Below are 42,335 nucleotides of genomic sequence, written 5' to 3'. Positions count from 1 at the left end.
GCCTACGTCGAACAAGACCTCCACGACATCTACGAAGGCGAAGTCCGCTACGCCCGCGACGCCTTCGAAGGCCTGCGCCTCATGGACGCCCTCATGGGAGTCAAACGCGGCGTCCCCGGCATCGAGCTCCCGCCCCTCAAACAGCGCCGCGTCGCCCAGCGGGACACCCCGGCCCCCGAGGTCCAGGACGTCCCCGAACTGGGCTCGGTCCGCTCCGACGTGGCCGTCGACAACCCGGTCCCCACCCCGCCGTTCTGGGGCACCCGCGTCGTCAAGGGCATCCCGCTCAAGGACTACGCCTCCTGGCTCGACGAAGGAGCCCTCTTCAAGGGCCAGTGGGGCCTCAAACAGACCCGCAACGGCCCCACCTACGAAGAACTCGTCGAAAGCGACGGCCGCCCGCGCCTGCGCGGCCTCCTGGACCGGCTGCACACCGAGAACCTCCTCGAAGCCGCCGTCGTCTACGGCTACTTCCCCTGCGTCTCCAAGGGCGACGACCTCATCCTCCTCGACGAGGACGGAGGCGAGCGCACCCGCTTCACCTTCCCCCGCCAGCGCCGCGGCCGCCGCCTGTGCCTCGCCGACTTCTTCCGCCCCGAGGAGTCCGGCCAGACCGACGTCGTCGGCCTCCAGGTCGTCACCGTGGGCTCCAGGATCGGCGAGGCCACCGCCAAGCTGTTCGAGGCCGACGCCTACCGGGAGTACCTGGAACTGCACGGGCTCTCCGTCCAGCTCGCCGAGGCCATGGCCGAGTACTGGCACGCCCGCGTCCGCTCCGAGCTCGGCTTCGGCGCCGAGGACCCCTCCAAGGTCGAGGACATGTTCGACCTCAAGTACCGCGGGGCCCGCTTCTCCCTCGGCTACGGCGCCTGCCCCGACCTGGAGGACCGCGCCAAGATCGCCGACCTGCTGCGGCCCGAGCGGATCGGAGTCCACCTCTCCGAGGAGTTCCAGCTCCACCCCGAGCAGTCCACCGACGCCATCGTCATCCACCACCCCGAAGCGAAGTACTTCAACGCACGCTGAACCCCTGAGCCGGAAAGGAGCCCGACATGCCGGCTGCCCTGGCCACCGCCACCGAACGCCCCCGCACGTCCGCCCCCGCCACCCTCGGCGTCCGTGAACTGCTGGCCCAGGGCCGGCAGACCTTCTCGTTCGAATTCTTCCCCCCCAAGACCGACGCGGGGGAGCGGACCCTGTGGGCGGCCATCCGCCGCATCGAACCCCTCGCACCGTCCTTCGTCTCCGTCACCTACGGCGCCGGCGGCTCCTCCCGCGACCGCACCGTCGAGGTCACCAAACGCATCGCCGCGGAGACCACCCTGCGCCCGGTCGCACACCTGACCGCCGTCGGCCACACCGTCACCGAACTGCGCCACATCATCGGCCAGTACGCCGACGCGGGCATCCGCGACGTCCTCGCCCTGCGCGGCGACCCGCCCGGCGACCCCAAGGGGCAGTGGACACCCCACCCCCAGGGCCTCACCCACGCCCACGAACTGGTCACCCTCATCCGCCAACTGGGCGACTTCACCGTCGGCGTCGCGGCCTTCCCCGAACGCCACCCCCGCTCGCCCTCCTGGACCGAGGACATCCACCACTTCGCCGCCAAGTGCCGGGCCGGAGCCGACTACGCCATCACCCAGATGTTCTTCCACGCCGAGGACTACCTGCGCCTGCGCGACCGGCTCTCCTCCGTCGGCTGCCTCACCCCCGTCATCCCCGAGATCATGCCCGCCACCGACTTCCGCCAGATCCGCCGCTTCGCCGAACTCAGCGACGCCCGTTTCCCGGACGCACTCGCCCAGCGGCTCGAAGCGGCCAAGGACAACCCGGCGGACGGCCACCGCATCGGCGTCGACTACGCGACCGCCATGTCCGAGCGCCTCCTCGCCGAGGGCGCACCCGGCCTGCACTACATCACCCTCAACAAGTCCACCGCGACTCTAGAGATCCATCAGAACCTGAACGTCAGCCAGTACCCAGCCACCACCATCACGGAGTAGAACCCATGGACTTCAAGGTCGCAGACCTCTCCCTCGCCGACTTCGGCCGCAAGGAGATCACGCTCGCCGAGCACGAGATGCCGGGTCTGATGTCGATCCGCCGCGAGTACGCCCCCTCGCAACCCCTCGCCGGCGCGCGGATCACCGGGTCGCTGCACATGACCGTGCAGACCGCCGTGCTGATCGAGACCCTCGTCGCCCTCGGCGCCGAGGTCCGCTGGGTGTCGTGCAACATCTACTCCACCCAGGACCACGCGGCCGCCGCCATCGCGGTCGGCCCGAACGGCACCCCCGAGGACCCCCGGGGCGTCCCCGTCTTCGCCTGGAAGGGCGAGACGCTGGAGGAGTACTGGTGGTGCACCGAGCAGGCGCTGACCTGGCCCGGACACGCCGGCCCGAACATGATCCTCGACGACGGCGGCGACGCCACCCTCCTGGTCCACAAGGGCGTCGAATACGCGAAGGCGGGCACCGTCCCCGACCCCTCCACCGCCGACAACGAGGAAATGGCCCTGGTCCTCGCCCTCCTGCACAAGACGTCCATCGACTGGACCGCCCTGGCCGCCGACATCCGCGGCGTGACCGAGGAGACCACCACCGGCGTCCACCGCCTCTACGAGATGATGGCCGAGGGCACCCTGCTCTTCCCGGCGATCAACGTGAACGACGCCGTCACCAAGTCGAAGTTCGACAACAAGTACGGCTGCCGCCACTCCCTGATCGACGGCATCAACCGCGCCACCGACGTCCTCATCGGCGGCAAGACCGCCGTCGTCTTCGGCTACGGCGACGTCGGCAAGGGCTGCGCCGAGTCCCTGCGCGGCCAGGGCGCCCGCGTCATCGTCACCGAGATCGACCCGATCTGCGCCCTCCAGGCCGCCATGGACGGCTACCAGGTCGCCACCCTCGACGACGTCGTCGAGACGGCCGACATCTTCATCACCACCACCGGCAACAAGGACATCATCATGGCCGCCGACATGGCCAAGATGAAGCACCAGGCCATCGTGGGCAACATCGGCCACTTCGACAACGAGATCGACATGGCCGGCCTCGCCAAGGTCGAGGGCATCGTCAAGGACGAGGTCAAGCCCCAGGTCCACACCTGGAAGTTCCCCGACGGCAAGGTCCTCATCGTGCTGTCCGAGGGCCGCCTGCTGAACCTCGGCAACGCGACCGGCCACCCCTCCTTCGTCATGTCGAACTCCTTCGCCGACCAGACCCTGGCCCAGATCGAGCTCTTCACGAAGCAGTCGGAGTACCCGACCGGCGTCTACGTGCTCCCCAAGCACCTGGACGAGAAGGTCGCCCGCCTGCACCTGGACGCCCTCGGCGTCCGCCTCACCACCCTGCGCCCGGAGCAGGCCGACTACATCGGCGTCAAGGTCGAAGGCCCCTACAAGCCCGACCACTACCGCTACTGACCCCAGCCGCCGCCGAACCGCCCGCCACCGGCTCTCGAACCCCGCTCGAGAGCCGGTGGAACCTCATGGCCGGGTGCCCCGGCAAATGCCACGATCGGATGTCCGTGCCCAGGGCGAGCACCACACCCACCACCCCAGATGAGGATGTCCCATGAACCCCAAACCGGCCGGTAGCCCCCCGCAACACCCTGCCGGCGGCCCCAATCCGTACCACACGGCCCCTGCCGGCCACCACGCCCAGCACCAGCACCAGCCCGCGCACCAGGCCCCGCCGACGCCCGCCCCGGCCGCCGGCGGCAAGGCGGCCACCACCCTCCTGCTGGTCTCCACCGTCCTCGTCGGCCTGATGGCGGGCCTCTTCTTCGCCTTCGACGTCTCGGTGATGCCGGGACTGGCGACAGGAGACGAACGCACCTACGTCAGCGCCATGCAGGCCTTCAACAAGGCCATCGACGGCAACGGGCTCTTCGGCATGGCGTTCGTCATCGCCCTGCTGGCCTCCGCGGCCTCCGCGATCACCGAATTCCGCAAGGGCCGCCGCACCGTGGCGATCTGGGTCGCGGCAGCCACCGCCGCCTACTTCGTCGTCCTGATGATCACCTTCACCGTGAACATCCCGCTCAACAACGAACTGGCCGACGCCGGCGACGCCGCCACGATGAGCGACTTCTCCATCGTCGACAGCTTCAAGACCACCTGGGTCACCACCAACATCGTCCGCACCCTGCTGTGCACGGTCGCCCTGACGGCCCTCTCCCGCGCCCTGGTCCTCTACGGCCGCGCCACCCGCTGACCCCCGCAGCCCACCCCCCCCCACGCCCGCCCACCCTCAGCCGGCCTGGCCGTGCAGGTACAGGGCCCAGGCCAGGAAACCGACCGCAGCCGTGCACAGCAGCGTCCGCCAGACGTTGGCCCGCGCCCACGGACCCTCGAAGGCCCGCCGCACGGCCGCCGGATCCGCGATCCGCCCCACCGGACCGGCCTTCTCCAACGCGTTGTTCAGCGGGATGTTCACCTTGTTCGTGACCCCCATCGACACGACATAGCAGACCAGCGCCGCGATCAGCGCGGGCAGCACCTCGCGCCCGTCCGACGGGATGTGCAGCGCCAGCGCCACCGCCGTGAACAAGAACGCCCCGATGTACCCCAGCACGAACCAGCCGTTGAGGATCGCCACGTTGATCCGCTGCATCACCTCGATGACCGTACGGTCATCGGTGCGCCTCAGACCCGGCATCACGGAGACGGAGAAACCGTAGAACAGGCCACTCACCAGGCCCATCGCGACGGTCGCGGCGATCAGCGAGGCAAGGCGTGCGGTCTCCATCGTGTGTCCCCCTGCTCGTCCGCCCCCGAAGTATTCGGTCACCGGTTCTTCGGGAACGGGTCATCAGATCGTCAAGTCATGGCGACTATACGGGCGCACGCCGCCACGGCACGGGCCGTTCGAGCGATCCTCCACCACATTTCCAGCCCCACAGAATGCTTTCTTCGACATCCACGGAGACGTGAGCCGTCCGCGCGGGCTGACGTGACGCACGAGAAGTGCCAGGCTGTCCATGCTTCAACAGAATGCCGGCACAGCGCACGGCGGCAGCGGCGCAGCGCGCCCGGCAGCCCTACGCCACGAAAGGGCGGACCACATGAGCATCACACCCTTCGTATCGTCCTTAGGCGGCGGCCGGTTACCGAACCAGGACGACGAAGTACGGCGCTACTACAGCCGCAAGACCCAGGACATCCTCCACAAATACGGCCCCGGCCCGCGCGTGCACTTCCACGTAGGCCTCTTCGAAGACGGATCCCACCCCCACACCACCGTCGCCCAGAGCACCCTCAAGCAGCGCATCATCGAAGCCCAGGAAGCGATAGTCGAGCACGCCGCCCGCTCCTGGGGCGCATACGAGAAGCCACCGCGCCGCCTCCTGGACATCGGCTGCGGACTGGGCGGCGCCTCCCTCTACTGGGCCCAGGAGCACGCCACGTCGGTCACCGGCCTCACCGTCGCCGCCGAACACCTCCCGATCATCGACCACTTCGCCCGCCAGGCAGGCGTCCGCCACCGCATGACCCCCCTCCACAAAGACGTCCACGACCTCGACGAGACACACGCCTACGACGCCGCCTACGCCAACGAGAGCAGCGGCTACACCGACCGCACCCGCCTCTTCGACGTCGTCGCCAAGGCCCTGCGGCCCGGCGGATGGTTCGGAATCCAGGAACACTTCGTCGTCCGCCCCCAATGGCGCACCTTCATCGACGGCTACTACCGCACCCGGCTGGGAACCCGCGAGGAATACCTGACCGCCGCCGAGGCAGCCGGCTTCGAACTCGTCCAGGACGAGGACGTCACCGACCGCGTCGCCGAATTCTGGGTCCAGTCCATGGCCTGGAACACCGCCGAACTCGACCGCCTCCAGGCCGGCGGCGCCCCCTCCGCCTGGACCCTCGAACGGCTGGGGGAGTCGACCATCTTCCACAGCAGACTCTTCCGGATCTGGCGCGACCACGCGATGGAGACCCGACTGCTGCGCTTTCGCCTCGGAGGCTGACCCATGACCCCCACCGAGCGCCCCTCGCGGATCGGCACCCCCCTGCCGCCCTTCTACTGCCCCCTGGACCGCGACCTCCTCCACCCCCGGGCCAAGGAGATCGAGGCCCGCGCCGTCGACTGGCTCGACACCCACGGCCTCTACCCCGACCCCGTCGAACGCGCCTGGGGCCTGGCCACCCACAGCGCCGACTTCTCCTGCCGCATCATCCCCCGCGGCCGGACCGAGCCCCTGCTCCTGTTCACCCAGTGGAACTACTGGGCCAACGCCGTCGACGACTGGCAGGACTCCGGAGCCGGCGACATCCGCACCGCCGCCGTCGCCGACCACGGCATACGACTGCTGCGGACCCTGGAGAACCCCACCGCCGCCCTGCTCCCCGACAGCCCCATGACCCGCGCCCTGACCGACCTGGTCCGCCGCACCCACACCCTGCTCACCCCCGTCGAACTGCGCCGCTTCGCCGAAGGCACCCGCGACTGGCTCCTGGGCGCCACCTGGCAGGCCGCCCAGGCCGAACGCGGCTCCATGCCCACCCTCAACGACTTCGCCGCCATGGGAGCACTCGCCAACGGCACCCGCTTCTCCCTGACCTGGTCCGACGCCGCCGCAGAGGTCCGACTGCCCGCGGACGTCCTGCACTCACCCGCCCTCCAGGCCCTGACCGACGCCGCCGGCTTCGTCGTCAGCGCCGACAACGACCTCTTCTCGTACGACAAGGACGACCACCTGGAGCCCCGCGAGGTCAACCTCGTCAACGTCATCGCCCACCAGGAGGGCTGCACCCCCGCCGAGGCCGTCCCCCTCGCCGTCGCCCTGCGCGACCGCGTCATGGCCCTGTTCCTCAGACTCCGCGACCACCTGTCATCCGGCGCCGATGAGCCCCTCACCCGCCACCTGGAAGCCCTCGGCCACTACATCGCCGGCTGCATCGCCTGGCAGAGCCGAGCACCGCGCTACGCCAGCCCCCGCAACCGCCACACACTGCCCCGCAACGGAGCACGGCTGCCCGTCCGCTACACCGACACGCCCAGCGACCCCCGCACCGCGCCGCCGCCGCTGCCCGCCCTCGCCCACTGGTGGCGCCAGACACCCCCCTGAAAAAGCCCGGAGCGGGCCCCGGCCGCCACCGGCCGGGACCCGCTCCACCGCACACGGCCGCCTCAGTCCAGACCCAGCAGCCTGCGCCACCAGGTCGGCCGGCGCCGGCCGGCAGCCGCCACCGCCGCCGGGGCGGCCGCCGGCCGCGGCGGCGGCACCACCGCGTGCCCGGGATGACCCGACGGCTGCTCCGGATACGGGTACGCCCCCCCGTCCTGCACCGGGCGGGCCGCGAACCGCACCGGCAGCGCCAGCAGGTGCCGCGACATCAGCGTGCCGCGCCACCGCAGCGCGCTCTGGTCCACCGCCAGCTGCAGATCCGGCAACCGGTCCAGCAGCACCTCGATCCCGGTGTCCGCGATCGCCCGCCCGATGTCCTGCCCCGGACACTCGTGCGGCCCGCTGCTGAACGCCAGGTGCGAACGGTTCCCGTGGACGGAGGCCGCCGGATCGGGACGGATCTGCGGATCGGCATTGCCCGCGGCCAGACCCAGCAGCAGCATGTCGCCCGCCCGCACCTGCTGCCCGCCCAGCATCGTGTCCCCGGTCGCCCACCGCCCGATGATCGTGTTGATCGGCGGATCGTCCCACAGCACCTGCTCCAGCGCGTCCGGCAGGGTCAGATGGCCCCCCGACAGACTCGCGCGGAACCGCCGGTCGGTCAGCACCGTCCGCAACGTGTTCGCGATCAGGTTCGCGGTCGTCTCGTACGCCGCGATCAACACCACCCGCAAGTGCATCAGCACCTCGGTGTCGCTCAGGTTCGCGGAATGCTCCAGCAGCCACGACGCCAGGTCACGGGCCGGCTGGACCTTGCGCTCCGTCACCAGCGCCTCCAGCGTGGCCGTCACGTACCGGTCGCTCTCCAGGGCCGTCTCGGTCCCCTGCAGCATGTCCCGGGCCGCCTTCACCAGCCGCGGCCCGTGCTCGTCCGGCGCCCCCACCAGCTGCGTCATCACCAGCATCGGCAACTGGTCGGAGAACGCCGACACCAGATCGGCGTGCCCGTCACCGGCGATCCTGTCCACGAGCTGGTTCGCGAAGCGCGTCACATAGCGGCGGATGCCCCGCTTGTCGAAACGCTGCAAGGACTCCACGACCGCCCCGCGCAGCCGCTCGTGCACCGGGCCGTCCGTGAAGTTGCACACCGGCACCCACGTCACCATCGGACCCAGCGGCGTGTGCGCGGGCACCCGCCCCTCCCTCATGTCCCGCCAGCCCCGCGGATCACGCGCGAACCGCGACGGCGTCCGCGCCACGTCCAGGTTCTCCCGGTGCCCCAGCACCAGCCAGGCCGGCAGGTCCCCGCTGACCAGGACCGGCGCCACCGGACCGTGCTCGGCCCGCAACTTCTCGTACAGGCCCATCGGATCGGCCTGCGCCTCCGGCCCGTGGAGCCGGTGCAGGCCGCCCACCGTCGCCGCGTTGTGGGCCGGGCACTGGGGCGGCGGGACGGGATTGGTGCTCACATTGCCTCCGAAGTTGCTGCCTGGGAGTGCAGGTAGCGCATGAGGGTCAGCAGGACGTCGCGGCACGAGTCCCGCCTGCGGGCGTCGCAGACGAGGATCGGCACCGCAGGGGGAAGGTCGAGGGCCGCACGCAGCTCCTCGAGCGGATGGTCGGGAGCATCGGGAAAGGAGTTGACCGCCACCACGAACGGCACCCCCCGCTCCTCCAGCCGCCCGATCACATCGAAACTGATCTCCAGCCGACGGGTGTCCAGGAGCACCACCGCGCCCAGCGCACCCTCGAACAGGCCCCGCCACAGGAACCAGAACCGCTCCTGGCCGGGCGTACCGAACAGATAGAGAACCAACTCCTCGTTGACGCTGATCCGCCCGAAGTCCATCGCCACGGTCGTCGTGGTCTTGCGCGCCACACCGCGCGTGTCGTCCACACCGACACCCGCCTTGGTCATGGTCTCCTCGGTCGTCAGCGGCTTGATCTCACTGACCGCACCGACCATCGTCGTCTTGCCGACGCCGAAACCGCCCACAATGACGACCTTCACGGCCGCCGCCGCCGACTGCGGGAGTATGTCCTCGCTCCGCGGCCCGGCGGCCGCCTCAGAGCTTCTGTAGTCCATCGATCACTGCCTCGATCAGAGCAAGGTCGGGAAGTTGGGCGGCGGGCACGGGCGGACGCACGAACACCTGCTGGCCGGCCAGCAGATCACTGACCAGCACGGTCACCGCGCTCACCGGCAGAGCCGCGTACGCGGAGATCTCCGCCACCGACAGCGGCGCCTGGCACATCCGCAGGATCGCGGCGTGCTCGGGCTGCATCTCGGGCCGCGCCGCCGCCTTCGCCACCACCAGCGTCACCAGGTCCAGACGACCCGCGGTCGACGGCCCGCTGCGCCCGCCGGTGATCACGTAGAGCCGCTCGGGGCTGGCATCCTCCCAGCTCGCCGGCGGCTCACTCACGCGAGCTGCCCGTCATGCCGGGGCGGGCTGCTCAGGTGCTCTCCAATCCGGCTCACCAGACCCCGCATCTGCGCCCCCATCAGCCCGGCGTCGACACCCTCGTCGGCCAGGACCGCCAGGTAGGAACCGTCACCCGCCGCCATCAGATAGAAGAACCCGCCGTCCATCTCGATCACGACCAGCCGCATCCGCCCCCGTGAATGGGGCAGCTCCGCGGCCACGGCCCCGGCCAGGCTCTGCAGCCCCGCACACGCCGCCGCCAGCCGGTCGGCCGTATCCGTCTCGGCCCCGAACTGCGCCACGCACAGGCCGTCCGCGGACAGCACGATCACGTGCCGCGTCTGCGGCACTCCCGCGGCCAGGTCCTTGAGCATCCAGTCCATGCTGCTTCGCTGTGTCATCACTGCTTACGTCCCTTTGGTCGCTGAGCCCGACGCGTCCTCGCCGCCGCCCTGGCCGGGCACGCCGGACAGGCCGCTGTGGAAGGCCTCCAGCCACAAGCCGGGGGCGTCCGCCGCAGCCCCGGGCGCGGCGGCGGGCGGGGTGTCGGGGGTGGTGGCACGGTCCTTCCGGCGCCGCTGCGGCAGCCCGCCCGCGGTACGTTCGGTCACCTGCACGCCCTCGTCCTCGCCGGCCGGCCCGTACCCGGGCGCCGACCCGGAGACGGCCGCGCGCACCGGCCCGGCCGCCGCCGCGTGCGCCGGCCCCGGCGCGCGGACCGACAGGTGGTCGGCCGGGTGCTCCCGGGGCGCGGGCGCCGCCGCCCGGGGACCCGAGGAGGCGCCGATGCCGTGCGCGAGACCGGTCGCCGCCGAGGGGCTGGTGATCAGGTCCTGCGGCACGATGAGCACCGCGCGCACCCCGCCGTACGCGGAGGAGCGCAGGGCGACCTGGAAGCCGTACGCCTGAGCCAGCCGCCCCACCACCGCCAGGCCCAGCCGCGGCGTCTCGCCCAGGTCGTTGAGGTCGATGCCGGTCTGCGCCTGGGCGAGCATCTGCTCGGCCCGCTTGCGGGCCTCCTCGCTCATGTTCACCCCGCCGTCCTCGATCTCCACGGCGATCCCCGACTGCACCTCGACGGCCGTCAGGTGGACCCGGGTGTGCGGCGGCGAGTACCGGGTGGCGTTGTCCAGCAGCTCCGCCAGCGCGTGGATCAGCGGCTCCACCACCGGACCGACGACGGCCACCTCGGAGACCGAGTGGAGCTCCACCCGCTGGTAGTCGATGATCCGCGACATCGCACCGCGCAGCACGCTGTACAGGGTCACCGCCCGGCTCCACTGGCGGCCCGGACGGGCCCCGCCCAGTACCGAGATGGAGTCCGCGAGCCGCCCCACGAGCGCGGTCCCGTGGTCCAGGCGCAGCAGGTCGCCGAACACGTCCGGATTCCGGCCGTGCCGGTCCTCCATCTCCCGCATCTCCTGCGCCTGCTGGTGGACGATCGCCTGCACGCGCCGGGCGATGTTCACAAAGGCCCGCTGCGCCGAGTCGCGCAGGTTCTCCTCCGCGTCGACCGCATCCACCACCCGCGCCAGCACGCTCTGCAGCGCCGCCCGGAACTGCGGTGTCAGCGAGGGGTCGTTGCCCCACCGGTTGCCGTATCCGCCGCGCCCGCCCAGCGAGTTCAGCACCTCCTCGGGGAACTCGCCCCGGCGCAGCCGCTCGATGGCCTCGGTGAGGACCACCTCCGACAGGTGCACCGTCTCGGCCTCCTGCCGGGACAGCGTGTGGTGGAGGGCGGCGACCCGGGCCTGCTGCGCGGCCACCGCGCGGCCGCGCCGCAGCGCCTCGCCGAGGGCCGCGGCGGTGCACGCCGCCCCCAGGGCGGTCCAGGCGGTGCGCGACGGCTCCGACGGGGAGAGGAGGGCTCCGGCCAGGCAGGCGGCGGCCAGGGCCGCGATCACGGGCAGCAGCCAGCTTATCCCTGACTCCGGGCGGGAGGCTTTGGGTCGGAAGTCTTGTTGCGCCATCAAGTTCCTCGAGCCGTCGAAAGAGGGGATCTTATGACCGGTGGGCGGGAGCATAACGGCGTCCAACTCGCCGTTTCCGCGATTTCGCCGGAGTTCATCGGACCGGAGGATCGATTACGCGCCACTGTCGACACGGCCCCCGCGGAGCCCGCCGCGGACCCGCCCCGCGCGGTCCGGACAAAACCGGGAAAGGCGAGGACGGCGCGTTATTCGGCTCGCACACGAAAAGCGAATTCGAACGTATTTCTCGCCCATTTCAGGCCGTGAACCGCCACCCGGAAGAAGCGCCCGCCGCCGCACCCGACCGGACCGGGCACGGGATGTCGCTGCCGGGCGCCGGGGGCCGTTGCCCTCATGGGGCGACGTAAAGGGAAGGGGGCCGCGGTGCTGGACGATCCTGCGGGCCCGCCTGTCGCAGGACGCGGCCCTGGCGCAAGCCCGGCGGTGGGTCCCCCGTGGAGCGGACCGCGCCGTGACGGCGGCCCCGGCGGCCGCGCGCCACCGGGGCCGCCCGCCTCACCACACGAGCTTGTAGGTGACGTCCTTGGGGATCGGGGACGGCGCGGTGTCGGTGAAGAGCAGCCGGACCGTGGTGAAGCGCTGCACCCCGGGGTGGCCGGGCCAGGGCTCCGGGTTGGCCAGGGTCACCGTCACCGGGTAGGAGCGGAACCGGCCCGCCGCGCAGTCGGGGCGGCAGTCGTTGGCCATGTCGGTACCGGTGGCCGTGGCGGTCCGCGGCCCCCAGGTGTCCCAGCGCAGCCCGACCAGGGTGTTGTTGCCGTCCCCGCAGGCCAGCAGGTACTCCTCGGGCCGTACCTGGGCCTGGGTGAAGCAGTCCACGACCACCAGCGGATCCGGCGCCGGGGCCACCGCGGCCCCCGCCTGCGCGGAAGCCGGGACGGCGCCCGCCACCAGGGCCGCCGCCGCACACAACAGGCCGGCCGCCCGCACCCCGGACCGCGGTCCACGGGTGAGCCGGCCGTCTCCGGAAACGTCCACGAGGCCCTCCTCGCCCGTACGCCCCGCCGTCGGCACGGCGGGCATGCCCAGCTTCCCCCATCCGGACGCACCGCGCACCCGCTGGCGGCCCCGGCCCGGGGAGGCCCCACCCGCGCCGGCGGCCCGGCCCGCGGGACCCGGCCGCCGGACCCGCCCGCCGCCCGGGACGCCGGACGCCCCCCCGCCGGCCGGCGGGGGAGGGGAGGGGCGGGTGCGCCGGCTCAGACGTTGCCGAGGTCCGAGCTCACCCACCGCTGCGGACGCATGTGGAAGACGACCTGCTCCCCGTGGTCCTTCCAGGCGAAGTCGACGTACCCCTCGACCTTGTCCGCCGGCAGGTACCGCGAGGAGATCTCCACCAGCTGCTCCCGCGTGGCCGGCACGCTCGACAGGACCGGCCCCTCGACCGACACGTACCGGATCGTCGGCTCCAGCCGGTCCACCATCAGCGTGAACCGGCCCGCGGAGCGGATCAGTTCGGCCTTGCGGGAATCCCGGCCGGTCATGATCCAGACGTCTCCGCCGGGCGCGTACTGGTACCAGATCGGCACGGTCAGCGGTGCCCGATCACCCTCCGCGCCCGCGCTCACCGCCAGCGCGGCGACGTGGGGCTCGGCGAGGAACTGCTCACGTTCGGTACGGGACAGGGCCACGGCACACTCCTTCAGCACGGAGACAGACCTACGACGGGAGAACCCCGCTCCGCCCCCGGCCCATTCCCCGCCTCCGAGCCCATTCCCCGCCGCCACCCGCACGGCCCGGCCGCCGCCCGCACGGCGCGCGGGGCTCAGAGGACCTCGGTGTCGTAGAAGCACAGGTGGTCCTTGATCGCGGCGACCTCCGGCCTCGGGTCCGCGTACGCCCAGGCGACGTCGGCGCCGCCGGGCACCGACCAGTAGCCGGCGTCGCCCTTGAACGGGCAGTGGGTGCGCGTGCCGGAGGGCGTCAGCAGCTCGGTGCGCACGTCCTGGGGCGGCAGGTAGTACCGCATGGGGCACCCCGTCTCGCTCAGTACCAGGGGCCGCCGGCTCTCGGCCAGGACCTGCCCGTCCCGTACGACGCGCACGTGCTCGCCGCCCTGCCGGATGCTGATGTCGTGTCCACGTGTCATACCCCCCTCAGCGCCCGCCCCCGCCCCGTTCTTCCCGCCCCCCGCCGCCGGTGCCGCGAGGGCCCCGCGTCGTTGGCCAGGGAGCGGGGGAACCGAAACCCGAGTGGACCGCCGCGGCCGTCCGGGGGAGCGGTGTCCCGCAGCGCCCTGCTGAGCGCGCACCGGAGCCCCGCAGGCGGCTGCTGACGGCACGTCAACGACGGCTGCCGCCGCGGGAATACCCGTCGGGGGCAGGGGCATACGGCCAACGGAACGGTTCGCGCTGGCGTCGGAGGTGTCGGAAATGACCGGTGAGAAGGTTCTCGAGTGCTTCCCCGCCGGCGGGCCCCGCGGAAGCTGGCCCGCCGAGGAGTACGCGGCCCAGCGCCGCGCCCAGGGACTGCCGGCCCGGGTCGTCATGGACCTCACCCGGGACGCCTTCCTCGTCGTGGCCCAGGAGCCGGAGGGCGCCGCGGCGGCGGCGTGACCCGCCCTAGCGACCGCCCCGCGACCGCCCCCGCGACCGGCGCCCCGATCGAGCGCGGCCCCGGCCGTCCGGGGCCCGCGCCCCCGCCGCATGGCGGGACCCGCGGGCCGCGGACGGCCGCTGTGCGGCGGGGCCGGCGCCCTCAGCCGGGCTGTGCCACCGTGGTCACGGTCGAGGAGAAGACGGCCCTGCCCTCCTGGGACGCGGTGACCTTCACCCGCGCCCGCCCCGCTCCGTCGGGCAGCGCGGGCTCGGCCGCCACCAGGCAGGGCCGGTCGAACTCCACGTACCGGAAGAACTCCGTGTCGAACTCGACCGGGACCACCGGGTGTCCGGCGCAGGCCTGCGCCGCCTGCGCCGCGGCCTCCAGCAGCACCATGCCCGGTACGTGGTCGTGCGGGTGGTCGAAGAGGACCTGGTGGCTGACGTCCACGCGCAGCTCCCACTCGCGGGCCGGACCCGTCGGCGAGAGGACGACCTCCCGTTCGTCACGTCGGCCCATCAGGGCCGCGGGCGCCGCCGGGGCGGGCGGCAGGGCCCGCGCGAAGGCCTCGCCGGCGTCCGCGTACCGGCCGCGCAGCCGGTTGTACAGCGCGGGCGGATGGGCGGTGTACTGCACGTCGGCGCTGCCCACCTGCACCCCCTCGCGCACCGCCTCTATGTGCGAGGTGAGGTGGACCGAGCCCAGCCGCCGGCGCCTGACCAGCGGGTGCGTGATCATCAGGGTGACGGTGGCGGGCTGCGAAGAGGTCCATAACGCCTCGGGATTGACGGAGGACCAGAGGTGCTCCCAGCCCAGCCGGTGGCTCAGGGGGATGTCGTGGACGCTGTGGGTCAGCAGGGCCAGCGCCTGGCGCAGGCTCTCCACGAAGAGCAGGGGTCTGTAGCGTCCCTCCTCCGTGTGGAAGGAATGGCTGATCGGCCATCTCGCCGTGACCTGCTGCGCGGTGGCGCAGGCTTCGCTCCAGTCGGTGACCAGGGCTTCGCCCGGCACGGACTTGCGGACCAGGGTCAGGACGTCGGGTTGGACGGGCGGTCGGGCGGCGTCCTGGTGGTGGACGGTCGTGTGCGGTGCCATGCGAGTTGTCTCCTCTGGGCGCGACGAACCGGGGCGTGCGTGTGCGATCCGCCCGCCCCTCTGCATAAAATAAAGAACAATTTTCTTTTGGTGAAGAGGGTTAGGGTGAACACATGGCCGGACGGGCAGTGAAACAGGAGCGGGCCGAGCGGACGCGCGCGGCGCTGATCCAGTCGGCGGCGGAGGTGTTCGCGGAGCTGGGCTTCGCCGGAACCTCCGTGATGAAGATCGCCGACCGGGCGGGGGTGACGCTGGGGGCGCTGTACTTCCACTTCAGGAACAAGGAGGAGCTGGCCCGGCAGATCGTCGCCGGCCAGCCCGAGCTCGTGGTGCCGCCCCAGCCCTCCCAGGGCCTCCAGCACGCGGTCGACACCACGCTCACCTGGGCCTACCAGCTCCTGGACGACCCGGTCCTGCAGGCGGGCGCCCGACTGGTGTGGGAGCAGGAGCACTTCAACCCGCCGGAGCAGAACTCCCACCACCAGTGGACCGAGATCCTCCTGGAGGACCTGCGCACCGCGCAGAGCAAGCGGGAGCTGAAGGCCTCCACCGACGTGGCGGCCATCGCCCGCCTGGTCGTGAACGCCTGCACGGGCGCCCAGATGCACTCCAACGTCGAGACCGCGCGCGCCGACCTCCCCCAGCGCGTGGAGGAGATATGGCGATGTCTGCTGCCGTGCATCGCGGTGCCGAGCGCCGTCAAGAGGATCGAGCTGGGCGAGGCCCGGGGGAGGGCGGCATGAGGCCCTGGCCGCAGGCGGGGCCGCGCACGGTGGTCACCGGCGCGACCGGCGCGGTGGGACGCCACGTGGCCCGCGGCCTCGCGGCGGCGGGCGGGCACCCGGACGGCGTCCGGCTCCTGGTGCGCGACCTGGACAAGGCCGCGCGCACGGGACTGCCGGGACGGCCCGTCGACTGCGACCACGACGACCGGGCCGGGCTCGAACGCGCCCTGGCGGGAGCCGACTCCGTCCTGGTGGTCACCGCGAACCCGCTGCGCCCCCAGCACGACGAGAACATCCTGGCCGCCGCCCGCGCCGGCGGGGTGCGGCGGGCCGTCAAGCTGTCCTGGCTCGCCGTCACGGACCCCGGCGCCGACGACCTCATCACCCGGTGGAACCGCGACTGCGAGGCGCTGCTGCGCGCCTCGATGCCGCAGTGGACCGTGCTGCGGATGCGCTCGCTGATGTCCAACACCCTCTCCTGGGCCGCCTCGATCCGGGAGGAGTCGGTGGTGCGGGCACTCGGCGGGGACGCCCCCACCGCGAGCGTGGACCCGCGCGACGTCGCCGCGGCCGCGATACGGGCGCTCACCGGACCGGGCCACGCCGGCAGGGCCTACGCGGTGACCGGCCCGGGGCCGATCACCGCCCGCGAGCAGACCGCGCAGCTCGCCCGGGTGCTGGGAAAGCCCCTCGGGTACGAGGAGTTGACCCCCGACCAGGCCCTGGGACTCTGGCGTGCCCGCTTTCCGGAACCGGTGGCCCGGGCCCTGCTCGAAGGGGCCGAGCGGCGGGCGGCGGGCGGCGCGGCCGGCGTGGAGGGCGACCTCGAGGCGGTCACCGGGCGCGCACCGAGACCGTTCGCGTCCTGGGCGGCCGACCACACCGACCACTTCCGCTGACCGCCCCCGGGGCGCCCCTGCGCCGGGGACGCCCCCGGGCCCCGGCTCGCACGGCCCCGCTCGCGGGCCCCGGTTCACCGGACCGGGCTCACCGCGGGGGGCACGGCCCGCTCCGCGACCGGCGCGCGGGACGGTTGCCGCGCAGGGTCAACTCCCAGACCCGGGCCAGCTGCGCGGCGGACTGGCCCGCCAGGTGCTCGTGGTGACAGGCCCGTTGGCGTATCTCCGCCTCCACACCGGTGACCAGGTGCGCGGCCAGCGCGGCGAGCGTGCTCCAGTCGTCGGCGGGCCCGGTCCGGTCGCGGGGCGGGCGGCGCAGGCGCTCGCGGATCACCGGGCCCCAGGCCGAGGCCCAGTCGGGCGCCGCCCCGGGCTGCTCCCTGCTCAGCCGGGCGGCGGCGCGTACGGCGACATCGCTCTCCAGCAGTTCGGCGAGCGCCAGGGTCAGGGAGACCACCGACTGGACCGGGGCCTCCCGCCGGGTCGCCACGTCGCCCACCACGGCCACCGTGGCGGCGTGGCCCTGCTCCCTGACGGCCGCCGCCAGATCCTCCTTGTTCGGAAAGTGGAAGGTCAGAGCCCCCATGGAGATTCCGGCGGACCGGGTGATCCGCGCCAGGGACGACCCCGCGTACCCGTTGCGGTCGAACTCGCGGGCGGCCGCTCGGACCAGGCTCCGTCGCGTCCGGGCGGCCCTCTCTTGCATCAACATCGGCCCTCTCTTGCCTCACCGTGGTCTTCCCCCGCTCGAACAGCGCCCGGCGTGCGGCCTGTTCATCCGACGTTAGTCCGCTCACACGGCTTAACCTTCAAAAAAAAAAGACACTATTATTTATATCTCGCGGTGAGGGTGTGCGGCACCCTCGCGCCGACCGGTGGAGGGGGAGCCATGACTCAGGGGGGAACCTTGCGGGTTGGGGGAGCCAGGGGAGCGCAGGGCACGCCGCCGGGCCCGGGCCCGGGCAGCCCGCGCCCGGGGAAGGCCACCGGGACGCTGATGGTCCGGGTGCTCGTGGTCGAGGACGACGCGGCCGCCGCCGAGGCCCGGGTGCGCGACCTGCGCCGCCAGGGCTACTCCGCGAGCAGCGTCGACACCGGGGCGGAGGCGCTGCGCACCCACCAGCACTCGGACCTGGTCCTGCTCGACCTCGACCTTCCCGACATCGACGGCCTGGAGGTCTGCCGGCTGATCAGGGAGGCGGGGGACAAGCCCATCATCTCCGTCACCGCGCGCGACACCGAACTGGACCGGGTCCTGGCCCTGCAGGCCGGAGCGGACGACTGCGTCGTGACCTCGTGCGGACTGCGCGAGATGACGGCGCGCATCGAGGCCGTGCTGCGCCGGTCCCAGCCGCAGCCGGAGCCCGTCCGGACGATCTCCCTCGACCCGCTCCACATCGACGTCGGGGCCCGGGAGGCCCGCCTGCGCGGGGAGCCGGTGAACCTCACGGCCAAGGAGTTCGAGTTACTGCACATCCTGGCCGCCAACCCGCAGAACGTGATCTCCCGCAGGGAGCTGATGGCCCGGGTGTGGGACACCAGCTGGGCGGACTCCAGCCGCACCATCGACACCCACGTCAGCAGCCTGCGCGCCAAGCTCGGTGCCAGCCGGTGGATCATCACGGTCCGCGGCGTCGGCTACCGGATGGGCCGCGGCTGACGTGCGGATGCGGCACCCGCGCCGAGCGCCGTCGCACCGGCCCCGGCGTCCGCACCCCCCCGGCGTCTGCGCCGACTGCCGCGGCCCCGGGGGCGGTCGCGGCCCGGCGGCGGGAGGGAACGCGGATGCGGCCCCCGGGTGATCGGCGGCTTCGGACGCCTCGATCACACAGGGGCCGCATCGGGTGCCGACCCGCCGGCCGCCGCCCGGACGGGGGCGGTCGCGGCCGGTTGCCGTCCGGCGGTGCGTCAGGCCGTGTCCGGCCGCTTGGCGGGGAAGGCGTGCGCGCGGGCGAGGACCACGACGAGCAGGACCGGTGCCAGCAGGGCCAGGACGCTCCACGGGAAGGAGGTGGGGCTCAGGGAGTCGAGCAGGATGCCGCCGACGGCCCCGCCGCCCGCCATGAAGGAGTTCCAGGTGGTGACCAGCAGGGCCTGTGCGCGGTCGCCGCCGGCGTCGGTGACCGCGGTCTGCAGCAGGGTGGCGACGCCGCCCCAGCCCAGTCCCCAGAGCACCATCGCCGCGTAGACCATGACGGGGCTGGCGGCCAGCAGGGCCAGCAGGACCGACGCCGCGATGAACAGGGCGGTGCTGCCGATGGTCAGCGCCCGCAGGCGCCGGTCGACGAGGGCGCCGGTGATGAAGATGCTCACCATGGAGGCGAGGCCGAAGACGAGCAGCACGATGTCGCGGGAGGCGCCCATGTCGTACTCGTCGAGGAAGGTGGCGATGTAGGTGTAGAGGATGTTGTGGGCCAGCACGTAGGCCGCGACCACGAACAGGACCGCTGCCACGCCGGGCAGGCGCAGGGCCCGCAGGATCGGCTCGCGGCTCTCCGGCCGCTGCCCCGGTGCGTCGGGTACCGACACGAGGATCCACACCAGCAGGGCGACCGAGACCACGGTCACCAGGCCGAAGGTCATCCGCCAGCCGAACAGCCCGCCCAGGAAGGTGCCCACGGGGATGCCCAGCGACAGGGCCAGCGGAATGCCGGCCATGGTGATGGCGATGGCCCTGCCCTGCAGGTGAGGGGGTGCCAGTCGGCGTGCGTAGCCAACGAGTTCGGCCCACACGACGGCCGCGGCGACACCGGCCACCAGGCGGAACGCCATGGTCAGGGCGTAACTGGAGGAGAGGGCGGTGACCGTGTTGGCGACGGCGAACACCATCACCGCGAGCAGCAGCAGCTGCTTGCGCCGCCAGCCGGCCGTCGCCACGGACACGGGGATCGCCGAAAGGCCCGTGGCGATCGCGTAGATGGTCAGGGACTGCCCGGCGGCGGACTCGCTGACCGACAGGTCGCGGGCCATCTCGGGCAGCACGCCCGCGGGCAGCGCCTCGGTCAGGATGCCCATGAAGGCGGCCGTGCCCAGCGCCAGCAGCGGCGAGAGGGGAAGCTTGCGGTCGTCGGTCGGCTTGGGGGATTCCGGCGGTGACTCAGTGTGGGAAGTAGTCATGGCTAGTATGCTCAAACCCTTACATAGATGTGAAGGTCAAGAAGGACCGATGTGAGGTGGGTCACATGCGTATCGGGCAGTTGTCAGAGCGCACCGGCACCTCCCGCCGACTGCTGCGCTACTACGAGGAACAGGGGCTGATCCGATCCGGCCGCTCCCGCAACGGCTACCGGGAGTACGACGAGGACTGCGTGGACCGGGTCCTGCAGGTCAGGGGGCTCCTCGACGCCGGACTGCCGACGCGGATCATCAAGCAGGTCCTGCCGTGCATCGACGCGCCCCGCACCATCCACGTCTCGGGCGCCACCGCCGAGACCATCGCCACGCTGGAGCACGAGCGCGACCGCATGACCGAACGCATCCGGTGCCTGGTCCGCAACCGCGACGCCATCTCCGGCTACGTCGAAGCGGTACGCCGGGCGTCGCCGCAGGCGGCTCCCGCGCAGGCCCCCGAGACGGCGGCCGCCCCGGCCTGACCGGCACCGCTGGGCCCCGGCCGGGCCGCAGCGGGCCGCCCCGCCCATCAGGCGGCCCCGGCCCGGCCGGTGTACTCGATGCGGTTGGACAGCACGACGCCGTGGCTGCTGACGTCGATGGTCACCCGGTCGCCGTCGGCGATCCGGAACCCGTCGTGGTAGCTGGCCTTGTCCGCGCCCAGCAGCACGTAGCTCACCAGCCCCGGCCGGCGCATCACCGGATACGAGAACAGGTGGTCCACCAAGTCCTCCACCCGGTGGTACAGGGCGTCCGCACCGCACGAGAAGGGGCCCTTCCAGGCCACCGCGCCGTCCCGCTCGATGGTGATCCGGCCGGTCACCGTCCGCGGAGGCGCGTCCAGGAACAGCCAGGGCGTCATGGACGTCTCGCACAGCTTGGAGTACGGGGTCCACCCCCACGGGTTCTGCAGGTGGTAGCCGATGTCGTTGAGGTCGTTGGCGAAGGTGTATCCGGCGTAGTGCGGGGTGCCGTCCTCGCCGTTGACGTAGACCAGAGCGACCTCCGGCTCCTCCAGCAGCGCGACCGTCGAGGCGGCCGCCGCCAGGGGCTCGTCCGGCATCCGCACCCAGGAGCCGAAGCCCTTGATCAGCCAGTTCGGCGGCCTGAACTCCGCCCGCGGGTCCGGGTCGTCGGCGTACTTGGACCGGTGCGTGCCCATGAACCCGGTCAGCAGGGCGTCCCCGCCGCCCGCGGGCAGCAGCGGCGGCAGCAGCCGCACCTGCGGGTCGCCGGCGGTCACCGTGAGCGCCTTGGCGCCCTCGGCGACCGCGGCGGCCACCGCCTGCGGGCCGCCGCCCGCCAGCAGCACCTCCCGCAGCCGCCCCTCGGCCACTCGGTACAGGGTCATGGCCTCACCGGGGACCGGCTTGCCCAGACCCGCGTACCGCAGGCCCTGGTACTCGCATTCGAAGAGGATGGACATGGTGGTCGAGGACCTCCTGGGTCGTGGAACGGAAGCCGCGGGCCGGGGCGCGCCCGGCACACGGCGGGGAACGGTGCTCACGGCCGCCCCGGCCCCGCGGGCCGGGCGGCCGGCGATCGGGTCACATCGCCCAGGACCTCGGCGATGCGGTCCAGGGACGCGCCGATCCAGGGGAGCCGCAGCGGGTCCGCGGCGCTCAGGGCGGCCGTGCGCTCGGCGGCGCTCTCGCCGTACAGGCGGCCGGTGGCCGCCCGGACCCGCAGCGAGCGCCCCGGCTCCCCGAAGGCGCTGCCCGGCAGCAGGCCCACCCCGTACCGCTGCGCGAACAGCGCGGCGAGCTCCGCGCCGCCGTGCACGCCGTGCACGGCGGCCAGCTGCTCCCGCAGCGGCTCGAAGTCCGGGTACAGGTAGCTCGTGGCCCGCACGGGCGCCAACTGCGCCCCCGCGGAGGCGAACCGGCGGGCCACCGCACGCACCACCGTCTCGTGCAGCCGCCGGGCGGCGGCGACGTGCGCGAGGACCTCGGCGGGCTCCTCGAAGGCGTACGCCGCCGCTGCCTGCACGGGCGCCGCGGTGCTCGACCAGATCTGGCTGGCGACGGCGACCAGCCGGGTGTGCACCGCACGCCCCAGCGGACCCTCGGGGAGCCGGGCCACCCCCGTCCGCCAGCCGCCGAGCGCCAGGTTCTTGGTCAGCCCGGTGGTCACCACGGTCCGCTCCGGGGCGAAGACGGCCGGGGAGACCGCCCGGTGGGCCGGGTCGAACACCAGGTCGCAGTAGATCTCGTCGGAGACCACGACCAGGTCCAGGTCCCGGGCCGCCTCGGCCAGGGCCCGCACGGTCTCCGGCGCCGCGACCGTGCCCGTGGGATTGTCGGGCAGGGTCACCACCACGCACCGCGGGTCGCGCCCGGCGGACCGGGCCAGCGCCACCGCCTCGCGCAGCGCCGCAGGATCGGGCACCCCGCCCTCACCCGGCAGGGTGGGCACGGGGACCGGCCGGGCCCCGGCCAGCTCGGCCTGCGCCGCGTAGCTGACCCAGCCGGGCACCGGCACCACCACGTCGCCGCCGACGGCCAGCATCAGGGCGAACAGCAGCGGCTTGCTCCCGGGACCGCAGACCACCCGCTCGGGGTCGGTGGGAAGGCCCCGCCGGCCCCAGTAGCCGGCGGCCGCGGAGCGCAGCTCCCGGCTCCCGGACACCGGGCCGTAGGCGTTGAGGTGCGCGGCCGCGGCGAGCCGCTCCCGCAGCGCGGGCAGGACCGGCAGGCCGATCTCACCGCTGGCCAGCGACAGGACCCGCTCTCCGCCGCGCCGACGGCGCTCCAGCTCCTCGTCGGCGGCGAGGGTCGCCGACATGGTCACCGGCGGGGGTGCGGGCATGGCAGCCTCCAACTGATCGGTACCCGACGGCCCTGATCCGGGCCGTCGGGACAGGCGGGGACAGGCGGGACAGGGGGGACAGGGGGGACACAGGGAAGGAGCGGGGGCCGGGGGGCGGCGCGGGGGCGGCCGCCCCCCGACGGGGGGACCGGGGGGCGGCGGGGGAGTCGCCCCCCGGGGCAACGGGGCCGCGGGGCGGATCACCCCCCGGCGTACAACTCCCTCAGCCGGACCTTGCGGACCTTGCCGGTGAGCGTCTTGGGCAGCTCCTCGACCACCTCCAGGCGCTCGGGGAAGAACCGCGGGTCCTGGCCGGCCCCACGCAGGTGGTCGCGGACCTCGGCCAGCGTGGGACGGCTCGGGCCGCGGGGGACCGCGACGGCCAGGATCGGGTCGTCGACCAGCCCGTTGGGGCCCACCAGCGCCGCCTCGGCCACCTTCGGGTGCCGCGAGATGATCGCCTCCAGCTCCGCCATCGGCACCACGATCCCGTCCCGCAGGATGGTGTCCCTGGAACGGCCCAGGATGCGGATGCCGCCGCGCCCGTCCTCACGCGCCACGTCACCGGTGTCGAACCAGCCGTCGCCGGTGAGCTCCGCGTCGAAGGCGTCCTGCTGCTTGTAGTAGCCGAGCGCCTGCGAGGCGCCGCGCGCCCGCAGCCGGCCCACCGCCGCCCGCTTGCCGGGGTCGTGGCATACGTCGATGCGTATCTCCATCGAGTCGATCGGCCGCCCGTGGCTGTGCGCCGCCCAGTCCTGGTTGTAGTCGAGCCGGCTGATGGTGACCGGCCCGAACTCCGACATCCCCCACACCGAGTACGTGCGCGCGCCGAAGGTGTCGCGCAACTCGTCCACCAGCTGCTGGAGCACCGGCGCCGCCCCGGTGACCGTGTGGCGCAGGCTCGACACGTCGTGCGGATCGACCTGCTGGGCCCGCGCGACACCGGAGAGCGTGGGCGGCGGCCCGTACAGCAGGGTGGCGCCGTACCGCTCGACCAGGTCCAGCAGGCCCGCGTGGTCCGGCCCGTCCTGGAAGGCGATCGTCCCCCCGAGCATCACCCCCGCCAGGACGCCCTGGCCGAAACCGGAGTAGTGCACCAGCGGGGTGGTGACCGCGACCACCAGGTCGTCGCGGAGCAGGAAGGTGTCCACGTACCCGCGCACACCCGAGTGCACGGTGTTCTGGCTGTGCACCACCCCCTTGGAGAAGCCGGTGGTCCCGGAGGTGAACAGCACCACGAACGGCTCGTCGGGCCGCAGCTGGCGCCCCTCCAGATCACTGGAGCGCAGCTTCTCCCAGTGCTCGGCGACGAAGTGGTCGTGGAAGTCGACCGCCCCCTGGGGAGCGTGCCCGCCGACCACCACCAGGTGCTCCAGCGGCAGTTCGGACCGCAGGGCGCCGACGGTCTCCGCGAGCGGATAGCCCTCCCACCGCGCCACCGTGATGCACACCCTGGCCTCGGTCAGCGCCAGCCGGTGGCGCAGCTCCTCCTCCTGGCACACCGGGGCCACCGGGCAGATGACCGCGCCGACCGCCATGCAGGCGAACATCAGCGGCACCATCTCCCACCGGTTGGGAAGCTGCACGGCGACCACGTCACCGCGCTCCACGCCCAGCTCCAGCAGGGCCCCCGCGAAACGGTCCGTGAGCCGGGCCAGCTCCGCGTAGTCCAGGGTGTCGGTCCGTGCCTCGTCCAGGCGCCGCCCGGCGATGGCCAGCTTCCGCGGCCTGGTCCGGGCCTGCAGCCGCAGGTCGTCCAGGAACGTCTCGTCCCGCCACCAGCCGCGCCGGCGGTACTCGGCCATCCGGTCCGCGGCCGCGGCCGAGGCCGAGGCCGGGACCGCAGACGTCGTGGTCATCGGCGCTCCCCGCGGCGGGCCGCGAGCAGCTCGGGCAGCGGATCGCCCGCACTGGCCGCGGCGATCTCCAACAGGTCCCGGGTATTGCGGCGCACCCGGTCCCCGACCCAGTCGAACACCCACGCCTTGCGGGCCCCGGCCTCCAGCTCGAACGGCACGACCCGGGTGACGGCCAGCGCCGCCGAGGCGGCCCCGCCGATGTTGGCGATCACCCCCGGCACCAGGACCGAGCCCGACGCCCGCGCCTTGTCCTTCGCCTCGGCGCTGGAGCTGAGATTGCCGCCCTCCACGACCAGGCGGGCCCGCAGACGGTGCACGTTCTCGGAGTTCAGCGCGTACTTCTGCGCCGCGAGGATCAGCAGGTCCGCCTCCACGTCCAGCCAGGCGTCCGGCGCCCCGGACACGTGCACGCCCTGCGGCAGCCGGGAGCGGTCGATCCGCCCGAACTCATCGGTGATCTCCACCAGTTCGGCCACCGGAAGCCGCTGCGCGCTGATGGTGCCCTCGATGTCGGCGACGCCCACGACCACGTGCCCGCGGTCCTCCAGGAACCGTGCGACCGCCCGCCCCACCGCACCGAAGCCCTGCACCACCACCCGCGCCGGCTCCGAGCGGCCGCCGGCCTCCAGGGCGGTCACCGCGGCCACCCCGACACCGTGCCCGGTGGCGTCGATCAGCGGCTCGTAGTACGTCCGCCAGTCGATCGGCATGTCCGGCGCGCCCAGCCGGTAGCGGGGGTCGTAGCCGGCCTCGTCGAAGAACACCGCCCGGTCGCCGGGGGTGACCCCCATGTCGATGCCCAGGTGGATCCCGCCGTGCAGCAGCGGCTTGACGGTCCGCCCGAAGGTGCGGAAGGTCTCCTCCCGGTCGCCGCCGTCCGAGACGATCCCGGCCTTGGCGCCGCCGATGGGCAGGCCGGCGAGCGTGAACTTGTGCGTCATGTCGCGGGCCAGGCCCGCTACCTCCGCCTCGGTGACCCCGGTGGTCATCCGGGTGCCGCCCATGGCCAGGCCGTCGTACAGCGAGTCGACGACCACCCAGCCCCTGAGCGCGCCGCCGCTGCCGTTCAGGTGGACGGTGAACGCGGGTTCCTGCGGGTTTTCCAGAACACTCATGGCCAAGTCCTCGGATACGTAGAAGAAGTCGGGGGAGTGCGGGCGCCCCGTGCGCGCCCGGCGGCGGTCACCGGTAGAGCTGCGTGAAGCCCCGCAGGATCTCCAGGCCGTCGCTGCGGAATTCCAGGTGCGCCTGCGCACCGAGGATCCGGCCGTCGTCCGAGCGCAGGAACTCCACGGGCGCGTGCTCGGAGCGGCCGATCGACCGGAAGCCCTCGGGGGCCTCCTCCAGGTAGAGGGTGTGCCGGTGGAAGACCGTCACCGTCGGCTTCACGTAGGTGAAGAGCGGTTCCTCCTTGTCGACCTGCACCTCGTACCCGCCGACCCGCTGCGGTCCCGGCGCGAGCCGGCCGCCCGCCGCGACCGCCAGGATCTGCATGCCGCCGCAGATCCCGAAGACGGGGACGTCCGAGCCGGTGACCAGGTCGATGAGCGGTTTGTAGTACTCCCGGTCGTAGGCCCGTACCTTGGTGCCGCTCAGCACGATCGCCTGGTAGCGGCCCTCCAGCCGGGCGGGCACGGACGACGCGTCCACCGCGTCGGTCTGCGAGCCGAGATCCTCGAAGCTGCGGCGGAGCTGCCTGAGGGACAGCGTCCCGTTGTCGACGACCAGTACACGGGGGTGTGCCACGGTCTTGCTCCTCACGTTCGCGTGATGACGGTGCCGGTACGGGCTGCGAGCAGGTCGGTGACGGGTGCGCTGCCGATGACCACGCGCTGCGCACCCCCCTCCAGGGCCTCGCCGGCGGCCCGCAGCTTCTTGCGCATCCCGCCGGTGGCGCCCTTGTCGCGGAAGGCGGCCGCGTCCGGCGCGCTGATCTCGCGCACCGGCTCCCCGTCGATCAGCAGGTGGGCGACATCGGTGACCAGGACCAGGTCGCGGGCGCCGGTGGCGCCGGCGATGGCGGCCGCCGCCCGGTCGGCATCGGTGTTCACCTCGCGGCCCGCCGCGTCGCGGGCCAGCGGCGTGACGAGGTAGGCGTGGCCGGGTTGCAGGTTCTTCAGCGGCGCCGCGTCCACCCCGGTGATCGGCCCGACCAGGTTGTCCAGCTCGACGAGCTGCTTGCCCTGCCACCACCACCGCTCGGCCTCGCCCGCACGGACCAGGCCGTCGCTGCCGAGCAGCCGCTCCGCGGTGATCCCGCGGCCCTCCAGCCGCCCCAGGACCTCCTCGGCCAGCTCGGCGCTGACCGTCTTGATGTCCTCGATGACCTCCGCGGTGGTCCAGCGGCTCTGGTTGCCGAACCGGTCGCGCAGGAACGCCGACGGCTCGCCGTAGCGGGGCCTGAGCCCGCGCAGCGGTTTGGACCAGCCGTGCACCAGGACCAAGGGGTGCTCGCGGCCGTGTGCGGCCAGGTCGTCCCACCAGGGTCCGCCGAGCTCGTCCAGGCAGCTGCCGCCGAGCTTGACCACGGTCGGAATCCGCCGCGCGGCCCCGGAGGTCCCGGGCGTTGCGGGCGTTGCGGGTGAAGGGGTCCGGTTCATGCGGGCATCACCGGCTCCATCGTCAGGCCCGTCTCCTCGGGCAGGGAGAACCGCTTGTTCGCGGCCTGCACGGCCTGGCCCGCCGCACCCTTGACGAGGTTGTCGAGGGCGGCGAGGACCACGATCCGGCCGCCCTCCTCGTCGTGCAGGACGCTCACATCGCAGTAGTTCGAGCCCAGCACGGCCTGGGGATCGGGCACCGGGATCAGCGTCTCGGTGTTGCGCCGCACCCGCACGAACCGGCTCCCCTTGTAGAACCGCAGGTACGCCCGCTGCAGCTCCCGCCCGTCCACCGCGTCGTCGGTGAAGACGTAGGCGCTGGCCAGCAGCCCGCGCACGTGCGACACCCCGTACGCCGACATCGTCAGCGAGCCGACACTGCCGGGCTTGCCGCGCTCCAGGAAGTCGCCGACCTCCGCCGCGTGCCGGTGCCCGGTGGGGGCGTAGGGGGCGATGGCGCCGTTGCGCAGCGGATGCAGGTCCGGGACGCGCAGCTGGACGCCGCCGCCGCTGGAGCCGCTCTTGCCGTCCACGACGACGGTCTTCAGGTTCAGGCCCAGGCCCAGGGTCAGCGGGGCCAGCCCCAGCGTGATCGCGGTGGCGTAGCAGCCGGGCACCGAGATCAGCGGGGCGCCGACGAGCTGGTCGCCGACCAGCTCCGGCACCCCGTAGACGAAGCGGTCGGCCAGCTCGGTGCTGCGCGCGGCCTTGGGGTACCAGCGCTCGTGCAGTTCGGGGGTGCGGATGCGGAAGGCGCCGCTCAGGTCGATGACGCAGGCGACCCGGTCGGCGAGCTGCGCGGCGAGCGCGGCCGACACCGGGGCGGGCGTGGCGAGGAACACCACGTCGCACCGGCCGGCGACCGCGTCGGCCGTGACCGGTTCGACGCTCAGGCCGCCCAGGTCCAGGCGGAGCCCGGGGTGCAGCTGCGCCGGGCGCTTGCCGGCGCTGGAGCTGCCGCCCAGGAAGGTCAGTTCGAGTTCGGGATGCTGGTGGACCAGCCGGATCAGCTCACCGCCGGTGAAACCGGAGGCGCCGACGATTCCCACACGGATCATGCCAGGCTCTCCTGCACGTGACGGGCGACGGCCGAGGGGATGTCCACTCCCGTGGTCGAGGCCACGCCCCGCCAGGCGGGGGCGTGGTTGACCTCGTTGACGAGGTAGCCCGCCGGCGTCTTGAAGAGGTCGACCCCGTAGATCCCGGCGCCGAGCCGGGCCACCACGCCGTCCACGACCTTCTGCACCTCGGGGTCGGCGGCCAGCGCCCGGCTCTGGCTGCCCAGGGCCGCGTTGCTGCGCCAGTCGCCGCCGGCGCTCTCGAACTCGGCGGCGGCCACGATCCGCTCCCCGACGACCAGGCAGCGGATCGAGCCCCCGCCCAGGTAGGGCTCCACCAGGCAGGCCTGCTCGAAGGCGTGGCCCAGGTCCTCGACGTAGTCGTAGACCGAGTGCGCCAGGTCCGCGTCGCGGATCAGGGTGACGCGCTTGCCCATGCCGCCGTAGACCGGCTTGAGGACCACGGGCAGCCCCAGGTCCTCCAGTGCCCGGTCGAAGTCCTTGCGCGACAGCACGAGCCGGAAGTCGGGCACCGGCACGCCGGCCGCCTTCAGCACGGCGCGCAGCACCAGCTTGTTCTCACAGGCGTGGATGGCCGCGGCGGAGTTCAGCACGGGCACGCCCGTCGACTCGGCCAAGGTGGCGAGCAGTCCGCCGCGCGTGTAGCTGCGGCTGCGGATCAGCAGGGCGTCGTAGCCCCCGATCGAGGGGGAGAGGGGGCCGCCGAGCGAGAGGGACCCGTCGTCGACCCAGTCGATCTGCAGGCCCAGGGCCGGGGCGGCCCCGATCAGCTGGCGTTCCTCCCAGCCGACCCGGTCCGCGACGATGGCGACTCTGCCGCCCATCTCACTGGCCCCAGTCGCGGAGCTGTACTTCGACCATCTGCAGGCTCAGCCGGCCGTCCTGGATGTCCTCGACGCGCAGCGTGAGCATGCACTCGGGGCAGGCGAAGGTCTCCCCCTGGACGATCGGCGGCACCGTCAGGTCGGTCTCGCACTCAGGGCAGACGCCGTTGAGGGTGGCGGTAGACATGGGTCAACTCCGTTTGCTGTACGGGATGGGGTGGATGCGGGACAGGTGCCGGCCCGGCCCGGGGCGGCCGGAGCGGCTGCCGCGCGGGTGCGCGCAGAGGTCGCGGGGGCCCACGGCGGGGACACGGCGGGGACACGCGGGGGCGGGGGTGGTGGCGCGGTGGTGGCGGCGCTCAGGCGGACGGCAGGCCGGCCGACCGGAAGTCGACGGCCGCCTTGCGGATCGCGTCCCGGTCCAGCAGCGGACGCCCGCCGCGCTCCTGCCGCTCGACCAGCCAGGGCGTGAACGCCTCGACGTCGACGACGACGCCCGACTCGGCCAGCGCCCACGTCACCAGCGCGGGCGTGAGCCGCGTACGGACCGACAGCTCACGGGTGTTGCCCACCAGCTCCGCCGGCAGCGTCTCGTACGCCTCGGGGTGGGTGAGCTGGCCCGGCAGCTCGTACGCGAAGGAGTGCGGCGTCGTCGGCCCCGACTGGAAGGCCCCGCCCAGGCCCGCGCCCCTGAGCGCCGCCCGCGACAGCCCGGTGAGGTGGGTCAGGTCGAAACGCGTGTCGCCGTGGATGACGCGCAGCGAGGTCAGCAGCTCCGCCAGCGGCGCGTTGCCGCCGCGCTCGCCGATCCCGCCGACCGTAGCCGAGACCCACCGCGCACCCGCCCGTACGGCGGCCAGGGAGTTGGCGACGGCCATCCCCAGCATGTTGTGCGAATGGATCTCGATCTCCGAGCCGTCGATCGCGGTGAGGTCGGCGACCACCTCCTCCATCTGCCATGGCGACAGGTAGGCGACGGTCTCCGCGAGCCGGAACCGGTCCGCCCCGGCCTCGAAGCCCGCCGTGACGTACGGGACGAGCCGGCCCCGGGGGGTGCGGGCGCCGTCCTCCCCGCTGAAGGTGACGTGGAAACCGCGCTCCTTGGCCTGCGAGATCGCCGAACGCGCCAGGACGTGCAGGTACTTGGCGCTCGGCGTGCCCAGCTTCAGCCGGGCGTGCTGCTCCGAGGTGGGTATCGAGTACATGATGTGCCGCACGCCCAGCCGCTCGGCCTCGTCCAGCGCCCGGGCGACCTGCTGGCGGTCCTGCACCACCACCAGCGTCATGCTGCGCTCGGGACCGACGGCCTCGTGGGCGGCCAGGACGAGGTCGGCGTCCTTCGAACCGGGGCCGGAGACCATCCCCACCTCGACCAGATCGACCCCGGTCTTCACCAGCAGGTCCGCGATGACCGCAGCGTCCTTGGGGCCGAACTCGACGCCCGCCATGTGCGCGGAGTCCCGCAGTGTCGCGTCGGACACATGGGGAAGACCATGCGGAAGACTTCCCCCGTGCTCTGCCGCGTGCTCTGCTGACGCCATTGCGTTTCCTTCCTTTTCCAGAGCCGTATTCCGTCGTCGCCGGCCGACTCTGCGCTGAATTCACGTCACCTGGAACGGATGGGCGGATCACGCCGAAAGCAGGGCGATGTGGAGACGTGGAGCGTGTCGCTGCCGCTGAACATGCTGGTCCACCCACCGCACCGGCACAACGGCCCCCATGTCAGAACCTTGTCAAGGACTGTGACGGAACGTTGTGGTCGGTCAGGTTTGCGAATTCCCCGCAGGCCCGACGCCAAATATCCGGCCGGGCCTCCGGAGCGGCACACATCTCCCGATACGTTGTTCGGATTCATTTCGACGCAAGGAGACGGATTCGATGATCCGAAAACCCTTCGAGCGCTCCCGATCCGGAAAGACACCCCCCGCACACCGGCGGCTGCCCGACCCGCGGCCCCGCACGACAGGCGCAGGAAAGGGAAGACGATGAGGTTTCCGCATTCCCCCGCCGGCGGCGCCGCCGGCGGCGCCGAGCCGATCCTGGCCGAGCGGGCCCGCGAGCTCGCCGACCGCGTCGCCCGGCCGACCGCCGCCGCCCGCGACCGCGAACGCCGCTGGGACCCGGCGGTCTTCGCCGCACTCGCCGACCCCACCACCGGCCCCGGCCTCGCCGGACCCCTCGTGCCGCGCGCCCTCGGCGGCGGCGGCCTCTCCGCCACCCAGACCTGCGCCCTCCTGGAAGGACTGGGCGAGGGAGCCCGCGACCCCGGCCTCGCCCTCGCCGTCGGCGTCCACGCCGTCCTCGCCACCGTCCCCCTGAGGGCCTTCGGCGACCCCCGCCAGCGCAGGCACTACCTGCCCCGCATGGCAAGCGGCGAATGGACCGGAGCCCTGTCGCTGCGCCAGACCCAGGGCGCCGCCCTCACCCCCACCGTCACCGCCCGCCCCGACCCCGCCAAGAGGGGCGGCTGGCTCCTGGCCGGCGAACTCGACCTCGTCGCCGGCGCCCCCGTCGCCCACCACTTCCTCGTCATCGCCGCCCACCCCGACGGCAGCCGCACCGCCTTCGTCGTGGACCGCACCACCCCCGCACTGACCGTCCAGGACACCGGCCCCACCGCCATGGCCACCTGCCCCTGGGGCCGGCTCGTCCTGGACGACAGCCCGGTCCCCGACCACGCCGTCCTGGGCACCACCGGCGCCGCGGCAACCCAGACCGAACCCCTCCTGGCCGCCCTGGACTGGGTGTTCTCCAGCGCACCCTGGCTCGGCGCCATCCGCGCCCTGACCCGCGACGCCATCGGCGACGCCCGCGAACGCCACCTCTTCGGCCGCCCCCTGGCCCACGGCCAGTCCACCCGCTTCACCCTGGCCGACCTCGGCACCCGCTACGAACTGGCCGCCGGACTGCTCTACCGGGCCGCCGGACAGTTCGACGCCGGCGGCCACCCCTCCCAGCAGGACGCCGCCGCCGCCCGCCTGTTCACCGCACAGGCCGCCCGCACCGTCACCCAGGCCGCCGCCGACCTGTCCGGACCGCTGCCCCCCGCCGGCGACCACCTGACCGAACGAGCCCACCGCGACGCACTGTTCTTCGCCGGGACCGGAGGCGGCACCGAGGTGCTGCGCCCCGTGATCGCGGCCTCCCTGCTCGGACTCGGCTGACCGTGAGGACGACACACACCGACATGAACCACCACCGACGCCCCGACACCGCACCCGCCTTCCCCGGCATCGCCGCCCGCGCCACCCAGACCGACACCACCGGCGCCATACCCCCCCAGAACTGGCAGGACATCACCGACAGCGGATACCTGCGCCTGTTCCACCCCCCGGAAATCGGCGGCACCGGCGCCGACGGCCACGCCCAGGCCGAGGCCATGGAGTCACTCGCCCGCGCCTGCTCCGGCACCTACTGGTCGGCGACCGTCTCCGCCCTGCTGTGCGGCAAGCTCATCTCCACCTACGGCGACCCCGTCGTACACCGGCGGCTCCTGGACCCCCTCCTGTCCGGAGAGAAGACCGCCGCCTTCGCCATCGTCGAAGGCGCCGCAGGCAGCGACGCCGGCACCTACCGCACCACGGTGCGCCCCGCCGCGGGGCCCGGCGGCGGATTCCTCATCAGCGGCGAGAAGTCCAGGATCACCAACGCACCCGACGCCGACCTGGCCGTCACCCTCGCCCGCCGCGAAAAACCCGACGGGGACGACGGCCCCGACTGGTGCCTGGCCTTCGTGGACCTCCACCAGAGCGGCGTACGCCGCTACGACATCCCCCACATGGGCCTGCGCGGAATGCCCTGGGGCGGCATCGTCATGACCGACGCCCACGTCGCCGACGCCGACGTGGTCCCCGTCCCCTTCACCGAACTCGCCGAAGGCATGACCTGGGGCTGGCTCCTGGTGTCGATCGCCGCCATCGCCACCGCCGAATCGGCCCTCCAGGCCTGCCTGCGCCACGCCCGCGAACGCGTCTCCTTCGGCCGGCCCCTGGCCCACATGGAGGGCGTACAGGCCCAACTCGCCGAATCCCGGGCCCAGATCGACGCCGCCCGCCTGCTGGCCCGCCGGGCCTCGGCCGAGCGCGCCGCCGGCCGCTCCGCCCGGGACCTGATCGGCATGCTCAAGATCTACGCCACCGAAATGGCCGTCGAGGTCACCGGGCGCGCCGTACAGATCCACGGCGCCTGGGGCGTGACCTCGGGACACGAGGTCGAACGCCACTACCGCGACGCCCAGATGAACGTCATCGGCGCCTTCGCCACCAACCGGCTCCGCGAGCAGGTCGCCGAGGGCATGGGCCTGGGCCCGGCCGTCTACCAGGCCTTCGACTGGATCACACCCGCAGGCCTGGGCCACGACCCCACCGGCCTCGACGGCCTCCCGCACCCCGCCGCGGCCGCCGCCTCCTGACCCTCCCGCACCCCGTCCGCCCGCCGCCCCACCGGCGGGCGGACGGCCCCCGCACCCGCACCCGGGCCGAGGGCCGCCCCGACCGCGCCGCAGCGGGCGCGTTCTCCTGCCCGCCTGCCGGAATAAGAAACACATAAGAACCGAGTGCATGTACGGGGCGGGGCCGGGCATGCGGTGCCTCGGAGGTTGATAACTATGGTTCCCCTGCTTCTCGTTCTTCTGCTGGCCCTGATCCTCTTCGGCGCGGGTTTCGCGGTGAAGATTCTCTGGTGGGTGGCGATCGCCGTTCTGGTCCTGTGGCTGATCGGTTTCGTCGCCCGCCCCAAGGGCGGTAGCGGCCGCTGGTACCGCTGGTAGCCGCAGACGAAAGCGCAGTCCAGGCACTGCACGGCGGCGGCCTGCCACCCCACTTTCCGAAGGGGGCGGCAGGCCGCCGCCATGTCGTCGTACGGCGTCCTGGTCGTCCGGTACCGGGTGAAAGCGGATATCGCGGGTACCCGCACGACAACCGGGGCGGCCGCCGTGACGCAGCAGGGGACCTGCTCACCTCCAACGATCGACGGCCGCCCCGGCCCCCCGACGAGAGCACCCGAACAAGCACGACCGCCACGGGCCGCCCGCACCCCGTCCGGCAGGGCCCGGGGCGCCCGCTCAGCCGGCCGGCGCGTGCGGGAGCGCCGTGTAGAGGGCCTCGGTGAACCCGGTGACCTCGCGGAAGCCCAGCCTGCGGTAGAGCCCGACGGCCGTGGCGTTGTCCGCCCGGACGTTCAGCCCGATGTGCTCCACGCTCCCGTCCAGGCGCCGGCACAACTCGGCGACGCATGCCCCGCCCGCGCCCCGGCCGCGCACCCCGGGGTGGGTGGCCACGTTCCCGATCGCCGCGACCCGGTAGGCCGCCGAATGGACGTGCACGCCCGCGACGGCGACCAGCCGCCCCTCCTGCCGGGCGCCCACGTACTGGCCGGTGTCGAGCATCCGGTGGTCGAACCAGTTGCCCGGATACGCCTGCGCGAACAGCTCCAGCAGCTCCGGCAGGTCGCTCCGGCCCAGCGGCGCCGGCCGCCACGGACCACCCGGGTGCCGGGCTGCGGGACCCGGATCGGTGAGGACCATCCGCAGCAGGGCGGCCTGCGAACGCGCCGCGTACGCCGACTCCAGCACCTTGCCCACCGCCCCGGTCACGTGCCCGAAGAAGCGCCGGGGCAGGACGGGCAGCAGCGCACCGGCCAGCTCCTCCAGCTCACCGGCCTCCCCGGGCCGGGAGAAGGCGAGCACGGTAGGGATCTCCCCGACCGCGTACACCAGAGCGACCGGGCCGCTCTCCGACACCGTGTACCAACTGGTGTGGGGCCACAGCAGATCGTCGAGGTCGCCGAGTTCCATCAGGTGCATCGCCGGGTCCCGCCCGAAGCGGGCGGCCAGGGCGGATCGGTCGTGAAGGCTGCGCAGGGTCACCCGCCCAGCCTACGGCGACCCCCCGTGGGCCCGGCCGGCGCGCCTCGCGGCCCGAACCGGCCCCGCAGCCCGAACCGGCCCCGCCCACCACCCCCACCGCGGACGGAACCACCCCGATATCCTGCACGGTCCCGAACAGGCCAGGGAGGCCCACCACCATGAGCAGCACGACGCCGTCCTTTCCCGAGCGGATCGAGCTCACCGGCGAAGGCCTGGTCCTGCGCGACTGGACGGAGGCGGACCTGGCCGCGATGCCGGACCTGTTCGACCACCCCGACATCGCGTACTGGACACCGATCGTCTCGCCCTTCGACGAAGCGGCCGCCCGCGCCCGCCTGGACCGCGCCCGGCAGCTGCGCGCGCAGGGCGCGGCCGTCCTCCTCGCCATCACCGTCGACGGCGGCGCACCGCTCGGCGAGGCGATGCTGCGGCGCGCCCCCGAGGGCACGGAGCTGGGCTACGCCGTCGGCCCCGCACACCGCGGCCAGGGGCTGGCGGCGCGGGCGGTGCGGGTGCTGGCCGCGTACGCCTTCGAGCAGCTCGGCGCCGAGCAGGTGATCCTGGAGCTGGAGGCCGAGAACGCCGCCAGCGTCGCCGTGGCCACCAAGGCCGGCTTCGCCCTGCTGGACGTACCGCCCCTCACCGGCGAGGAGAAGGGGCGGCCCTACACCCTGCAGACCTGGGGCCTGAACCGCCCCTGACCCCCGCCGCCACCGGCGCCGCCGCCCGACTTGAGACACCGCCCCATCGGCGTAGCGTGAAATGGAGGCCCGGCCACCCGGCGGACGGCGCCGGACAGCGTGCGGGCGCGAGGAGCGTCGGCGATGGGAAAGATCTCCCTGGACCAACTGCGCGAACAGGTGCGCGGCGCGGTCGTCACCCCCCGGGACGCCGCCTACGACGAGGCGCGCACGGTCTACAACGCCATGATCGACCGCAGGCCCGCGGTCGTCGTCCGCTGCGCCGGCGCCGCCGACGTCATCGCGGCGGTCGACTTCGCCCGCGAGAACGAGCTCGACCTCGCGGTCCGCGGCGGTGGCCACAGCGTCCCCGGCTTCGGGACCTGCGACGACGGCGTCGTGGCCGACCTGTCCGCGATGCGCGGCGTCCGCGTCGACCCCGCCCGCCGAACGGCACGCGCCGAGGGCGGGGCGACCTGGGGCGACTTCAACGCCGCCACGCACGTCTTCGGCCTGGCGACGACCGGCGGGATCGTCTCCACCACCGGCGTCAGCGGACTCACCCTGGGCGGCGGCATCGGATACCTCAGCCGCGGACAGGGCCTGAGCTGCGACAACCTGCTCTCCGCCGACGTGGTGACCGCGGACGGCCGACTGCTGGTCGCCAGCGAGCAGGAGAACGAGGACCTCTTCTGGGCGCTGCGCGGCGGAGGAGGCAACTTCGGCGCGGTGACCTCCCTCGAATTCCGGCTGGCTCCGGTCAAGGACGTCTACGGCGGCCCCATCCTCTTCGAACTGGACGACGCCGGCACCGTCCTGCGCGCCTTCCGCGACCTCATCGCCGACGCACCGCAGGAGCTGGGCGGCTTCCCCGCCTTCCAGATCGCCCCGCCCCTGCCGTTCATCCCGCAGGACCGGCACGGGGACACCTTCATCCTGATCGTGTCCTGCTGGTCCGGCCCGGTCGAAGACGGCGAACGCGCCCTGCGGCCCTTCCACTCGTTCGCGCCCGTGGTCGCCGAGCACGTCGGCCCCATGCCGTACCCCGCCCTGAACAGCGCCTTCGACGCCCTCGTCCCGCCCGGACTCCAGCACTACTGGAAAGCCAATTTCGTCACCGAGCTCACCGACGCCGCGATCGAGGCCCACACCCTGCACGGCCCCCGCGTCCCCGCCGTGAACTCCACGGTCCACATCTACCCGATCAACGGCGCCTGCCACCAGGTCGCACCGGACGCCACGGCCTTCGCCTACCGGGACGCCTCGTTCGCCACGGTCATCGCCGGCATGTGGCCCGACCCCGGCGACAACGAGGCCAACACCGCCTGGGTGCGCGACTACTACGAGGCGACCGCCCCGCACTCGCAGGAGGGCGGATACGTCAACTTCATGGCCGGCGACGACCAGGACCGCGTCCGCGCCAACTACAAGGGCAACTACGACCGCCTCGCCACGGTCAAACGCACCTACGACCCGGGCAACCTGTTCCACCTGAACCAGAACATCAAGCCCTGACCCCGGCCGTGCACGGGGGCGGCGGCTCCCGGGGGCCGGCGGCCAGGCCGAGGAGTACGCATGAGCGGCACCGACGCGATCGACCCGAGCACCCCGCCCACCGGCACCGGCTGCCTGGAGTGCGAAGCGGCGGGCGGCTGGTGGTTCCACCTGCGCCGCTGCGCCCGGTGCGGCCACATCGGCTGCTGCGACTCCTCCCCGGCCCAACACGCCACCGCCCACTGGAAGACCACCGGCCATCGGCTGGTGCAGAGCTTCGAGCCGGGCGAGGCGTGGTTCTGGGACTACGGAAAGAACGAGCTGTACGAGTCCGGACCCGAACTGGCGCCGCCCGGCGACCGCCCGGCCGACCAGCCGGTGCCGGGACCGGCCGGCCGCGTACCGCAGGACTGGACGCGGCAACTGCACGCCTGACCGGACCCCGAAGGCCCAGGCTCACCGGACGGGCCGGGGACCGCCCGAGGCCCCGGCCGCCGGGCGTCAGCCGAGCCGGTGGCGGACCCAGACGTTCGGCTCGACGTAGACCGCGTAGCCCTGCTCCGGATCGCAGTGGACCGGGGTCAGGGCGCCCGGGACGCGGACCGGACCCGGGGCGTCGAAGGGCAGGCCCGTCCAGGTGCGCCACTCGGCCAGGGAGGCCGTGATCGTCATCGACAGGGGGGCCACCGAGTCGATGACCCCGCCGGCACGGACGTGGACCCGCAGCCACGGGTCGTGCGGCAGGCCGTCCGGGCGGGTGCGGTACGCGTACTCGTGGATCGAGGTGTCCGGCTCGGCCGGCTTGCCGCTGGGCCGGACCGGAGCCACGACCTCGGCGAAGCCGTGGGCGCGGGCGTTGTCCCGCAGGGCGGCGAGCATCAGGCCGGAGAGGCCCTCCCCCTGCCGGTCGGTGGCGATGGTGATCTCGATCGCGCTCACCGTGTCGGGCCGTACCCCGCGCCGCAGGTCCGAGAAGGCCCACATGAGGACCTGGTCCCAGCCGCGGGCGGGCAGCGCACCGTCCCGCCCGGGCGCGTGCAGCGCGAAGGGGACGCTGAACGCCCGGCCCACCACCGCTTCGCCGTCCGTGGCGACCAGGACGTACTGGGGCAGCTCGGTGGTCATCCGCGGGTACAGCAGCCAGGCGAGGCAGTCGTGGGCGGCGAACTGCGGCCACGGGTCCTTCATGTCCCACAGGCGGTCGGCCAGTTCGGGCCGCTCGGCCAGCGTGGTGATCGTGATACCGGTCATCCCCGCAGGCTAGGCCGGTGCGACGGGCACCCTCAACAAGGTTTCCGCCCCAGCCGTCACGGAGCCACAGCGTGCCGGTCCTGCCCCCGGAGCTCCGGTTGTTCCGGCGGGCAGCGGGCAGAGAAAATGGGCTGGTTGTCGCCGGGAGGGAGCAGACGGATGGAACAGCGGGTACGGGTCGAACCGGACCGGGACGGCGTACGCCTCATCGTGTGCGCCGGAGACTTCGACCAGGACACACTGGAACCCCTCACCACGGCCGGCACCGCGGCCGCCGGGGACCCCGGCGTACACCGCATCGTCCTGGACCTCCGCCAGGTCACCTTCGCCGACTCCTCCATGCTCAACCAGATGCTGCTCCTGCTGCGCACCGGCCGCCTGGTCCTGGCCGGGCCCCTGCCCCACCAGCTCGACCGGCTCCTCGTCCTCACCGAGACACGCGACATGTTCACGGTCGCGGACGACGCCGAAGCGGCACGCACCCTGTAGCCCCGCCCGCGCCTCGTCGCGGACGACCCCCACGGCATGACACGCGGCCACCGCGGGTACCGCGGCGGCCGGGACGGATGAGGTATATTAGATCTTGTCCGCGGCCGGGATTCCCGGTGGTGGGACTCGCGTTGGTGGTCCAAGGAAAGGCACCCCACTTCCCGTGGGGGGATGCAGGTGCAAGGCCTGCCCAGCGCTCGATCAAGGCCCCGGCCTCCTCAGGGAGGCCGGGGCCTTCGCGTATCCGCGTATCCGTGTATCCGCCGCACCTGACCGCCGCCGGGCGCGGCCGGTCCGTGCGGGCCCCGAACGCCACGTCCGATTTCCGCCAGCGACCCTGCCCCCGTACCGATTTGATTGAACCCGTAACCACTTTGGGGCGATCGAGGAGGAACACCATGAACGGCAAGGTGGCACTGGTGACGGGCGGCAGCAGGGGCATCGGGGCGGCTACCGCACTGCGGTTGGCCGAGGACGGCGCGGACGTCGCGTTCACCTACGTCAGCGACGAGGAGGCCGCCGCGAAGGTGCTCGGCGCGATCGAGGCGACGGGCCGGCGCGCCCTGGCCGTACGGGCCGACGCCGGCGACCCGGAGGCCGCCCCCGCGGCGGTGGAGCGGACCGTACGGGACCTCGGCGGGCTCGACGTCCTGGTCAACAACGCCGGCGTCGGCGTGCTCGGCCCGCTGGAGGAGCTGACCGGCGCCGATGTGGACAGGGTGCTCGCGATCAACGTCCGCGGGGTCTTCCTGACCACCCGGGCGGCCGCCCCCCGGCTCGGCAGCGGCGGCCGGATCATCACCATCGGCAGCTGCTTGACCCGGCGGGTGTCGGAACCGGGCGGCACGCTCTACACGATGAGCAAATCGGCGCTGACCGGACTGACGAAGGCACTGGCCCGGGAGCTGGGCGGGCGCGGGATCACCGCGAACATCGTCCACCCGGGCCCGGTGGACACGGACATGAACCCGGCGGCCGGACCCTACGCGGGCCCGCAGGCGTCCCTGACGGCCCTCGGCCGCTTCGGCACCCCCCGGGAGGTCGCGGCCGTGGTGTCCTTCCTCGCCGGTGCGCAGGCCTCGTACGTCACGGGCGCCGAGTTCTGCGTGGACGGCGGCCACGCGGCATGAGGCCCGCCGCCGGGCCGGGGAACCGGGACCGCGCCCGGCGCGACCGCCGCCACCCCCTCCTCTAGCCTCGGACCCGAGGGACCCGAAGGACCCGCACCCGCACCCGGAGGACGGCGCCATGGCCTCGATGCCGCAGAAGATCACCACGTTCCTGATGTTCGAGGGCAGGGCGGAGGAAGCCCTGACCTTCTACACCTCTCTGTTCGAGGACTCCGAGGTCGTCGACATCAGCCGCTACGGCGCCGACGGGCCGGGGGAGGAGGGCACGGTCCTGCGCGCCACGTTCTCGCTCGCCGGACAGCGGTTCATGTGCATCGACAGCCACGTCAAGCACGAGTTCGCCTTCACCCCGGCGGTCTCCCTCTTCGTCGAGTGCGACACCGAGGCCGAGCTGGAGCGCCTCTACGGCGCCCTCGCCGAACAGGGGACGGAGCTGATGCCCCTGGGCTCGTACGGCTTCAGCGCCAGGTTCGGCTGGGTGAACGACCGCTTCGGCGTCTCCTGGCAGTTGAACCTCGCCGGCTGACCGGCAAGGCGTCCGTGCGGCACGTTCGGCACCGACCGCCCGTAATCGAACTGACCCGAGGATCCTGCGGCCGCGGCCCCCGGGAAAGTATGATCAAGCAATGTCTGACATGACCGAGACCACGCCCGGCTGGCTGACCAGGGACGAGCTGGAAATGGCCAGGGCCCGGATGCCGATCCTGTACGTCGAGGCCGTGCCCGTGCGCGTGGACGCCAGCGGCGAAGTGACCGGCATCGGGCTGCTGCTGCGCATCGGTCCGGACGGAACGGTCAACCGGACCCTGGTGTCCGGCCGCGTCCTGCACCACGAGCGGGTCCGCGACGCACTGCTGCGCCACCTGGAGAAGGACCTCGGCCCGGTGGCCCTGCCCCACGTTCCCACCTCCCTGCAGCCCTTCACGGTCGCCGAGTACTTCCCCACGGCGGGCGTCACCTCCTACCACGACCCGCGCCAGCACGCGGTGTCCCTCGCCTACATCGTGCCGGTGACCGGTGACTGCCGGCCCCGGCAGGACGCCCTGGACCTGGTCTGGTTCAGCCCGCGCGAGGCGGCCTCCCCGGCCGTGCAGAACGAGATGCCGGGCGGGCACGGCGTCCTGCTGAAGCAGGCGCTCGCGCATGCGGGACACGCCTACTGAGCCCGTCTCCCGACGACACCGGCCCCGCGGCCGAGGCCGCGGACGCCGTGTCCTGCGGACCCTCCGCAGGGGGGTGCGCGCACAGCGGGAACAGCCGGATGCGGGTGTGCCGCCGGGGAGCACGGCCCGGACGTGGGACGTTGGACCGGCGAAGGGGGGCGATTCGTTGCGCACCCCGCACGACCCGAGCGATGAGGAGGCACCCGTGAGCGCGGCCGACGAGGAACGGCAGTGGCCGGACGAGGTCAGCGTCGACAACGCGAGGACGACGCTGCTGCAGCTCCTCGCCCGGGCGGGGGTCCCCTCCGGTGACGCGCGGGAACTGATCGGGCTCGTCGAGGCGGGCGCGCTGGCCCTGGCGCACGATGAGCTGGGCGCCGCCGGCCGCAGCGCACCGGGGGACAAGGGCGAGGCGTACGAGGCGGGTTGGCTCGACGGCGCCGCCGGCCTCCTGGAGGAGCTCGGCACCGTCGCCGAGCGGGCCCTGCGGCAGGTCGTGGGGGAGGAGGGGTTGCCGGGCCCGGCCGGGGGCCATCCGCGGCCCGGGCGCATGGAGGTGGAGCGGGCGCAGGTGGCGCTCACCCCCCTGTACCTGTCCTTCGCCGCGGTCTCGGAGCTGGACCCGGAGGTGACCGACGAGGTGCTCGCCACCGTCCTCACCACGATGAGCCCCCGGCAGCGGGCCGGGTACGCCGGGCGGCTGACGGCATTCGCCGCGGCCCACCGGGCCCGGCTGGAGCGGCTGTTCGCGGCGTACGGACCGGGCAGCGCCGTCACCGTGCACGGCCGCTACTCGCTCCTCCACTCCGCCACGAGCATCGCCGTACTGGAGCGGCTCATCGCCGCGCCCCGGGAACTGCGGCAGGAGTGGGACGCGGCGGAGCTGCCCCCCGCGTGGCTGGACGGCCTGACGACCGCCTGGAGCACCCCGGCCTGACCGCAGCCCCCGCCTCCGGCTGCCGCCCACGGCGCCCGATTTCCTCATCATCGAACACGCGAAAATCTATCCCCGTCAGAGTAGACATTGGGCGATGGCGTGGTTATGGTTTCTCTCGTAGCCAGAGAGACCGAAGGGCCCGGCAGAAACGAACTGCCGGGCAGCAGTTACAGGAAGTACCAGCAGTACCGAGCAGTTCCGCAGGACGGTGCGGTGGTGGAGCTTCGAAGCCAGGGTTGTTGCAGGACGGCGACGGGGCTGGCGACCGGACCGGGTGGCCCGCAGTG

Annotated in this window: 46 protein-coding genes; 22 read left to right on the top strand and 24 right to left on the bottom strand. The window is 73.0% G+C overall.

What is annotated here, in order from left to right; all coding sequences use genetic code 11:
* The 4 genes from ACFWU6_RS27115 to ACFWU6_RS27100 all read left to right on the top strand — a co-directional run.
* The coding region (locus ACFWU6_RS27115) for a vitamin B12 dependent-methionine synthase activation domain-containing protein (protein ID WP_383983534.1) at positions 1 to 1,026 on the top strand (1,026 nt) is incomplete at its 5' end.
* Between the two features lie 26 nt (positions 1,027 to 1,052).
* Positions 1,053 to 2,006 carry a methylenetetrahydrofolate reductase [NAD(P)H] gene (gene metF, locus ACFWU6_RS27110; RefSeq protein ID WP_383800067.1) on the top strand — a complete coding sequence of 318 codons (954 nt, stop codon included), beginning with the start codon at positions 1,053 to 1,055 and terminating at the stop codon, positions 2,004 to 2,006.
* Between the two features lie 5 nt (positions 2,007 to 2,011).
* Positions 2,012 to 3,430: an adenosylhomocysteinase gene (gene ahcY / locus ACFWU6_RS27105; RefSeq protein WP_383983532.1), complete on the top strand. Its 1,419-nt coding sequence runs from the start codon at positions 2,012 to 2,014 to the stop codon at positions 3,428 to 3,430.
* Between the two features lie 151 nt (positions 3,431 to 3,581).
* Complete coding sequence (locus ACFWU6_RS27100) at positions 3,582 to 4,223, top strand: DUF1772 domain-containing protein (RefSeq protein ID WP_383983530.1); 642 nt, start codon at positions 3,582 to 3,584, stop codon at positions 4,221 to 4,223.
* A gap of 36 nt (positions 4,224 to 4,259) precedes the next feature.
* On the opposite strand, the gene ACFWU6_RS27095 is transcribed toward ACFWU6_RS27100, so the two are convergent.
* Positions 4,260 to 4,757 (bottom strand): DUF1772 domain-containing protein, encoded by a 498-nt coding sequence (locus ACFWU6_RS27095; protein ID WP_383800076.1) that lies wholly within the window; start codon positions 4,755 to 4,757, stop codon positions 4,260 to 4,262.
* A gap of 316 nt (positions 4,758 to 5,073) precedes the next feature.
* On the opposite strand from ACFWU6_RS27095, the gene ACFWU6_RS27090 reads away from it, so the two are divergent.
* Both ACFWU6_RS27090 and ACFWU6_RS27085 read left to right on the top strand, forming a co-directional pair.
* A complete protein-coding gene (locus tag ACFWU6_RS27090) occupies positions 5,074 to 5,982 on the top strand; it encodes an SAM-dependent methyltransferase (RefSeq protein ID WP_383800079.1) in 909 nt (302 codons plus the stop codon).
* Positions 5,983 to 5,985: 3 nt separating this feature from the next.
* The gene (locus ACFWU6_RS27085; RefSeq protein WP_383983528.1) at positions 5,986 to 7,083 is read left to right on the top strand and encodes a terpene synthase family protein; all 1,098 of its coding nucleotides are present in this window, start codon (positions 5,986 to 5,988) and stop codon (positions 7,081 to 7,083) included.
* A gap of 62 nt (positions 7,084 to 7,145) precedes the next feature.
* Here ACFWU6_RS27085 and ACFWU6_RS27080 read toward each other — a convergent pair whose 3' ends face one another.
* The 8 genes from ACFWU6_RS27080 to ACFWU6_RS27045 all read right to left on the bottom strand — a co-directional run bounded on the left by ACFWU6_RS27080 (position 7,146) and on the right by ACFWU6_RS27045 (position 13,589).
* Positions 7,146 to 8,552: a cytochrome P450 gene (locus ACFWU6_RS27080; RefSeq protein WP_383983526.1), complete on the bottom strand. Its 1,407-nt coding sequence runs from the start codon at positions 8,550 to 8,552 to the stop codon at positions 7,146 to 7,148.
* Positions 8,549 to 9,169 (bottom strand): ATP/GTP-binding protein, encoded by a 621-nt coding sequence (locus ACFWU6_RS27075; RefSeq protein ID WP_383800088.1) that lies wholly within the window; start codon positions 9,167 to 9,169, stop codon positions 8,549 to 8,551. Before ACFWU6_RS27075 ends, ACFWU6_RS27080 begins: the two co-directional genes overlap by 4 nt.
* Positions 9,150 to 9,509 (bottom strand): DUF742 domain-containing protein, encoded by a 360-nt coding sequence (locus tag ACFWU6_RS27070; RefSeq protein WP_383800091.1) that lies wholly within the window; start codon positions 9,507 to 9,509, stop codon positions 9,150 to 9,152. Before ACFWU6_RS27070 ends, ACFWU6_RS27075 begins: the two co-directional genes overlap by 20 nt.
* Positions 9,506 to 9,910: a roadblock/LC7 domain-containing protein gene (locus tag ACFWU6_RS27065; RefSeq protein ID WP_383800094.1), complete on the bottom strand. Its 405-nt coding sequence runs from the start codon at positions 9,908 to 9,910 to the stop codon at positions 9,506 to 9,508. Before ACFWU6_RS27065 ends, ACFWU6_RS27070 begins: the two co-directional genes overlap by 4 nt.
* A gap of 6 nt (positions 9,911 to 9,916) precedes the next feature.
* Positions 9,917 to 11,479, bottom strand: coding sequence for a sensor histidine kinase (locus ACFWU6_RS27060; protein WP_383800097.1), 1,563 nt, complete (start codon positions 11,477 to 11,479; stop codon positions 9,917 to 9,919).
* A 516-nt stretch (positions 11,480 to 11,995) separates the two neighbouring features.
* Positions 11,996 to 12,478 (bottom strand): hypothetical protein, encoded by a 483-nt coding sequence (locus ACFWU6_RS27055; protein WP_383800099.1) that lies wholly within the window; start codon positions 12,476 to 12,478, stop codon positions 11,996 to 11,998.
* Positions 12,479 to 12,699: 221 nt separating this feature from the next.
* Positions 12,700 to 13,131, bottom strand: coding sequence for a pyridoxamine 5'-phosphate oxidase family protein (locus tag ACFWU6_RS27050; protein WP_383983524.1), 432 nt, complete (start codon positions 13,129 to 13,131; stop codon positions 12,700 to 12,702).
* A gap of 134 nt (positions 13,132 to 13,265) precedes the next feature.
* On the bottom strand, positions 13,266 to 13,589 hold the full coding sequence (locus ACFWU6_RS27045; RefSeq protein ID WP_383983522.1) for a DUF427 domain-containing protein: 324 nt from the start codon (positions 13,587 to 13,589) through the stop codon (positions 13,266 to 13,268).
* Between the two features lie 283 nt (positions 13,590 to 13,872).
* Here ACFWU6_RS27045 and ACFWU6_RS27040 point away from each other — a divergent pair, with 283 nt between their 5' ends.
* Positions 13,873 to 14,055 carry a hypothetical protein gene (locus tag ACFWU6_RS27040; RefSeq protein WP_383800108.1) on the top strand — a complete coding sequence of 61 codons (183 nt, stop codon included), beginning with the start codon at positions 13,873 to 13,875 and terminating at the stop codon, positions 14,053 to 14,055.
* Between the two features lie 142 nt (positions 14,056 to 14,197).
* Here ACFWU6_RS27040 and ACFWU6_RS27035 read toward each other — a convergent pair whose 3' ends face one another.
* A complete protein-coding gene (locus ACFWU6_RS27035; RefSeq protein WP_383983520.1) occupies positions 14,198 to 15,133 on the bottom strand; it encodes a ScbA/BarX family gamma-butyrolactone biosynthesis protein in 936 nt (311 codons plus the stop codon).
* A gap of 113 nt (positions 15,134 to 15,246) precedes the next feature.
* Here ACFWU6_RS27035 and ACFWU6_RS27030 point away from each other — a divergent pair, with 113 nt between their 5' ends.
* Both ACFWU6_RS27030 and ACFWU6_RS27025 read left to right on the top strand, forming a co-directional pair.
* Positions 15,247 to 15,876 (top strand): ScbR family autoregulator-binding transcription factor, encoded by a 630-nt coding sequence (locus ACFWU6_RS27030; RefSeq protein WP_383800114.1) that lies wholly within the window; start codon positions 15,247 to 15,249, stop codon positions 15,874 to 15,876.
* The gene (locus ACFWU6_RS27025; RefSeq protein ID WP_383800116.1) at positions 15,873 to 16,757 is read left to right on the top strand and encodes an NAD(P)H-binding protein; all 885 of its coding nucleotides are present in this window, start codon (positions 15,873 to 15,875) and stop codon (positions 16,755 to 16,757) included. The genes ACFWU6_RS27030 and ACFWU6_RS27025 overlap by 4 nt, the downstream gene beginning before the upstream one ends.
* An 88-nt stretch (positions 16,758 to 16,845) precedes the next feature.
* Here the strand turns inward: ACFWU6_RS27025 and ACFWU6_RS27020 are convergent, their stop codons facing one another.
* Positions 16,846 to 17,469: a TetR family transcriptional regulator gene (locus ACFWU6_RS27020; RefSeq protein ID WP_383800119.1), complete on the bottom strand. Its 624-nt coding sequence runs from the start codon at positions 17,467 to 17,469 to the stop codon at positions 16,846 to 16,848.
* 285 nt (positions 17,470 to 17,754) lie between these two features.
* Here ACFWU6_RS27020 and ACFWU6_RS27015 point away from each other — a divergent pair, with 285 nt between their 5' ends.
* The gene (locus tag ACFWU6_RS27015; protein WP_383800212.1) at positions 17,755 to 18,417 is read left to right on the top strand and encodes a winged helix-turn-helix domain-containing protein; all 663 of its coding nucleotides are present in this window, start codon (positions 17,755 to 17,757) and stop codon (positions 18,415 to 18,417) included.
* A gap of 248 nt (positions 18,418 to 18,665) precedes the next feature.
* Here the strand turns inward: ACFWU6_RS27015 and ACFWU6_RS27010 are convergent, their stop codons facing one another.
* Positions 18,666 to 19,874 carry an MFS transporter gene (locus ACFWU6_RS27010; RefSeq protein ID WP_383800121.1) on the bottom strand — a complete coding sequence of 403 codons (1,209 nt, stop codon included), beginning with the start codon at positions 19,872 to 19,874 and terminating at the stop codon, positions 18,666 to 18,668.
* A 65-nt stretch (positions 19,875 to 19,939) separates the two neighbouring features.
* Between ACFWU6_RS27010 and ACFWU6_RS27005 the strand changes: the two genes are divergently transcribed.
* The gene (locus tag ACFWU6_RS27005; protein WP_383800124.1) at positions 19,940 to 20,350 is read left to right on the top strand and encodes a MerR family transcriptional regulator; all 411 of its coding nucleotides are present in this window, start codon (positions 19,940 to 19,942) and stop codon (positions 20,348 to 20,350) included.
* A gap of 47 nt (positions 20,351 to 20,397) precedes the next feature.
* Here the strand turns inward: ACFWU6_RS27005 and ACFWU6_RS27000 are convergent, their stop codons facing one another.
* The 10 genes from ACFWU6_RS27000 to ACFWU6_RS26955 all read right to left on the bottom strand — a co-directional run bounded on the left by ACFWU6_RS27000 (position 20,398) and on the right by ACFWU6_RS26955 (position 30,579).
* Entirely contained in the window at positions 20,398 to 21,294 is an 897-nt protein-coding gene (locus ACFWU6_RS27000; RefSeq protein WP_383983517.1) for a fumarylacetoacetate (FAA) hydrolase, read from the bottom strand.
* A gap of 77 nt (positions 21,295 to 21,371) precedes the next feature.
* Positions 21,372 to 22,676: a pyridoxal phosphate-dependent aminotransferase gene (locus tag ACFWU6_RS26995; RefSeq protein ID WP_383800128.1), complete on the bottom strand. Its 1,305-nt coding sequence runs from the start codon at positions 22,674 to 22,676 to the stop codon at positions 21,372 to 21,374.
* Positions 22,677 to 22,876: 200 nt separating this feature from the next.
* On the bottom strand, positions 22,877 to 24,535 hold the full coding sequence (locus tag ACFWU6_RS26990) for an AMP-binding protein (protein WP_383800131.1): 1,659 nt from the start codon (positions 24,533 to 24,535) through the stop codon (positions 22,877 to 22,879).
* Positions 24,532 to 25,650 (bottom strand): Glu/Leu/Phe/Val dehydrogenase dimerization domain-containing protein, encoded by a 1,119-nt coding sequence (locus ACFWU6_RS26985; RefSeq protein WP_383983515.1) that lies wholly within the window; start codon positions 25,648 to 25,650, stop codon positions 24,532 to 24,534. Before ACFWU6_RS26985 ends, ACFWU6_RS26990 begins: the two co-directional genes overlap by 4 nt.
* 67 nt (positions 25,651 to 25,717) lie before the next feature.
* On the bottom strand, positions 25,718 to 26,281 hold the full coding sequence (locus tag ACFWU6_RS26980; RefSeq protein WP_383800137.1) for a type 1 glutamine amidotransferase: 564 nt from the start codon (positions 26,279 to 26,281) through the stop codon (positions 25,718 to 25,720).
* An 11-nt stretch (positions 26,282 to 26,292) separates the two neighbouring features.
* Entirely contained in the window at positions 26,293 to 27,135 is an 843-nt protein-coding gene (locus ACFWU6_RS26975) for an acetylglutamate kinase (protein ID WP_383983512.1), read from the bottom strand.
* Entirely contained in the window at positions 27,132 to 28,193 is a 1,062-nt protein-coding gene (gene argC / locus ACFWU6_RS26970; RefSeq protein WP_383983510.1) for an N-acetyl-gamma-glutamyl-phosphate reductase, read from the bottom strand. Before argC ends, ACFWU6_RS26975 begins: the two co-directional genes overlap by 4 nt.
* Positions 28,190 to 29,038 (bottom strand): RimK family alpha-L-glutamate ligase, encoded by an 849-nt coding sequence (locus ACFWU6_RS26965; protein WP_383800145.1) that lies wholly within the window; start codon positions 29,036 to 29,038, stop codon positions 28,190 to 28,192. Before ACFWU6_RS26965 ends, argC begins: the two co-directional genes overlap by 4 nt.
* A 1-nt stretch (position 29,039) precedes the next feature.
* Positions 29,040 to 29,225, bottom strand: coding sequence for a lysine biosynthesis protein LysW (locus ACFWU6_RS26960; RefSeq protein WP_383983508.1), 186 nt, complete (start codon positions 29,223 to 29,225; stop codon positions 29,040 to 29,042).
* A 172-nt stretch (positions 29,226 to 29,397) separates the two neighbouring features.
* Positions 29,398 to 30,579: an isopropylmalate synthase gene (locus tag ACFWU6_RS26955; RefSeq protein ID WP_383983506.1), complete on the bottom strand. Its 1,182-nt coding sequence runs from the start codon at positions 30,577 to 30,579 to the stop codon at positions 29,398 to 29,400.
* A gap of 444 nt (positions 30,580 to 31,023) precedes the next feature.
* Between ACFWU6_RS26955 and ACFWU6_RS26950 the strand changes: the two genes are divergently transcribed.
* The 3 genes from ACFWU6_RS26950 (at position 31,024) to ACFWU6_RS26940 (ending at position 33,806) form a co-directional block, all read left to right on the top strand.
* The gene (locus ACFWU6_RS26950) at positions 31,024 to 32,202 is read left to right on the top strand and encodes an acyl-CoA dehydrogenase family protein (protein ID WP_383800154.1); all 1,179 of its coding nucleotides are present in this window, start codon (positions 31,024 to 31,026) and stop codon (positions 32,200 to 32,202) included.
* Between the two features lie 23 nt (positions 32,203 to 32,225).
* Entirely contained in the window at positions 32,226 to 33,449 is a 1,224-nt protein-coding gene (locus tag ACFWU6_RS26945; protein ID WP_383800157.1) for an acyl-CoA dehydrogenase family protein, read from the top strand.
* A gap of 195 nt (positions 33,450 to 33,644) precedes the next feature.
* On the top strand, positions 33,645 to 33,806 hold the full coding sequence (locus tag ACFWU6_RS26940; protein WP_037792689.1) for a hypothetical protein: 162 nt from the start codon (positions 33,645 to 33,647) through the stop codon (positions 33,804 to 33,806).
* A 294-nt stretch (positions 33,807 to 34,100) separates the two neighbouring features.
* Here ACFWU6_RS26940 and ACFWU6_RS26935 read toward each other — a convergent pair whose 3' ends face one another.
* Positions 34,101 to 34,904, bottom strand: a complete 804-nt coding sequence (locus ACFWU6_RS26935) for a GNAT family N-acetyltransferase (protein WP_383983504.1) — start codon at positions 34,902 to 34,904, stop codon at positions 34,101 to 34,103.
* A 158-nt stretch (positions 34,905 to 35,062) separates the two neighbouring features.
* On the opposite strand from ACFWU6_RS26935, the gene ACFWU6_RS26930 reads away from it, so the two are divergent.
* From ACFWU6_RS26930 to ACFWU6_RS26920, 3 genes are all read left to right on the top strand, one after another.
* The gene (locus ACFWU6_RS26930) at positions 35,063 to 35,605 is read left to right on the top strand and encodes a GNAT family N-acetyltransferase (RefSeq protein WP_383800163.1); all 543 of its coding nucleotides are present in this window, start codon (positions 35,063 to 35,065) and stop codon (positions 35,603 to 35,605) included.
* A 123-nt stretch (positions 35,606 to 35,728) separates the two neighbouring features.
* Positions 35,729 to 37,099: an FAD-binding oxidoreductase gene (locus tag ACFWU6_RS26925; RefSeq protein ID WP_383800166.1), complete on the top strand. Its 1,371-nt coding sequence runs from the start codon at positions 35,729 to 35,731 to the stop codon at positions 37,097 to 37,099.
* A gap of 60 nt (positions 37,100 to 37,159) precedes the next feature.
* A complete protein-coding gene (locus ACFWU6_RS26920) occupies positions 37,160 to 37,513 on the top strand; it encodes a UBP-type zinc finger domain-containing protein (RefSeq protein ID WP_383800169.1) in 354 nt (117 codons plus the stop codon).
* A gap of 66 nt (positions 37,514 to 37,579) precedes the next feature.
* Here ACFWU6_RS26920 and ACFWU6_RS26915 read toward each other — a convergent pair whose 3' ends face one another.
* Positions 37,580 to 38,329: an N-acetyltransferase gene (locus tag ACFWU6_RS26915; RefSeq protein ID WP_383983502.1), complete on the bottom strand. Its 750-nt coding sequence runs from the start codon at positions 38,327 to 38,329 to the stop codon at positions 37,580 to 37,582.
* A 159-nt stretch (positions 38,330 to 38,488) separates the two neighbouring features.
* Here ACFWU6_RS26915 and ACFWU6_RS26910 point away from each other — a divergent pair, with 159 nt between their 5' ends.
* The 5 genes from ACFWU6_RS26910 to ACFWU6_RS26890 all read left to right on the top strand — a co-directional run bounded on the left by ACFWU6_RS26910 (position 38,489) and on the right by ACFWU6_RS26890 (position 42,048).
* Positions 38,489 to 38,818, top strand: a complete 330-nt coding sequence (locus tag ACFWU6_RS26910) for an STAS domain-containing protein (RefSeq protein ID WP_383800175.1) — start codon at positions 38,489 to 38,491, stop codon at positions 38,816 to 38,818.
* Positions 38,819 to 39,216: 398 nt separating this feature from the next.
* On the top strand, positions 39,217 to 39,948 hold the full coding sequence (locus ACFWU6_RS26905; RefSeq protein ID WP_383800178.1) for an SDR family NAD(P)-dependent oxidoreductase: 732 nt from the start codon (positions 39,217 to 39,219) through the stop codon (positions 39,946 to 39,948).
* Positions 39,949 to 40,066: 118 nt separating this feature from the next.
* Positions 40,067 to 40,474 (top strand): VOC family protein, encoded by a 408-nt coding sequence (locus ACFWU6_RS26900; RefSeq protein WP_383983500.1) that lies wholly within the window; start codon positions 40,067 to 40,069, stop codon positions 40,472 to 40,474.
* A gap of 100 nt (positions 40,475 to 40,574) precedes the next feature.
* Positions 40,575 to 41,111, top strand: a complete 537-nt coding sequence (locus ACFWU6_RS26895) for an NUDIX hydrolase family protein (RefSeq protein ID WP_383800181.1) — start codon at positions 40,575 to 40,577, stop codon at positions 41,109 to 41,111.
* Positions 41,112 to 41,316: 205 nt separating this feature from the next.
* Entirely contained in the window at positions 41,317 to 42,048 is a 732-nt protein-coding gene (locus tag ACFWU6_RS26890) for a hypothetical protein (protein WP_383800184.1), read from the top strand.
* Positions 42,049 to 42,335: the final 287 nt, after the last annotated feature.

Source organism: Streptomyces sp. NPDC058674 (assembly GCF_042716505.1).
Classification (GTDB): Bacteria; Actinomycetota; Actinomycetes; order Streptomycetales; family Streptomycetaceae; genus Streptomyces.
The sequence above is the reverse complement of the archived record's forward strand: the minus strand, read 5'-3'. Positions and strand labels throughout refer to the sequence as shown.

What these genes read in the sequence shown, in the direction of transcription:
- metF (WP_383800067.1), top strand. Translation starts at nt 1,053, where the DNA reads ATGCCGGCTGCCCTGGCCACCGCCACCGAACGCCCCCGCACGTCCGCC.
- ahcY (WP_383983532.1), top strand. Translation starts at nt 2,012, where the DNA reads ATGGACTTCAAGGTCGCAGACCTCTCCCTCGCCGACTTCGGCCGCAAG.
- ACFWU6_RS27100 (WP_383983530.1), top strand. Translation starts at nt 3,582, where the DNA reads ATGAACCCCAAACCGGCCGGTAGCCCCCCGCAACACCCTGCCGGCGGC.
- ACFWU6_RS27095 (WP_383800076.1), bottom strand. Translation starts at nt 4,757, where the DNA reads ATGGAGACCGCACGCCTTGCCTCGCTGATCGCCGCGACCGTCGCGATG.
- ACFWU6_RS27090 (WP_383800079.1), top strand. Translation starts at nt 5,074, where the DNA reads ATGAGCATCACACCCTTCGTATCGTCCTTAGGCGGCGGCCGGTTACCG.
- ACFWU6_RS27085 (WP_383983528.1), top strand. Translation starts at nt 5,986, where the DNA reads ATGACCCCCACCGAGCGCCCCTCGCGGATCGGCACCCCCCTGCCGCCC.
- ACFWU6_RS27075 (WP_383800088.1), bottom strand. Translation starts at nt 9,169, where the DNA reads ATGGACTACAGAAGCTCTGAGGCGGCCGCCGGGCCGCGGAGCGAGGAC.
- ACFWU6_RS27065 (WP_383800094.1), bottom strand. Translation starts at nt 9,910, where the DNA reads ATGACACAGCGAAGCAGCATGGACTGGATGCTCAAGGACCTGGCCGCG.
- ACFWU6_RS27060 (WP_383800097.1), bottom strand. Translation starts at nt 11,479, where the DNA reads ATGGCGCAACAAGACTTCCGACCCAAAGCCTCCCGCCCGGAGTCAGGG.
- ACFWU6_RS27045 (WP_383983522.1), bottom strand. Translation starts at nt 13,589, where the DNA reads ATGACACGTGGACACGACATCAGCATCCGGCAGGGCGGCGAGCACGTG.
- ACFWU6_RS27040 (WP_383800108.1), top strand. Translation starts at nt 13,873, where the DNA reads ATGACCGGTGAGAAGGTTCTCGAGTGCTTCCCCGCCGGCGGGCCCCGC.
- ACFWU6_RS27035 (WP_383983520.1), bottom strand. Translation starts at nt 15,133, where the DNA reads ATGGCACCGCACACGACCGTCCACCACCAGGACGCCGCCCGACCGCCC.
- ACFWU6_RS27030 (WP_383800114.1), top strand. Translation starts at nt 15,247, where the DNA reads ATGGCCGGACGGGCAGTGAAACAGGAGCGGGCCGAGCGGACGCGCGCG.
- ACFWU6_RS27025 (WP_383800116.1), top strand. Translation starts at nt 15,873, where the DNA reads ATGAGGCCCTGGCCGCAGGCGGGGCCGCGCACGGTGGTCACCGGCGCG.
- ACFWU6_RS27020 (WP_383800119.1), bottom strand. Translation starts at nt 17,469, where the DNA reads ATGTTGATGCAAGAGAGGGCCGCCCGGACGCGACGGAGCCTGGTCCGA.
- ACFWU6_RS27015 (WP_383800212.1), top strand. Translation starts at nt 17,755, where the DNA reads ATGGTCCGGGTGCTCGTGGTCGAGGACGACGCGGCCGCCGCCGAGGCC.
- ACFWU6_RS27010 (WP_383800121.1), bottom strand. Translation starts at nt 19,874, where the DNA reads ATGACTACTTCCCACACTGAGTCACCGCCGGAATCCCCCAAGCCGACC.
- ACFWU6_RS27005 (WP_383800124.1), top strand. Translation starts at nt 19,940, where the DNA reads ATGCGTATCGGGCAGTTGTCAGAGCGCACCGGCACCTCCCGCCGACTG.
- ACFWU6_RS27000 (WP_383983517.1), bottom strand. Translation starts at nt 21,294, where the DNA reads ATGTCCATCCTCTTCGAATGCGAGTACCAGGGCCTGCGGTACGCGGGT.
- ACFWU6_RS26995 (WP_383800128.1), bottom strand. Translation starts at nt 22,676, where the DNA reads ATGCCCGCACCCCCGCCGGTGACCATGTCGGCGACCCTCGCCGCCGAC.
- ACFWU6_RS26990 (WP_383800131.1), bottom strand. Translation starts at nt 24,535, where the DNA reads ATGACCACGACGTCTGCGGTCCCGGCCTCGGCCTCGGCCGCGGCCGCG.
- ACFWU6_RS26985 (WP_383983515.1), bottom strand. Translation starts at nt 25,650, where the DNA reads ATGAGTGTTCTGGAAAACCCGCAGGAACCCGCGTTCACCGTCCACCTG.
- ACFWU6_RS26975 (WP_383983512.1), bottom strand. Translation starts at nt 27,135, where the DNA reads ATGAACCGGACCCCTTCACCCGCAACGCCCGCAACGCCCGGGACCTCC.
- argC (WP_383983510.1), bottom strand. Translation starts at nt 28,193, where the DNA reads ATGATCCGTGTGGGAATCGTCGGCGCCTCCGGTTTCACCGGCGGTGAG.
- ACFWU6_RS26965 (WP_383800145.1), bottom strand. Translation starts at nt 29,038, where the DNA reads ATGGGCGGCAGAGTCGCCATCGTCGCGGACCGGGTCGGCTGGGAGGAA.
- ACFWU6_RS26960 (WP_383983508.1), bottom strand. Translation starts at nt 29,225, where the DNA reads ATGTCTACCGCCACCCTCAACGGCGTCTGCCCTGAGTGCGAGACCGAC.
- ACFWU6_RS26955 (WP_383983506.1), bottom strand. Translation starts at nt 30,579, where the DNA reads ATGGCGTCAGCAGAGCACGCGGCAGAGCACGGGGGAAGTCTTCCGCAT.
- ACFWU6_RS26950 (WP_383800154.1), top strand. Translation starts at nt 31,024, where the DNA reads ATGAGGTTTCCGCATTCCCCCGCCGGCGGCGCCGCCGGCGGCGCCGAG.
- ACFWU6_RS26945 (WP_383800157.1), top strand. Translation starts at nt 32,226, where the DNA reads ATGAACCACCACCGACGCCCCGACACCGCACCCGCCTTCCCCGGCATC.
- ACFWU6_RS26940 (WP_037792689.1), top strand. Translation starts at nt 33,645, where the DNA reads ATGGTTCCCCTGCTTCTCGTTCTTCTGCTGGCCCTGATCCTCTTCGGC.
- ACFWU6_RS26930 (WP_383800163.1), top strand. Translation starts at nt 35,063, where the DNA reads ATGAGCAGCACGACGCCGTCCTTTCCCGAGCGGATCGAGCTCACCGGC.
- ACFWU6_RS26925 (WP_383800166.1), top strand. Translation starts at nt 35,729, where the DNA reads ATGGGAAAGATCTCCCTGGACCAACTGCGCGAACAGGTGCGCGGCGCG.
- ACFWU6_RS26920 (WP_383800169.1), top strand. Translation starts at nt 37,160, where the DNA reads ATGAGCGGCACCGACGCGATCGACCCGAGCACCCCGCCCACCGGCACC.
- ACFWU6_RS26915 (WP_383983502.1), bottom strand. Translation starts at nt 38,329, where the DNA reads ATGACCGGTATCACGATCACCACGCTGGCCGAGCGGCCCGAACTGGCC.
- ACFWU6_RS26910 (WP_383800175.1), top strand. Translation starts at nt 38,489, where the DNA reads ATGGAACAGCGGGTACGGGTCGAACCGGACCGGGACGGCGTACGCCTC.
- ACFWU6_RS26905 (WP_383800178.1), top strand. Translation starts at nt 39,217, where the DNA reads ATGAACGGCAAGGTGGCACTGGTGACGGGCGGCAGCAGGGGCATCGGG.
- ACFWU6_RS26900 (WP_383983500.1), top strand. Translation starts at nt 40,067, where the DNA reads ATGGCCTCGATGCCGCAGAAGATCACCACGTTCCTGATGTTCGAGGGC.
- ACFWU6_RS26895 (WP_383800181.1), top strand. Translation starts at nt 40,575, where the DNA reads ATGTCTGACATGACCGAGACCACGCCCGGCTGGCTGACCAGGGACGAG.